Below are 57,671 nucleotides of genomic sequence, written 5' to 3'. Positions count from 1 at the left end.
GACAACCCTACCCGCAACGCGACTGGCATGCCAGCCGATCAATGCGACACCGGCAATCAGCACGAAGCCGATCAGACTGGCGATATCCGGCACCTCCCCCCAGATGGCCCAGCCCGCCAGTGCCGAAAACACGATGGTCAGATAGGAATAGATCGACACTTCCCCCGCCGGTGCGAGGCGATAGGCCGTGGTCATCAGAATCTGACCGCCGGCCGCAAAGACGCCGATGCCCAGCAAGGCCAGCGCCTGAGGGCCGCTCGGCATCACCGGATTCATCAACATCGGCACCAATGTCACCACACTGGAGACCAGCGAGAAATGCAGCACGATGGTCGCCGAGGCCTCGCGCCCTCTCATCGCACGGATGAGCGTATAGGCCGCCCCCGCCAGCATTGCCGAACCCAGCCCGACCATGGCGGGCAACAACGCCTCCACCCCACCCTCGGCAAATGCCAGTTGCGGCTTGATGACCAGCGCCGCGCCAGAGAAGGCGACCAGCATGCCGACCAGCCGCCAGCCGCCGAGACGCTCGGCCAGGAAGAGGCCGGCGAACAGGCTGACGAAGAACGGCGATAGCTTATTCAGAATAGTCGCATCTGCCAGCAGAAGATGATCGATGGCGTAGAAGAAGCTCATCACGCCGCCAAGCCCGATCAGTGACCGCGCCATCAACATCGGCTGGTGATGCCAGTGGCCCAGCAGACGCGCGCCCGCCATGCGCACCATTACCACCGCCACGCCGAGACTGACCAGGTTGCGCACGAAGACCTTCTCGAACAACGGCAGGTCGCCACTCAGCTTGACCATCGCCCCCATCAGCGCGAACGAGATCGCCGACAGGCACATCAGGATGACGGCGCGAGGACGATTCTCACCCTCATTGGACGACGACGCGGAAGGGGGACTGGCTGGCTGAGAGGCGGGGCAGGATGCATCCGACTTGCCTGCTGACATGGGGGCGGCCTTGATCTTGAATTGATTGGGGAAATGCGCAGCGAGGCGCAAACAGAGGGTGCGAGCAGAGTTCGCTGACACATGCGCTGCCACATCATTATCAAGCCAGTACCTCCTCGATGGCCAACCTTTCACGTCTCGCACTGCGCAAAAGCGCGGGCAATGAAAGTGAACCGATAGAGGAAAGTGATTCGATAGATGCCCACAGACAGACGCAAAAAAGCGCGGGAGCCAGGCTCCCGCGCTTTGCTGTCGCTGCGTGTCTTGTCAGGCCGCGACGACCGTCACTCGCCGCGTTCAGCGGTTGGCGCGCTGCTCGATCAGGTCATCCACCACTGACGGGTCCGCCAGTGTCGAGGTATCGCCGAGGCCGTCGGTCTCGTTGGCGGCGATCTTCCTGAGGATACGGCGCATGATCTTGCCGGAACGCGTCTTGGGCAGCCCCGGTGCCCACTGGATGACGTCCGGCGAGGCGATCGGGCCGATGTCCTTGCGCACCCACTGGGTCAGCGTCTTCTTGAGCTCATCACTGGCTTCGATGCCATCATTGAGCGTCACGTAGATGTAGATGCCCTGACCCTTGATGTCATGGGGATAGCCGACCACGGCGGCCTCGGCGACCGCCTCATGCGCCACCAGCGAGGACTCGATCTCGGCGGTGCCCATGCGGTGGCCAGAGACGTTGAGCACATCATCGACGCGCCCGGTGATCCAGTAGTAGCCATCCTCGTCGCGACGACAGCCGTCACCGGTGAAGTACATGCCGGCATAGGTGGAGAAGTAGGTCTGCACGTAGCGTTCGTGATTGCCCCAGATGGAACGCGCCTGCCCCGGCCAGCTGTCGAGAATCACCAGATTGCCTTCGGTCGCACCCTCGAGAATGTTGCCCTCGTTGTCGACCAGCGCCGGCTGCACACCGAAGAACGGCAGCGTGGCGGAACCCGGCTTGAGATCGGTCGCGCCCGGCAGCGGCGCGATCATGATGCCGCCGGTCTCGGTCTGCCACCAGGTGTCCACCAGCGGGCAATTGCCATTGCCGATCACGCGGTGGAACCACTCCCAGGCCTCGGGGTTGATCGGCTCTCCCACCGAGCCGAGCAGCCGCAGGCTCGTGCGCGAGCTTGAGTCCATCACGCTGTCACCGTGTGCCATCAGCGCACGCACGGCGGTCGGGGCGGTATAGAGAATGTTGACCTGGTGCTTGTCGACGATCTCGCCGATGCGCCCGTGGGTCGGATAGCTGGGCACACCCTCGAACATCAGCGTGGTCGCGCCATTGGCCAGCGGTCCATAGACGATGTAGCTGTGGCCGGTCACCCAGCCGACATCCGCCGTGCACCAGTAGATATCACCGTCGTGGTAATCGAACACGTAGCGGTGGGTCATCGCGGCATAGAGCAGGTAGCCGCCCGTGGTGTGCTTCAGGCCCTTGGGCGTGCCGGTGGAACCGGAGGTGTAGAGAATGAACAGCGGGTCTTCCGCGCCCATCGCCTCGGCCGGACAGTCACTGGACTGACGGTCTACCAGCTCATGGAACCAGGCATCGCGGCTGCCCCAGTTCACCTCACCGCCGGTACGCCGCACCACCAGCACGTGGTCGACACAGTCGGTGCCATCACGCTCCAGCGCCTCATCGACGTTTTCCTTGAGCGGTACGCGCTTGCCACCCCGCAGTGACTCATCGGCGGTGATCACGATGCGCGAGCTGGAATCGACGATACGTCCCGCCAGTGCGTCCGGCGAGAAGCCACCGAACACCACCGAATGCACGGCACCGATGCGCGTACAGGCCAGCATCGCCATCGCGGCTTCGGGAATCATCGGCATGTACAGCGTGACCACATCGCCCCGCTTGACTCCCAACTCCTTGAGGCCATTGGCAAACTGGCTGACACGCGCGTGCAGCTCGCGATAGGTGATCGACTGGGACTCGTTCGGGTCGTCCCCCTCCCAGATGATGGCGACCTGATCGCCACGTTCGGCGAGGTGGCGATCGAGGCAGTTGTGCGCCACGTTGAGCTTGCCATCCTCGAACCAGCGCACATCGACGTCACCGGGACCGAAGTTGGTATTGCGGATCACCGAGGGCGCATCGAACCAGTCCAGTGACTGGGCCTGCTCGGCCCAGAATGTCTCCGGTGCCTCGACGGACTGCTGATACATGGCCTGATAGCGCTCGCGGTCTGCCCAGGCGTGGGCGGCGGCATCGGGAGTGACCGGATGAACCTTGGCATGTTCGCTCATGTGGCGTGACCTCTGACGGATTGGCTGGCGACTCGCTGTCCCACGCGGCATGCGTGAAGCGCAGGCGAGCCGAGGCAAGTCCATTTCAGCTTAAACCCAAGCATGGGGGGGCCACACACTAGACCTTGGTAGATAAATTTTTACTAATTATTTCAACTGTTTATCAACAAATTACACCAAGGTCACAGCGACGTTCGGAGGACAGAAACCGCCTGAAAAGACACCTTCTGACACGACTCGCACTTTGCAATGACATGCTGGCGAGCGAAAAGCGCCTCAACGCGCAATCGACGCATTGCGCGCCGGGTCATTCAAGGGCCCGCTCAACTCCTGGCCACAGCGCCGACAGCGATAGCGATGTCCGCGCTGGGCATTGGCGTGGCGTCGCGAGCTGAAATGGTGCGCGGTATCGCAGCCACAGCCATAGGCCCAGGGCGTCGGGCTGGCAGTCGAGACATCCATGCGATGCGTCACCTCCGGCGGGACGCCGTAGAGATTGGTCATCACCTGCTGCCACTCGGGGCCATGGGGTTTGACGCGCGTCTTGCCGGCGCGCTCGACCACCTCCATCACCACCCAGTGAGCGACCTCGTGAGGGACGGTCTGACTGAGGAAGTGATGGCGATTCTCGCTGAGCAGTTGCCAATTGAAGCGCAGCCGCTGGCGCGCCGAATCCGCCGTGCCCGCCGTGCGCCCCTTGAGGCGGCAGGAGACTGACGGCATCCGCAGCTCTGGGAACAGGGCGCGCGCCCGTGCCAGACATGCCAGCACCTGCGCCTCCAGCGTCGCGTGCAGGGCAGGTGCCGTCAGCGCCTCGAGCGCGGCGGCATCGGCCAGCGGCAGCGGCGTGGCGGGGGCCTCCCCCAGGCAGGCCAGAGCATGGTCGGGCGGAAAGCGGTGACGACTGACGACACGACGAGTGGATGATGACATGACACGAAGACCAGACAGCAGAGCGAAGGAACGGATGAGCTGATGATGAGCGAGCGTACCACTCCTCGGGGCGTGAAATGATACACTAGCGCCATTCACGCCTGCCCGGTTCCCCTTGATTCACCCTGGTAGCCAGGCGGCACTGTTCGACTTCTCCCCTTATCGCACGCGAGACTCCCCCATGGCCGAGCCTGTCCAGACCCAGCCGCTGCTGGATGATGAATCCCTCGACATCCTCGACGAATTCCTCGAGTCCGACATCGTCGGCCCGGAAGCTCTCGATATCATCAGTGCGCATGGCTTCATGCTGGCACTGGCCATCGCGCCGCGCGAAGTGCCCTCCAGCCTGTGGCTGCCGGAACTCTTCCAGGGGCAGCCAAGCTATGAAAGCCCGCAGCAGGAAGCGGAAGTCGTCTCCCTGTTCGAGCAGATGCGCGCCAACGCCATCGATGCCCTAGAGCACGGCGTGCTGCCGGAACTGCTGTTCGAGCTGGAGCTGGGCGGTGCCGACCCGGTCGAGACGCCGATCGGAGACTGGTGTGCCGGCTTCATGGAAGGCGTGTTCATGGACGAGGAGGCCTGGTTCGGTACCCAGGAAGAGACTGCCGCCGAACTGCTGCTGCCATTCATGGCCATCTCTGGCGTCTTCGAGGATGAAGACCCGGAGATCGGTGAGCTGATCGCCGACCCGATCGGTGCCCAGCGCTTCGTCAACCAGCTGCCGGAACTGCTGCTGGATCTCTACCTGCTCTACCGTGTCCCGCCGGAGAGCCCCAAGCCGTCGCCGCGTCGCAAGGGGTCCGCCGCACCGGGTGCGGCCGGCATTCCGCGCAGCAAGCATGCCGGCAACAAGGGCAGTGGCAAGGGTGGCAACAAGAGCGGCGGCAAGGGCAGCGGCAAGAAGCGCTGAGCCTGCCATGGCGCTCTTAACGCCATGCAGCCTTGAAAACGACAACGCCGGGCGACCTCATGGGTCATCCGGCGTTGTCGTTTCACCAGGCCGTGTGCGCCTCTCAGCGTAGCCGCGTCACCAGGCTATCCAGGGTGCCATACCCCCACTCGCGACAGCGCTGCATCAGCGGCCGACGCTGCCAGGCGGCCTGGGTGATCTCGACGCTGTGAGCGAAATGATGCTCGAACAGCGTGGCGACGTCGGCGGCGAAGCGATGGTCCTGCACCTCCTGATTGGCCTCCAGATTCCACTGCAGGCTCCAATGATCGAAGTTGCACGATCCCAGCGTCACCCAGTCATCCGCCAGCGAGAACTTGGCGTGCAGAAAGCGTGGCTGGAATTCATGGATACGCACGCCCGCCTTGAGCAGCCCGGCATAGAAGCGCTGCCCCGCCGAGCGCACGCCCGGGTGATCATGATGCTGACCGGCGATCAGCAACCGGACATCGACACCCCGGCGCGCCGCGCGCTTGAGACGCCGCCGCATGCTGAAGGTCGGCACGAAGTATGGCGTGCAGACCCACAGCCGCTTGCGTGAGCTACTGGCCTGGTGCTGCAGGGAATGACGGATGGCCTGATAGCGGAAACCATGCCCCCAGACCACCCGCCCACGCATGCCCAGATAGCCCTCGACCCGGCCCGCACGCACATTGATGCTGCGTACCGCCAGCCGACTGCCATGGCCACGACTGGCCGCGGAGTCCCACACGCGTGCGAACAGGCGCACCCAGTCACTGATGCACGGCCCCTCGATGCGTATCGCGACTTCCGACCAGGCCTCGGCGAAGACATCCACCGCCCCGAAGCCGCCGGTAAAGCCCACCTCTCCATCGACCACCAAAAGCTTGCGATGGTCCCGTGTCAGGTTGCGCCCCAGTCGCCACCAGGAAAGCGGGTTGTAGATCCTGAGCTGGATATCCGCCTCGATCATGCGCTGACGGTCAGCCTCCTCAAGGCCCAGCGAGCCAAAGCCATCCAGCAGCACCAGCACCGTCACGCCGCGGCGGCGCGCACCACACAGAGCATCGATCAGTACACGACTGAGGTGGCCGCTCTCGGCCAGATACAGCTCCAGCAGGATGGAATGGCGCGCGGTTTCCACCGCCTCCAGCATGCTGGGCAGAAAACGCGCGCCTTCCGGCAGCAAGGTGAATCGATTGCCTGATCGCCACATTCCCAGCATGCCTTGCCTCCCGTCATTTCCCTGCACGGCACGATACCGATGACGATGCCCATGACGATGCACCGCCAGATGCTGGCACTGTGCGCTCTGTCATCACAGAGCCCTGCCACGGCGTCCGCGGATAGAATGCGTATAATGCTCAATATCATGCTCGCGCTGAGCGCTACCAGCCAGACCATGAAAACGTCGCCTTCAACCCTGATTCATCGACCCGATGCTTTATTCGTGAACGCCGACAGATTGTCGTTTCCGGTAGTCCGTCCTTGTCCACACCTGCGAGAGCCTCACCATGTCGCCAGTCACCTTAGTCCTGCGCCCGTTGCGCAATGTCAGTCGCCGTCTGCTGGACAAGTGGGTGGAAATGCGCGCGGTGGAGCCCGACATCAATGCGTTGGACCACAGCGCCTTGAACCTCGACCCGGCGCTGCCGGTGGTCTACGTCTTCCCATACCAGGCATTGTCCGACGAGCTGGTGGTCGAGCAGCTGTGCGAGGCACGCGGCCTGCCCTCTCCGACACTGTCTCTGAGCATAGGCGACCTGCGCCTGAGCCACTCTCGTCTCCGCCTGTTACGGCGCTCGCGCAGCGACAGGAGCCTGCTGTCACGTCGACTGGCCAAGTTGATCGCCGCGCTGGAAGACGCCCCGAGTGATGTCGAGGTGCAGCTGGTGCCGGTCAGCGTGTTCTGGGGGCGTGCACCGGGCAAGGAATTCGGCTTCTGGAAGTTCATCTCCGCCGATAGCTGGCGGGTGACGGGCGTGCTGCGCCGTGCCATCGCGATTCTGGTCCATGGGCGCTCGGTGGATGTGCATTTCGGCCAGCCGCTCAAGCTGCACGAAGCGCTCAGGGAAGGCCCACAGGACTCGGCGCTGGCGCATCGCCGCATCTCGCGCCTGTTGCGCGTGCACTTCCGTCGCGTGCGAACCCGCCTGCTGGGGCCGGACCTCTCCCACCGCCACACCATGATTCGCAACCTGCAGAAGGCACCCGCCGTGCAGGACGTGGTCAGCGAGCTGGCACGCGAGCAGAGTCAAGCGCCGGCGCGCCTGGAAAAGCGCGCCCTGCAGTATGGTCGCGAGATCGCCTCCAACATGGGCTATCCGGTGCAGCGCTTTCTGGCGCATGCCCTCAAGCGGCTGTGGCACAAGCTCTACGACGGCGTCGAGGTACGCGGCATGTCGCAGGTCAAGGCCATCGCCGGCGACTGCGAGCTGATCTACGTGCCCTGTCATCGCAGCCATATCGACTACCTGTTGCTGTCCTACGTGCTGTTCCACGAGGGCCTGATGACGCCCCACGTCGCCGCAGGCAAGAACCTCGACATGCCGATCATCGGCCCGATCCTGCGCCGTGGCGGCGCCTTCTTCCTGCGCAGAAGCTTCCGCAACAATCGTCTGTACGCCACCGTCTTCGACGAGTACGTGCACCAGCTGATCACCCGTGGCCATCCACTGGAGTACTTCATCGAGGGTGGCCGCTCACGCACCGGCCGCATGCTGCCCCCGCGCCCGGGCATGCTGGCGATGACCCTGCGCTCCTTCCTGCGTGATACACGCCGCGAAGTGGCCTTCGTGCCGGTCTATATCGGCTACGAGAAGGTCTTCGAGAGCCTGAGCTATCAGCGCGAGCTGTCGGGAGCCAGCAAGAAGAAGGAATCACCGCTGGACCTCATCCGCGTGCTCGGCCAGCTCAAGCAGCCTTTCGGCAAGGTCTACCTGAACATCGGCGAGCCGCTCAAGCTGGGCGAATGGCTGGATGACACCGCGCCGGACTGGAAGGCCAGCCGCCATCAGCGCCGCCCAGAATGGCTGACCCAGGCGGTGCCGCAACTGGGACATGAAATCGCCACGCGCATCAATGCCGCCGCGGCGCTCAACCCGGTCTCGCTGACGGCGCTGGTGCTACTGTCCACCGCCCACCACGCCATCGAGGCCAGCCTGCTGCAACGCCAGCTGGCGATGCTGGTGCGCCTCGCCGACAAGCTGCCGGGCCGCCATGACCACAGCCTGCCCGAGGGCACGCCGGACGAGTGGGTCGCCCACTGCGCGCATCTGGGGCTCGTCACCCTGCGCCCGCAGAGCCTTGGCGAGCTGGTGATCGCCACCCCAGAGCAGGCCAGCCTGCTGACCTGGTATCGCAACAATGTGTTGCACCTGCTGGCGCTGCCGGCGCTGATCGCCTTCGCCTTCCGCAATACGGCCCAGTACACCCTCGAGGCACTGGAAGATCAGATCAGCCCCGCCTGGCCGCTGCTGGTGCGCGAGCTGTTCGTCCCCGAGGCGCCTGAGCTGAAGGCGGATATCGCCGCCACGCTGACCCTGATGAGCGAGGAAGGCCTGCTGGAGCATCAAGCGGCGACTGGCGACACCCCGGAGCGCTGGTCACGTCCGGTGGCCAGTCAGGAGCCTTCCGAGCAGCTTCGCCTGCTGGCTCAGCCGGTACAACCGACGCTGGAACGCGGCTATCTGTTGATCGCCGCCCTGTTGCAGCACGGCAGTGGCACGCTGGACCGCGAGTCCCTCGAGAGCCATTCCGGCGCCCTGGCCGAACGCCTGACCCTGCTGTCGGGCCTCAATGCACCGGAGTTCTTCGACAAGCGTCTGTTCAGTGGTCTGCTCGATACCCTGCTGGAGCTGGAATTCATCTGGCTGGAGAGCGGCCAGCTATGCTTCGGCGAAGCGCTGGAAGACCTGCAGGTGCACGGCCGTGACCTGTTTGACCCCGCCCTGCGCCACCGCCTGCAGCATGTGCGACTGCGCGACAGCGAGGCCGAGAACGAGACCGAGAACGAGAGCGACGCCCCGGCGGAAGGCATGGTCGAGGAGCAGCATCCAGCCCTCGACGACAGCGAGACCGCTGACGAAACTGCATCAGCAGACCGCAAGGCATCCGACGCCACCCCTCAGCGCGAATGAGATGATGGGCCGAGGTCCCTGGAGCAAAAAAGCCCCCGCCGCGATCAGATCGCGAGCGGGGGCTTGTGCGTTTGGCGGAGGCAGTTACATCACTGACGCCATCGCCAAGCGTCAGTGCTATCAGCGCAGCGCCTGCTTCACATAGACGTCGTAGCGACTGGTCTTCTCCTCCACCACATGACTCGGCGCGAGCCCGCCGATCGGCTCGGCCTTGCGTGGCCGCTTGACCACCACACGATGCGTCGCGACCTCCAGCGCCGCCTCGAGCAGCGACGGGGCGTCCGCATCATCACCGGCCAAGGCGCGGAAGACACGCATCTCCTTCTTGACCAGTGCCGACTTGTCACGGTGCGGGTACATCGGGTCGAGATGCACCACCTGAGGCGGCTGGTCCCACTGCGTCACCAGCTCCCCGAGCTCCCGCGTGGCATCGCCGTGCAGCGCCTGCATGCGCAGCGCGATCTCGCGAATCTCGTCATCTGCGCAGCTCTGTGCCCGAGTCAGGCCATCGACCAGAATCGCCGCCGTGGCCGCCACGCGCTCGATCATCAATACCGGTGCCCCGAGACTCGCCAGCACGAAGGCATCACGCCCGAGTCCTGCGGTGGCATCGACGATGCTTGGCAGTGCGCCTCGATTCAGGCCACAGGCCCGTGCGATCAGCTGGTTGCGACCGCCGCCGAAACGACGGCGATGATCGGCGCGACCGGCGACGAAATCGACGTACAGCGGCTTGCCGTATTCGCGCTCGTCTCCGGCGATCACCAGGCGCGGTGCCCCCTGCTCGTCCAGCGCCACCTCAAGCTTGAGCGCCGGCATCTCGTCATCTTCCCGCAGCGCGATACCGAAATGTGCCGCCAGCATGGCGAGCTCCGGGCGCGCCTGCAGCCGTGAACGGGCAATGGCGATCACGGGAGCGGCATCGGCGGCTGCATCATGGGCAGCAAGGGAGTCTTCGGGTGGCAGCATGGATGGGCTCTACGAGAAACGGTGAAGATAAACGGGGAACGCAGGAAAAGGGAAACTCGCATGGCATGCGATCAGGCTGACAAACGCCGACGGCGCCGCAAGAGCGACGCCGTCAGGGGACAAGCTTACGTCATCGCGCGCATGGCTTACAGCAGCAACAGCATGCCGAACAGCATCATGCCCAGCAGCAGACGGTAGACGACGAAGGGCAACATGCCGATGCTGTCGATGGCCTTGAGGAACAGCTTGATGCACACCAGCGCGGAGATGAAGGACAGCACCACGCCGAGGGTGACATCGAACAACTGGGCTTCACTGCCGGTCTCGATCAGCTCCAGGCCCTTGAGCAGGCCGGCCGCGACGATCAGCGGAATCGACAGCAGGAAGGAGAAGCGCGCGGCGCTCTGTCGCTCGAAGCCCAGCAGCAGCGCGGCGGTGATGGTGATGCCCGAACGCGAGGTACCGGGGATCAGGGCCAGTGCCTGGAACAGGCCGATGATCAGCGCGCCCTTGAGCGTCAGCGTCGCCAGGTCACGCGTGCGTGCGCCCTTGACGTCCGCCCACCACAGCAGCAGACCGAAGACGATGGTGGTGGTACCGATCACCGCGATCGAGCGCCCGGCCGTTTCCACCACATCGCCCAGCAGGCCGCCGAAGATCACGGCCGGCAGCGTCGCCAGCAACACTGCCCAGCCCAGACGGCTGTCTTCGGTCTGGCGCGCCACCAGCGTGCCGCCGCCACTGAACTGGCCAAACCAGCCAGCGAGAATATTGGCGACATCCTTGCGGAAGGCCATCACCACGGCCAGCAAGGTACCGACGTGTACCGCAACATCAAATGCCAACCCCTGGTCCGGCCAGCCGAGCACCTGGGATGGCAGAATCAGGTGGGCGGAGGAGGAAATCGGCAGAAATTCCGTCAGACCTTGAATGACGGCCAACGCCACCACATGCATGAGTTCCATGAAACATCCTTTTAAGAGAGACGGGCCTCAATGGCCCACACGGACGACAGACATCGTCTGTGGCACTGCACGTGCCGTAGTGACAGAACAACGCTTTGCGTCAAGCCGCGCCGCGAGTGTCGGGCGCGACATGATGATGCGCGAACCTTATGTCAGCCTTGGCTGAACCCACGATGACGCAACGAGATGGCGATCCCTGGTGCCATCAGCGCCATGCCACCTCGTTGCGCAGATAGACCGGCTGGGCCTCGACCGCCGACACCGCTTCACCGCGCGCATACGCCTGGGCGGCCAGCATCACCATGGCCTCGGCATCCGGTTGCGGCTCGGGCAGTTGCAGTGCCAGGCTGGCACGCACGCTCTGGGGCAGCTCGTCGTGCATCACCAGCCCCGAGCCGACCGCCAGCCAGTCGTGTTCGCGCAGCGCCGCAGGCAGCTCCAGCAGGCCCGGAGCACAGACCTGCTCGGGTAGCACCTGCTCGACTGCGATCTCGCCGTCAGCGCGCGTCACGACGCGATAGGCGCCGGTGTAGAGCTCGCCCATGCGTGCATCCAGCATCGGCAGCACGAAACGCGCGTGATGCAGGCGGTGGGCCTGCAGTGACAGGGCCGCCAGCGTCGAGACGCCGATCACCGGCACATCGAGACCGAAGGCGAGTCCCTGGATGGTGCCGGCGGCGATGCGCAACCCGGTGAACGAGCCCGGTCCGTGGCCATAGGCCAGGGCATCGAGGTCATTGAGAGTCAGATCGGCGGCGGCCAGCAGCGTCTCGATCATCGGCATCATGCGCTGGGTGTGCTGACGGGGAGCCTCACAGCGCTCGGCAGTAACAACGCCGTCTTGCCACAGGGCAACGGAACAGGCGGAAGAGGATGCATCAATGGCCAGAAGCGTGGTCATGGGCGGTTCGTCGTCAGAAAAATGTGACGCGATTCTACCCGTCCCCCGCGGGCAGCAAAAGACGCAGGCTGTCCACGTCTGGTGTCGGCCGCGGGCGTCACTCCTGCTGCAACCCCCGCTCCATCGCCGTCAAGCGGCCTGCCGCAACGCCTCATTCCTGATTCGCGCCAGTATGCGAAGAACAAAAAAACGCCCGCAGACAATGTCTACGGGCGTTTCTCGTCAGGCGGCCGGCTTCACCAGCGCGTGCCGGTCTGTTCCAGCTGAGCCACCTGAGGCGTACCAGGCAATCAGTGCTCCAGCGCGCTGACCAGCTGGGCACGAATGTCGTCGACGGAGCCGACGCCTTCGATGCGGTGGTAGGCCGGTGCCTGGGCATCGCCAATGGCAGACCAGCTGGAGTAGTACTCGACCAGCGGTTCCGTCTGCTCGTGATAGACGGACAGACGATTGCGCACGGTGGCTTCGCGGTCGTCTTCACGCTGGATCAGGGCTTCGCCGGTGACGTCGTCCTTGCCTTCTTCGCGCGGCGGGTTGTACTCGATGTGGTAGACGCGACCGGAATCCGGGTGCACACGACGACCGGACAGACGCTTGACGATCTCTTCGTCAGCGACGGCGATCTCGACCACGTGGTCCAGCTTCACGCCCGCTTCCTTCATGGCGTCAGCCTGCGGAATGGTGCGCGGGAAGCCGTCAAAGAGGAAGCCATTCTCGCAATCGGGCTGGCTGATGCGCTCCTTGACCAGGGCGATGATGATCTCGTCGGACACCAGTCCGCCGGTATTCATGATCTCCTTGACCTTGAGTCCCAGCTCGCTGCCGGCCTTGACCGCGGCGCGCAGCATATCTCCGGTAGAGATCTGCGGGATGTTGAAACGCTCGCAGATGAACTGGGCCTGGGTGCCCTTGCCGGCGCCGGGGGCGCCCAACAGGATCAAACGCATCGGTACTGCTCCTTGAGTGTGCAAATGAAAAGCATCAAACGGGTGTAAAGGGTCATCTGGCGCTGGTGCACCTTGCCCTCGGCGGCAGATAGCCATCCAAGGCGCTCTGGTCGTCGACATGATCGAGGTGAAGCGGCGAAACTCGCGGCGTCGAGACGCTCGACTACCTCATGAGGGCCGAACGCATCGAGCGTATCGATGACCAGGATGAATATGGGCAGCGGATCAATGTATGCTGCGCGAAACGACGGCGCGCACGGATGATCTCATTATGTCATCGCCATGCAATGTAGAGCTGACGATACCGTTCACACGACGCCGGCACAAGCACACCAAAGGCGCGTATGCCGCCCTTTGGCACTGTTTTGGCGCGCGGGAGGGCCTGCCACCCTCCTCGCCGGTTCCCGACCTGCCATACACAGCTGGCATGACACGAAAACGCCCCCTGCGGCACGCGGTCGCAGAGGGCGTCTTTCCACTCACGCCGGGCCACCTTGCTCGGTCGCCATGGCGTGATCAGGCTGAGTCATGTCAGCCGTTGGTGTGCCAATGTCTCACTCGGTCACGTCTTCCTCCTGGCTGCTGCGACGCAGGCGCACGGCCTTGGCGCGCTTGCTGCGCAGACGGATGTTGAGCATTTCCACCGCCAGCGAGAAGGCCATCGCCACGTAGATGTAGCCCTTGGGCACGTGAACACCGAAGCCTTCGACCATCAGCATCATGCCGACCATGATCAGGAAGGACAGCGCCAGCATCTTGATGGTCGGGTGACGATCGACGAAATCGCCGATGGGCTTGGCAGCCACCATCATGATGCCCACCGAGATGACGATGGCGATGACCATCACCATCAGGTGATCGACCATGCCCACCGCCGTGATCACCGAATCCAGCGAGAAGACGATATCGATCAAGGCGATCTGGACCATGATCGCCATGAAGCTGGCGCTGCCCTTCTTCGCCCCCTCTTCGGCGGGGTCTTCGCCTTCGAGGTTGGCGTGGATCTCGTGGGTGCTCTTGCCGAGCAGGAACAGGCCCCCGAAGACCAGAATCAGATCACGTCCAGAGAAGCTGAAGTCGGCCACGCTGAACAGGGGGGCAGTCAGCGACATCAGCCATGACAGCGACATCAACAGCACGATACGCATGCCCATCGCCAGGCCCAAGCCGATCATCCGCCCGCGCTGACGCTGGGACTCGGGCAGTCGCGCGACCAGAATCGACAGGAAGATGATGTTGTCGATGCCCAGCACGATCTCGAGCGCGGTCAGGGTCGCCAGAGCCACCCATGCCGAAGGGTCCATCAACCATTCCATTGTCTTGCTCCTTGTGTGTTGCGAGAACCGGCCGTCTTTCCGGGTCGTGCCAGCACGCTGCGGCAGATCGCGGCAGGTTGGCGAGAAGCATCGCATGTTGAGCAGGGCAGCAACAGCGGTCGCCGCCCTGCCACGCCAACGGACATGCACAAAAAAACGGCCTCCCGAAGGAGGCCGTTATTTCAGCCAGACCTGTCAGCCAGGCCTGTCAACGCGGATGCCGACACCTTCCAGGAAGGTCACGGCACCCGCGCTTCATGCCACAGGCGTCATCAGAGCAGCATGCGACGCACGTCGGTCAGCACCTGAGCCAGATACGCCGTGAAGCGCGCGGCATCCGCCCCGTTCACCGCACGGTGATCGTAGGACAGTGACAGCGGCATCATCAGACGCGGCTGGAAGGCTGCGCCGTCCCACACCGGCTTCATCTGCGCCTTGGAGACGCCCAGAATGGCGACTTCCGGCGTGTTGACGATCGGTGTGAAGGCAGTACCGCCAATGGAGCCAAGGCTCGAGATGGTGAAGCAACCACCGGTCATCTCTTCGCGCTTGAGCTTCTTGGTCTGCGCCTTCTTGGCCAGCTCCACGGATTCCTTGGCCAGTTCCAGCAGGCTCTTCTGATCCGCATTGCGGATCACCGGCACCATCAGGCCGTCCGGCGTATCCACCGCGATACCGATATGCACGTACTTCTTGTGCACCAGGGTCTCGCCGTCGGCCTTGAGGCTGACGTTGAACTGCGGATACTTGGCCAGCGCGTGAGCCGCCGCCTTGATCATGAACGGCAGCGGCGTGAGCTTGGCACCTGCCGCTTCCGCCTCGGCCTTCATGGACTTGCGGAAGGCCTCGAGCTCGGTGATGTCGGCTTCATCAAACTGGGTCACGTGCGGGACATTGAGCCAGCTGCGATGCAGATTGGTGGCACCGGCCTTCATCAGGCGGCCCATCTTCTTCTCTTCGATCTCACCGAACTGGCTGAAGTCCTGATCCGGCACCTGCGGGATACCGGCACCGCCGGTGGCCTGCGCGGCAGGGGCTGCCGGTGCGGACTTGGCCTTCTGCATCATCTGCTTGACGTAGGCCTGGACATCTTCCTTCACCACACGGCCCTTCGGACCGCTGCCGGAGACATCCGCCAGGTCGACACCGAACTCACGTGCCAGCAGGCGAACCGCAGGCCCTGCGTGGACCTTGGCACCCTTGCTCGGCTTGTGAGCGGCCATCTGGGCTTCCGGACTCGGCGCACCGGCCGGTGTCGGAGCCGGCTTCTGCTCGCTCTTTCCCGCCTTAGGAGCAGCCGGCGCTTCGGACTTGGCAGCCTTCGGCGCAGGCGCGGCACCCGCGACCTCGATGTAACCGATCAGGTCACCCTCGGAGACGGTGTCACCTTCCTTGACGGAAAGCTCCACCACCTTGCCCTTGTAGGGGCTCGGGATGTCCATGGTCGCCTTGTCGGACTCGAGCGTGATCAGCGCGTCTTCTTCGTTGACCTCGTCACCGACGGCCACGGCCATCTCGATGATCGGCACGCTGTCGCTGCCGGACAGATCCGGGACACGCAATTCCTTGCGCTCCGGCTCACCGGAGGCCGGCTCACCGGAGGCCGGCTCTTCTTCAGCAGCCGGTGCCTCGGAAGACGCATCCTCAGAGGCGGACTCGGAAGCAGAGGCCTGCTCGGCCGGCGCAGAATCAGACGCGCTGTCACCGCCTTCACCGGCGATTTCCATCTGACCGATGACGTCACCGGAAGAGACACTGTCGCCCTCCTTGACGGTCAGCTTGACGATCTTGCCCTTGTGCGGGCTCGGGACGTCCATGCTGGCCTTGTCGGATTCCAGCGTGATCAGCGCATCTTCGGCATCGACTTCATCGCCCTCGGAGACGGCCATCTCGATGATCGGCACGGCCTCGGAGTCGCCCAGGTCCGGCACGACGATGTCGACGGTCCGGGTGCCACCGGAAGCTGCCTTCGGTGCAGAAGCGTCTTCCTTCGGCGCCTGCTGCTCAGAGGCTTCCTGCTTGGGAGCCTCTTCCTTCGGCGCTTCCTGCTCGTCAGAAGCGTCAGAGGAGGTGTCACCACCGCCCTCGGCTTCCAGCTCCAGGATATCGTCGCCTTCGGAGACGGTGTCGCCTTCCTTGACGAGAATCTTCACCACCTTGCCGCCCTTCGGAGCCGGCACATCCATGCTGGCCTTATCGGACTCAAGAGTGATCATGGTGTCTTCGGCGGAGATGACATCCCCCACCGCCACCGCTATCTCGATGATCTCGACATCGGAACTACCGCCAATGTCGGGAACCTTGATGATTTCGCTGCTCAAGATCGTGCTCCTTCCAAAACGTGCACGGGGAGCGACACCCGAATCACCTTCGCATCATCATGATGTCGAAAAGGGAGTGCCGCTCGCCTGTTCCGCGATCTCCGCTCAGACGTTCAGCGGATTCGGCTTGTTGGGGTCGATGCCGTAGGTCTTGATCGCTTCCGCGACCACCTTGCGGTCGATCTCACCACGATCCGCCAGCGCCTTCAGGGCCTGGACGGTGACGAAGTTGCGGTCGACTTCGAAGAAGTGACGCAGCTTCTCGCGGGTATCGGAACGACCGAAACCGTCGGTACCGAGCACGTGATAGTCAGCCGGCACCCAGGCACGAACCTGGTCAGCAAACAGCTTCATGTAGTCAGTGGCAGCCACGACCGGGCCGTCACGTCCTTCCAGACACTGAGTGATGTGCGGCTTGGCCGGGGTCTCTTCCGGCTTGAGGAAGGCCTGACGATCCAGTTCCAGCGCTTCACGACGCAGCTCGTTGAAGCTGGTGACGCTCCAGATGTCGGCATCGACACCGTAGTCCTGCTTGAGCATCTCGGCGGCTGCCTCGACTTCACGCAGGATGGTGCCGGAACCCAGCAGCTGAACGCGTGCCTTGCCGTCCTTGCCACCTTCCTTGAGCAGGTACATCCCCTTGATGATGTCCTCTGCGGGCACCGTCTCGAGCGCTGGCTGCTCGTAGTTCTCGTTCATCACCGCCAGGTAGTAGAAGACCGGCTCGTGCTGCTCGAACATGCGCTTCATGCCGTCCTGCACGATGACCGCCACTTCGTGAGCGTAGGTCGGGTCGTAGGTGCGGCAATTCGGGATGGTCGAGGCCAGGATATGGCTGTGGCCATCCTGGTGCTGCAGACCTTCACCGTTCAGGGTGGTACGACCGGCAGTACCGCCGACCAGGAAGCCACGTGCCTGCAGGTCGCCTGCGGCCCACGCCAGATCACCGATGCGCTGGAAGCCGAACATCGAGTAGTAGACGTAGAACGGCATCAGCGGCAGGTTGTGGTTGGCATAGGACGTCGCCGCCGCCACCCACGCAGACATGGCGCCTGCTTCGGAGATACCTTCCTCGAGGACCTGACCTTTCTGGTCCTCGCGGTAATACATGATCTGACCCTTGTCGACCGGCTCGTACTTCTGGCCTGCCGCGGTGTAGATACCCAGCTGACGGAACATGCCTTCCATGCCGAAGGTACGCGCTTCGTCAGGAATGATCGGCACGACACGCTCGCCGAGGGTCTTGTGCTTGACCAGACCGTTGAGTACGCGCACGAAGGCCATGGTGGTGGACACTTCGCGGCCGTTAGAACCCTTGAGCTGGGACGCGAAGATCTTGTCGTCCAGCGGCGGGATTTCCAGCGTTTCGTACTCGGTGCGACGCTGCGGCAGGTAGCCGTTCAGGCGTTCGCGCATGAGGTGCATGTACTTCATTTCCGGACTGTCGTCCGCCGGCTTGTAGTACGGCACTTCCTCGAGCTGTTCGTCGGTCAGCGGGATACCGAAGCGATCGCGGAATGTCTTCAGCGCTTCGTGTTCCATGGTCTTGACCTGGTGGGCTTCGTTGGCCGCTTCGCCATCGCCCATGCCCATGCCGTAACCCTTGACGGTGTGCGCCAGGATGACGGTCGGACGACCGTTGGCGTTGTTGACCGCCTCGTGATACGCCGCGTAGACCTTGTACGGGTCGTGGCCACCACGGTTCAGACGCCAGATATCGTCGTCTGACATGTCCTTGACCAGATCGGCCGTCTCCGGGTACTTGCCGAAGAAGTGCTCGCGCGTGTAAGCGCCGCCATTGGCCTTGTAGTTCTGGTAGTCGCCATCGACCGCTTCGTCCATGCGCTTCTGCAGGATGCCTTTCTTGTCCTGTTCGAAGAGCGGATCCCAGAAGCGACCCCAGGTGACCTTGAGCACGTTCCAGTCGGCACCACGGAAGACACCTTCCAGCTCGTCCATGATGCGGCCGTTGCCGCGCACCGGACCGTCAAGACGCTGCAGGTTGCAGTTGATGACGAAGATCAGGTTGTCGAGATTCTCGCGGCCAGCCAGCGAGATGGCACCCAGGGATTCCGGCTCGTCACACTCGCCGTCCCCCATGAAGCACCACACCTTGCGGTCGTACATGGACTTCAACTCACGCGAGTTGAGGTACTTCATGACGTGCGCCTGGTAGATCGCCTGTATCGGGCCCAGACCCATGGAGACGGTCGGGAACTGCCAGTAATCCGGCATCAGCCACGGGTGCGGGTAGGAAGACAGGCCGTTGCCGTCGACTTCCTGGCGGAAGCTGTCCATCTGCTCCTGGCTGAGACGACCTTCCAGGAAGGAGCGGGCGTAGATGCCCGGCGCCACGTGACCCTGGATGTAGAGCAGATCGCCCTCGAAATCTCCTTCCGGTGCACGGAAGAAGTGGTTGAAACCTACGTCGTAAAGCGTCGCACTGGACATGAAGCTCGAGATGTGACCGCCCAGGCCCTTGTGGGCACGGTTGTTGCGGATCACCTGAGCGATGGCGTTGTAACGGATAAGCGAACGGATACGACGCTCCATGAACAGGTCGCCCGGCATGCGCGCTTCGCGGTGCACGGGGATACTGTTGCGATGGGGCGTGGTCACCGAGAAGGGCACCTGATGGCCATCACGACGCAGGCGGTCGGCCAGGCGTGTCATCAGGTACTGGGCACGATCCTCACCCTCACGATCCAGAACCGATTCCAGGGAGTCCAACCATTCCGTGGTTTCGATCGGATCGAGATCTTCTCTTGCCTCCAGACTCATAGACGTCTCTCCGAGTGAAGAAATTTTTTGTCAAACGTTTCGACGAACAGCGATATCGAAACCAGTGGCGCTCTTCAGTGTGGGCACGACCTTCTGAGTGGGTCGCATCTCCGATAGGCCTGTCGTGACCGGGTCTTGCCGGCCGTCAATCTCGACGCGCATCCTGCGCCAAAGCAGGGCACAAGATGCAGTCATTTGGCGTGAAAGATACCGCAAACACCCCCGCGTGCCAATTCAGGGCAGCAAGACTCATCGGGCAGGTGCAACGCTTGGCTGCCCCGCGGCAGCACTGGCCTCATGCGCCTTGCGGTCGGGACTCATGCGCCAGACTGAGCCGCCCTCGACAGCCGTGATGTAGTAAAACTACCAACGCGCCCCGCCACTGGGCGTTTCCTGCTCGGCGACGCCGCATGATGCTGCAACGCACCATCGCGAGGCGCCTGCGACCTTAGTCCTGAATGCCGCCCAGCAGGCGATCGAAGTAAGCCCAATCGAAGGCTGGACCTGGATCCGTCTTGCGCAACGGCGCAATCCGCGCATGCGAGGTGATGCGCTCGCGTGTCAGCGCGGGATAGCTCGCCATCAGGCCGGCCACGGTGCGTGCCAGGGTGCGGTACTGGACATCGCGATAGGGATGCACCTCATCGCCTTCGAGCTCGATGCCGATGGTGAAGTCATTGAGCTCGACACGTTCACGCTGACCGTCATGCCAGCGCGAGCGACCGGCGTGCCAGGCACGACGATCGAAGGGCACGAACTGTACCAGGCGACCGTCGCGCTGGATCAGCACATGCGCCGAGACACGCAACTGATGGATACCGGCAAAGTAGGGATGGGCGCCGGGGTCGAGCTGGTTAGTGAACAGCTGCTCGATGGCCGGGCCACCGAAGCGTCCGGGCGGCAGGCTGATGGAATGCAGCACCAGCGCCGAGACTTCTCCCTCGGGACGAGCATTGTGATTGGGAGACGGCACCTGACGGGCGCTCTCCAGCCAGTGCTCGGGGGTGACCGCCAGACGCGTCAGGTGGCCCGACCGCGGGGAAGAGGACAAGGGGGGCATCGAAGACTCCAGACGGGAAGGTCGTCGCACGCGGGGACTGACCGCTCGCGTGGCTTTTCCTATAATGGCGCACATTATGGCATGCTCGGCAGCCACGGGTCTGTGCCACTGTCCTGGCACACGGACAGACCCCGGCTCCGGCAGCACTCTTCGTACAAGGATCAGACGCGCATGAACTTCCACGACGCCCTCGCCGAGGATATCCGTACCAGCGCCGCCCGCCTGCTCGCCGAGGATGTCGGCGGTGGCGATATCACCGCCGAATTGATTCCGGAGCGCCAATGGGCCAAGGCGCGTGTGATCAGCCGTGAACCGGCCATCCTGTGCGGTGTGCCCTGGGTCGATGAGCTGTTTCGTCGCCTCGATCCGCGCGTCAGCCTCAAGTGGCTGGCCAGCGACGGCGATCGCCTCGAGGCCGACGCGCCCTTCCTGGAGCTGGAAGGCCCGGCACGCTCGCTGCTGACCGGCGAGCGTGCGGCGCTCAACCTGCTGCAGACACTCTCCGGCACCGCGACCCGCGCCAACCACTATGCCTCGCTGGTCGAGGGCAGTGGCGTGCGCCTGCTCGATACCCGCAAGACCCTGCCGGGCATGCGGGTCGCCCAGAAGTACGCCGTCAGCTGCGGCGGCGGCCACAATCATCGCATCGGCCTCTATGACGCCTTCCTGATCAAGGAAAACCATATCGCTGCCTGTGGCAGCATCGCGGCGGCGGTACGTGAGGCGCGCGACATCGCTTCCGACGTCACCTGTGAAGTGGAAGTCGAGAATTTCGAGGAACTGGCCCAGGCGCTGGATGCCGGAGCCGACGTCATCATGCTCGACAACTTCGACAACGATCAGCTCATCGAGGCCGTGGCGCGCAACAAGGCGCATGCCAAGCCGGCCGTGCTGGAAGCCTCCGGCAACGTCAGCGAAGCGACCCTGCCGGGTATCGCCGCCACGGGCGTGGATTGCATCTCGATCGGCGCGCTGACCAAGGATGTGACCTCAATCGACCTGTCGATGCGCATCTACACTGTCGAGACCCGCTAGCCAACGACAGGTGAATGCCTTCCTGCTGGCCAGCTCCTGTCCTGCAGAAGTCGCCGCTGACGGCGATCCATCTGTCACGACGCATTGCCATGCCGCCAGGGAGGCGTCCCATGTCCCCGCCATCTCCTCATCAGCATCCGCCTGAAGCCCCCAGGGCATCAGGCGGATGCTGGCAGACGCGCCGCTGGAATCTCTACGCGCCGATCTACGACCGTGTGGCCGCCCGCATCCTGCGCTCCGCGCGGCGCGAGGCCATCGCGACTCTCGATATCCAGGCGGGCTCCCGCGTGCTGCTGCTCGGCGGCGGCACCGGGCTCGACCTGCCCTTCCTGTCCCGCGACATCGAACTCGAGGTGATCGACGCCTCCCCCGCCATGCTGCGCCGCTGTCGCGAGCGCGCCGAGACGCTGGGCTTCGATGCCAACGTCAAGCCAGGCGACGCCATGGCGCTCGACTTCCCCGATGGCTATTTCGATGTCGTCATCGCCCACCTGATCATCGCCGTGGTGCCCCGACCCCAGCGCGCCTTCGATGAAGCGCTGCGCGTGCTGGCCAGTGATGGCGAGCTGTCACTGCTCGACAAGGGCCTGCGCGGCAATCGCCCGGCCGGGCGGCTGCGGCGCCTGCTCAATCCACTGGCCCGGCTGGTGGCGACCAATCTCAATGTGCCGCTGGACAACCTGCTGGAGGGCCATGCGGTGCAACGACTCGAGGACCGCGACCTCGGCCCCGGCGGGGCGTTGCGCCACATGCACCTGCGCAAGATCTGATCTGCACCGCCACTCCCCCCTTGCATTGCGCGTCCGGCATCGCCACGCAATGAGCACACCCGGATGACGAAAGCGACAAGGCTCATGGCATCGGCCTGGGCTCTCCTCGCCGTCGCTCCCTGCAAGGAGGTTTGCATGCAGATTGATCTACACGGCCGCAGCGCCATCATCAGTGGTTCCACTGCCGGTATCGGCTTTGCCATCGCCACAGGGCTTGCCCGTGCAGGCGCCAGCGTCACCTTGACCGGCCGCACCCAGGCGCGCGTCGATGAGGCCGTCGCCAGCCTCAGAGACAAGGCGCCGGGCAGCGAGGTACAAGGCGTGGCCGCCGACCTGGGCACACGCGAAGGCTGTGACACGCTGATCCGCGCCGTGCCGGACACCGATATCCTGATCAACAATGTCGGCATCTTCGCCCCGCAGGATTTCTTCGACACCGACGACGACACCTGGGAGCAGTTCTTCCAGATCAACGTGATGTCAGCAGTGCGCCTGTCCCGCCACTATGCGCGCGGCATGAAGGAGCGTGACTGGGGCCGCATCCAGTTCTTGTCCAGCGAATCGGCGCTCAACATTCCCGGCGAGATGGTCCACTACGGCATGACCAAGTCGGCGGTGCAGTCCGTCTCGCGCGGGCTCGCCAAGGTGCTGTCCGGCACCCAGGTGACCGTCAATGCCATCCTGCCGGGGCCGACCCGCTCCGAAGGCGTACTCGAGATGCTCAAGAAGAATGCCGAGGAGCAAGGCAGGACGCTTGAGGAAGTCGAGGCCGACTTCGTCAAGCAGGCCCGCCCGACCTCCATCCTGCAGCGCCTGGCAAGCCCCGAGGAAGTCGCCAACATGAGCGTCTACGCTGCCTCCGAGCAGGCCAGCGCCACCACCGGCGCTGCCCTGCGTGTGGAAGGCGGTATCGTCGACACCATGGCGTGATCGATCTGATCACGCGGCATGACTGACACCATGCCAGACGCGACACCATGTCAGACGCGACACCATGCCAGACACAAGACGCCCCCGCCGGATGACCGGCGGGGGCGTCTTCATTTCCGATATCACCATGACGCACGCGTCACTCGTCGAGGCGTTTCTCGAAGCGCTCGCGCTTGAGGCAGACATCGTTGAGCTTGACGTGCTCAAGCCCCAGGCTGTGCCAGCCACGGCGGGCCAGGCCCGGCGACAGTGTCAGACTGGCCTCCAGGCTCATCACGCGCACCTTGCGCTCGCGCAGGTCGCGCTCGGCCGCCGCCAGCAACTGGCTGCCGATGCCCTGCCCCATCAGACTCGGATAGACGTAAAGCATCTCGATTCGCGCCAGCGGCCATTCGGGGGCGTACTCGCAGAAGCCGATACAGCGGCCATCACGCTCCGCGACCAGCACCTCGAAGCGATGCTGACGCGCGGCCCAGCGTTCGGCGTCGCGCGGGACACGCGCGGCCCACTGCTGCCGCTGCTCAAGATCATAGTGTCCGGCAGCCCCCTGCATGACGGCCTGGTAGAACACCTCGGCCTGATCCGCGGCATGCTGCGGCTGCGCCGCCACGATATGAACACGCTCCCTGGCCACTTCACGGCTATCGGTCTGGCTGTGCAATCGTTCGTCCTCCTTGTGTCCTCGAACGAGGACGCTGTATTCATGAAAAACCTGACAGGCTCACGGCTGACACCTGTCACTGAAGCGTCCTGTTCAGCCGCTGAAGGACACCTCATCGAAGCGGCTGGCCCGGGGGTGATCTCCCGTGACCATGTCCGGTTCTCGCACCAGCTGCCAGGTATGGAAGCCGGCGGCAGCGGCGGCGTCCAGCTCGGCGACGACATCCGACAGGAACAGGATCTCCGCGCCCGGGATCCCCAGCTGACCGGCGATGCGGCGATAGCTCTCGGCTTCCTGCTTGGGGCCCGTGGTGGTGTCGAAGTAGCCGGCAAACAGCGGAGTCAGATCGCCGACATCGGAATGCCCGAACAGCAGCTTCTGGGCCTGGATGGAACCTGAAGAGTAGACATACAAGGACAGGCCACGTTCCTTCCAGTCACGCAATCCCTTCACGGCATCGGGATAGACATGGCCGGTGAAGTCACCGTCCGCGTAGCCCTGTGCCCAGACCATGCCCTGCAGCGCCTTGAGCGGCGTGGCCTTGCGGTCGGCATCGATCCAGCCTTCCAGGATGGCGATCACGGCCTCGAGATCGGCCTTCGGTGCCTCGGCCAGCTCGCGGGTGGCGGCCAGCTGCTCGGCGACGTCCTCACGCTCGGCGTTGGCACGCACGAAATCGCCCAGATTGGCGCGCGCATAGGGGAACAGCACCTGATGCACGAAGCGAATCGAGCCGGTCGTGCCCTCGATGTCGGTGACGATGGCGCGAATCATGCGGACTCCTGGGAATGCGGGGCTGCGGTCTGGGTAAAGTGCTCGGCCAGCGCTTCATGACGCGGGAAGCGGGCGGCGATGTCATTGTTGGTGAAGTTGGCGATCCAGCCTTCCGGATTGGTGAACAGGCGGATGGCGGTGAAGTCCGGCGTCGGCCCCATGTCAAACCAGTGCGGCGTACCGGCCGGTACAGCGATCAGGTCATCCTTCTCGCAACCGACCGCCAGCACGCGCTCGCCCAGATGCAAGTAGAAGATGCCGCTGCCGCGCACGAAGAAGCGCACCTCATGCTCCGCGTGGCGGTGCTCATCGAGGAACTTGCCGCGCAGGGCGTCGCGGTCAGGGTGATCCGGCGTCAGGCCGATCACGTCGGCGGTGACGAAACCGTTCTCGGACTTGAGACGCGCGACATCGTCGGCGTAGGCCGCCAGCACCTGGGTCTGGTCGGTGGGATCACTCATCTCGCAGCCCGCCGTCCAGCGCTCGAAGCGAATGCCTTCGGCCTCGAGTTCGCTGGCGATCTGCGCGCCATCATTGGTGATCAACTGCGGACGCGAGGCGTCCTGCTCGGCGTAGATGGCCAGAAAGCTCATCGCTGTCTCCTCAGTTCCAGTTCACACCCCATCAGGAAATCGAGCGCTTCGACATGGCGGCGACAGGCCGTCATGCTGCTGGCCCAGGTGTAAAGGCCATGGCCGCGGATCAGGTAGCCGTGCAGACCGGCATCGGCGGCCAGCCGGGCGCGCACATCCAGCGCCAGCGCCTCGATATCCTGAGTATTGTCGAAGACGGCCAGACGTACCGCCGTCTCATGACTCTTGACGCCTTCCAGCGCCTTGTTGAGTTCGAAACCCTCCAGGCTCAGGGTGTCGCCCTCATGGCACAGCGACAGCACGGTGGCGGCCCTGGAGTGGGTATGCAGAATCGCCTGCGCGTGGGGCAGGTCTTCATAGAGCTGGCCATGCAGGCGCGCCTCGTCAGAGGCCTTGCGGGAAGTGCCCTGCAGCCTGACGGCAAAATCGCTGACCAGAATGTCGCCACTGGTCAGGCGGCCCTTATGGCAGCCCGAGGCGGTGACCGCCATCAGACGATCACTGAGACGACAGGAGAAGTTGCCACCGGTGGCCGGTACCTGCCCGGCAGCGTCCAGCGCCTGACCGGCCTCGATCAACTGTTGGCTCGCCAGTGCAAGGCGGTCGAGGTCCAGTGTCGACGGCAGGCCGTCGGCAGCGGCAATGGCGATAGGGTCTGACATGATCAAAGTTGCCCTCAAGAGTCGCGCGGAGCCTTCACGCCCCGTCGCCAGCATCACGATTCAGCGCCATGCGGCGCTGCTCTCGCGGCAGACTACACAAGCCGACCCAGTGAGACCAGTCATGCCGTGCGACGACGGGCATGGCATCATGGCGGCCTGGAATGTCACACGACATTCTGCGCCATCATCACTTCAGCCTCTGCCACGGTCTTGCCATGTCCTCTTCCGATCAGCCCGCCAGCCCCCAACCGACCGCCGACACGGCCGAGCGCCCGATGAGCGACACCGCACTGGCCAGACGCCTGCCGCTGCTGCCCCCTCATCTGCGTGAGCAGGCCACGGCACTGGGTCAACAGGCCATGCAGCCGGTGGGCATCATCGAAAGCTGCTACCCGGACAAGTTCGGCATTCCCCGCCAGCCGGGACTGGCGCGCCACGCCACCGCCATCCTGCACCTGCTGCCACCCTTCGATGACCCGGACTGCGTGCGCGACATCGAGGGTTTCAGCCATCTGTGGATCCATTTCCTGTTCCACGCCAGCCCCACACGCTGGACGCCCTTGATCCGCCCGCCGCGCCTGGGGGGCAACGCACGCACTGGCGTCTTCGCCTCACGCAGCACCCATCGCCCCAACCGACTGGGACAATCGGTGGTCGAACTGGCAGATGTCGAGACGGTGGCCAATACCACACCGGATGGCGGGCAGTCGGGCAAGCGCAACGGCGTGCGCCTGCTGCTGCGCGGTCACGACCTGCTCGATGGCACGCCGGTGATGGACATCAAGCCGTATCTGCCGTGGGTCGATGCGGTGCCCGAGGCGCGCGCCGGCTACGCGCCTGCGCCACCGCCGCGCCACGCCGTCGTCCTCAGCGCCCAGGCCGAGCAGACACTGGCAACGCGGGCCGACAGCGCCACGCTGCGCGCGCTGATCGAGGAAGTGCTCGCCCAGGACCCGCGCCCCGCCTATCACGCCGCCAGGCCCGCCGATGGCAAGCGCCAGTATGGCGTGAGGCTGGTGGACGTGGATGTGCGCTTCACGGCCCGCACACAACCCGATGGCTCCTTGACGATGGAGGTCGCGGCCATCGTGGCCGTCTGATCAACCCCCTGCGCGGACTAGAGCAGCGCCTTGTCCTGGGGGGCAACGCCTTGCATGGTGCGGATCGCAGGATTGCCCGCGCCAGATCAAGACAATGCCAGATTGGATTGGCGAACCGTCACGAGACCCGACCATACTGGGCGTGCGTTCCTTCATCTCCACTCGTTTCACCGGGAGTCCGCCGAATGAGTATCCGTCTGCTTGCCTTTGCCGCCAGTACCCGCAAGGCCTCCGTCAATCGACGCCTGATCGAGCGCCTGGCGCACCACGCCCGGCAGGAAGGTGCCGAGGTCAGCCTGCTCGATCTCAACGACTTCCCGATGCCGCTCTACGATGGCGACAGCGAAGAGGCCAATGGCCGTCCCGCCAGCGCCGACCGCCTGCAGGAGATGCTGGCCAGCCATCAGGGGCTGTTGCTGGCGACACCGGAATACAACGGCTTCTTCAGCCCGCTGCTCAAGAACACCTTCGACTGGTTGTCACGCCCGGCGGCGGATGGCCAGAGCGGCATGGATGCCCTGCGCGGCATGCCGGTCGGCATCGTCTCGGCCTCACCCGGCGCCATGGGCGGCATGCGCGCACTGCCCTTCGTGCGCCTGTACCTGAACAATCTCGGCATGCTGGTCGCGCCCCAGCAGATCGCGGTCTCGCGTGCCGCCAGCGCCTTCCACGAGGATGGCAGCCTGGATGACGAAGGCCAGGACCACGCCCTCGCGGCTGTCGCACGCCAGGTGATCGATCTGGCCAGCCTGCGCGCGTCGTAAGCGGCCCCCGTTCATGGCGCCTTCCTGATTGACGCCCGAACAACAGGAACGGCCCCCTGCCGATGGCAGGGGGCCGTTCCTTGATGCGCTGTCTGCGTGACGTCGGAACCTCAGGGCCCCTGTCTGTCACCCAAGCTCAGGCTCAGGCCGAGAAATCGATACCGATACGGCGACCGACTTCCTCGTAGGCTTCGATCACGCCGCCCAGGCCCTGACGGAAGCGGTCCTTGTCGAGCTTCTCGCGCGTCTCGGCATCCCACAGACGACAGCCGTCCGGCGAGAATTCGTCGCCCAGCACGACCTCACCCTTGAAGACGCCGAACTCGAGCTTGTAGTCGACCAGCAGGATGCCGCCGTCGAGGAACAGCTGCTTGAGGATGTCGTTGACCTGGAAGGTCAGTTCCTTGGCGCGCGCCAGGTGCTTGGGCTCTGCCCAGCCGAAGGTCTCGACCAGCGACTCGTTGATCATCGGGTCGCCCTTCTCGTCGTTCTTGAGGAACAGCTCGAAGGTCGGAGGATTGAGCTCGAGGCCTTCCTCGACACCCAGACGACGCACCAGTGAACCGGCGGAGATGTTACGCACCACGCACTCCACCGCCATCATGTCGAGACGCTTGACCAGGCACTCGTTGTCGCTGACCAGACGCTCGAAGTGGGTCGGGATACCGGCCGCCTTGAGTTTCTCCATGATGAAGGCATTGAACTTGTTGTTGACCATGCCCTTGCGGTCGAGCTGCTCGATACGCTTGCCGTCGAAGGCGCTGGTATCGTCGCGGAATTCCAGCAGCAGAAGATCCGGGTCGTCAGTGACGAAGACAGATTTGGCCTTGCCAGCGTAGAGCTCTTCACGCTTTTCCATGAGATTCCCCCTGATGACGCTAGACGCGTCGAGTGTTGAGGCGGTCGACGATGAATCGATCACGCTTGAGTCTGTCATGCCCAGTCGAGAGGGACTGTGGCGTTGGTGTATGACGTGATTCGAGAGCTGTCCATCTGGTCAGCTCATCCAGAATCACGAACGCCCGATCGCGAAGCGACCGGGCGTCATGAAAATCAGGCGATGGCCTGCCAGCCAAAGCCGCTGTCCTGCGCGGCGATGATCAGGCGACTATCGTCATCCGCAAGCCAGGGGGCCAGTGCTTCCCGGGCCAATGACGGATGATTGTTGCTCTCCGACAGGTGCGAGGCCACCAGCCGCTGCAGGCGCGACAGCCCCAGATAGGGCAAGGCGGCGCACGCCTGGGCATTGGCCAGATGGCCGAGCCGACCTCCGACCCGCCGCTTGAGGCTGGGCGGATACGGCCCGCTGGCCAGCATCTGCGGATCGTGGTTGAACTCCATCACCAGCGCATCGCAATCGGCAAAGCACTGCAGCACATGCTCACTGACATGGCCGAGATCGGTCAGCACGCCGAGGCGACGCGCGGCCGTCTCACCGCGCCGATTGAACACGAACTGCACCGGCTCGCGCGCATCGTGGGGCACCGTGACCGGCAGAATCTCGAGATCCTTGATCGCGAATTCCTGCTGCGGCGTGATCAGATGGCGACTCGGCAACGTGCCCAGCTTCTTCGCGCGCCCGGCAAGCCAGGTGCCAGTGGTCAGATGCACCGGCACAGCGTGGCGACGCGCCAACGGCCCCACGCCGCTCAGATGATCACCATGTTCATGGGTGACCAGCACGGCGTCCAGCTGCGAGGGATGCACGCCAAGGCGCGCCAGACGGGCCTCGGTCTCCTTGAGGGTGAAGCCGCAATCGACCAGCACCAATGCCTCGCGGGTGCGGATCAACGTGCCGTTGCCCTTGCTGCCGCTGCCCAGCGAAGCCATCGCCATCACGCCTTGAGCATCGTCACTCGGCCCACGGGCGGCCGTCAGGCCATCCGCCAGCGCCCCAGTGCCTGCTACCGGGAGGGAGATCTGAAACGACGCAGCCGCCTCACCCGACGAGTCGTCAGATGAGGCGGCGCAAGGCGTATCGAGCCACATGCTCAGCGCAGTGTCGACGCCACGGCGTCGAGCAGCTCACGCGCCAGTGCCGGCGTGGTCTCTTCACCATCGGCACGGGTCGCCGTGACCAGGGTGTGGTCATTCTCGGCGCGCAGCTTGAGTATCATCGGCACCGGATCACCATCGCCCCCGATACCCAACCAGCCGCCATCACGCTCTTCACGCGGGATGTAATCGACCATGAACTCGCCACGCGAGCGGTCCTGATCGGTCAGCGTCTGGTAGTCGGTGTTGAAGTTCTTCTGCAGCTGATAGAGCAGCTCGGCCCAGCTGCGCTCGATGTCCAGCGCCAGATCGACCTGCCAGGTGCCATCGCGGCCTTCCAGGCGCACGCGGTCATCACGACTGAGCGACTGGGCTGCCAGCGAGACACCGCTATCGGCGGAAGACGCGGCCAGATAGCCGCTCAGCGCGTTCAGGCAGCTGCCGGCGACATCGCCGCCCTGCTGACAACGCACTTCGGAGGCATCGGCACGCAGCCCCTGGCTGACGCTGATGATGCCCTGGGCCGTGGTGATCTCGCCCTTGCCGGCATCGATGCTCTGCACATCGAGGCCCTGGTCGCGCACGAAGGACTGCAGGCGTGTCCACACCGCTGCCGGCGCGGCGTTCACGGCCAGCCAGCGGGCATCGCCGCTCTGACGCATGGCGACGAACTCTCGCCCGCCCTGCTCGCTGGTCGCCAGCGGCTGGGGACGCGGTGCCTCGAAGTCGTCGCTGGCCAGGAAGTCACTGCTGGCCTGAGGTACCGGCATGGAATCCTGGTAATCACCACGATTGATCGTGTCCGGCAGCTCCAGCGGCGGTGCGATGCTGGCATCGGCATACTCGCTGTTGCGATCGTAGTAGTAGCCATCACTGGAACAGCCTGCGACCGCGAGCGCCGTCAGCAGGGCCAGTGGCACGAAACGCTGACTCATCAGTTGAGCACCTCGGCCAGTTGCAGTGCTTCCTCGACCGTGGAGTGATACTGCTCGGACAGCCAGGTCAGCGGCAGACGCACGCCGGATTCCGGCGACAGGCCCATGCGATGCATGGCGAACTTGACCGGAATCGGGTTGGACTCGACGCCCATCGCGGAGTGCAGCGGCATCAGGCGCGTGTTGATCTGGTGGGCACGCTCGGCATCGCCGGCCACGGCGGCTTCACACATCTCGTGCATCAGGCGCGGCGCGACGTTGGCCGTCACGGAGATATCGCCGTGGCCGCCCATCAGGATGAAGTCGCAGGCCGTGGGGTCATCGCCGGAGTAGAGCGCGAAGTCAGTGCCCTTGAGGCGGTCGATCAGTTCCTGACCACGCTCCAGGTTGCCGGTGGCATCCTTCAAGCCGACGATGTTGTCGAGCTCGGCGAGGCGGAAGACCGTCTCGTTGTAGATATCAGAGCAGGTACGACCCGGCACGTTGTAGAGAATGACCGGAATACCGGCCTGCTCGGCGACGGCCTTGAAGTGCTGGTAGAGCCCTTCCTGGGTCGGCTTGTTGTAGTACGGCGCCACGGAGAGGCAGTAATCCGCACCGACTTCCTTGGCGTAGCGAGCCAGCTCGACCGCTTCGGAGGTGGCGTTGGCGCCCGTGCCGGCGATGACCGGAATCTTGCCGGCGACCGTCTCGACCACACAGCGGATGACATCGAAGTGCTCCGCGAAGGACATGGTGGTCGGCTCGCCGGTAGTGCCGGCGGCGACGATGGCATCGGTGCCATTTTCGAGGTGGAAGGCGACCAGCTGGCGCAGGGCGTCCCAGTCGATCTCGCCGGTGGCCTTCATCGGGGTCGCCAGTGCGACAATGCTACCTGTGATCATCCCTCGAATTCTCCTCTGGTGCCTGATGCGCCAGGCGTGCCCCTGCGCTGTTGAAACAACGGATCCCGGGACAGACATCTGACATAGATTTGGTTGACGCAGGACTCTGATTGCGTGGGCACGCCGACACGCGAGTCGCGTCAAGGGTGATGATGTTACAAAGACCATCGAAGCCTGTACAGACGCCATCTGCACCGGTTGTGCAAAGCGGTGGATTCCCTCGCCTGTTCAAGGGGCGGATGCACGGTGGATGGGCGCGATGGCACCGGTCGCCAAGACGGTGAAACACAAGAGTTCTGCCCCGTCTTTGACAAGTCAGGACGCCCTGCGTGTAATGCAGGACACACCGCAGAAGCGGGCAAGCGCGATGCCCATCACTGCCGGTTTTTTTCATCATTCAGCACTGTCAGCCGCCACATGGCCGTCAGTCATCGCCAGGAGAGCACGATGAGCGTCAGCCTCGGTCAGCCAATTCCCGACTTTACCGCCCAGGCCACCAGTGACACCGAAGTCACTCCGGCCAGCCTCAAGGGCAAGCAAGCCGTCATCTATTTCTACCCGAAGGACCACACGCCGGGCTGTACCACCGAAGGCGGTGACTTCCGCGACAACCTCGAGGCATTCGAAGCGGCCAACACCGTGATTCTCGGCGTTTCCCGCGACAGCCTGCGCACCCACGAGAACTTCCGCGCGAAACAGGGCTACCCGTTCGAGCTGATCAGCGACCCGGACGAGACCCTGTGCAAGATCTTTGACGTCATTCACATGAAGAAATTCATGGGCAAGGAAAGTCTCGGCGTGGTGCGCTCCACCTTCCTGATCGACGCCGACGGCAATCTGGCGCGCGAATGGCGTGGCGTGAAGGTCAAGGGCCATGTCGAGGAAGTGCTGGAAGCCGCTCGCGAGCTCAACGCTGACCGCTAGTGTCGAGTGGCAGCAGCTCGAGTGGCAGCAGCCCGCGTGACAGCAGCTCGTGGAGAAACAGCTGAGCGGAGAGCGCCTGTGCGCCAGCCGCCTCAGCCATGAAAAAAGCCCCGCCGATTGGCGGGGCTTTTTTCGATCAGGCGCTCTTGTCCGCGACCCGATTCTCCTCGACGCGCGCCCGGCGCGGCCAGGCGTAGAGCAGCGACTTCATCAGGGTCGCCAGCGGGATGGCGAAGAACACCCCCCAGAAGCCCCAGATGCCACCGAAGAACAGCACCGCGAGGATGATCGCCACCGGATGCAGATTGACCGCCTCCGAGAACAGCAGCGGCACCAGCACGTTGCCATCCAGCGCCTGGATGATGCCGTAGGCGATCATCACGTACATGAAGGTATCGCCCAGCCCGTAATGGAAACCGGCGACGGCGGCGACCGGCAAGGTCGCCCCTGCCGCGCCGATGTAGGGAATCAGCACCGAGAAGCCGACCACGATCGCCAGCAGCGCCGAATACGGCAGCCCGAAGGCGACGAAGGTGACGTAGCTGACGCCACCGACGATGACGATCTCGATCACCTTGCCACGCACGAAGTTGGCGATCTGGTCATCCATCTCGTTCCAGACCCGGCTCATCAGCAGGCGCTTGCGTGGCAGCAGCGCCAGCGTGAAGTCCACCAGCCGCTCTCGGTCCTTGAGCATGAAGAACACCAGGATCGGCACCAGCACCAGGTAGATCACCACGCCCATCAGGTTGCCCAGTGACGCCAGCGACAGCGATACCGCGCGCTGCCCGAACTGGGTCAGCTCTCGCCCGGCGGCGCCGACCCACTGCTGGACCTGCTCCGGGGTGATCAGGCCGGGGAAGCGCTCCTGCAGCTCGCCCAGCCAGCGCTGCCCGGAGGCGAACATGCCGGGAATCTCCTGGATCAGATTGGCCAGCTGATGCCAGACCAGCGGCAGCAGGATCAGCGCACTGGCCAGCATGATGCCCATGAACACCAGCGTCATCAGACTGACCGCCGCCAGACGTGGCAGGCCACGGCGCTCCATCCAGCTCACGCCGCTCTGCAGCAGGAAGGCGACGATCAGGGCGGTGAAGAATGGCGCCAGCATGCTGCCCAGCCAGATGACGGCGGCGAACACCAGCACCAGCACCAGAAACAGCACCACCGCTTCTTCGTCGGAGAAATAGCGCTCGATCCAGCCACGCAACAACGTCTTCATGGTCATGACGGATCTTCCTCGCACAGCGCCTTGATCACGAAGCGGTAATCGCCCTCTGACGTTTCTTCACGCGAGACCAGCGCGTGATCGCTCAGCGCCAGATAGGCAGGGATGTCGCCCCAGGCGCCGGCGTCGCTGGCGAGGACCTCGAGTTGCTCGCCGGCACTCATGCCAGCCAATTTGAGCTTGGTGCGCAGCAGCGGCAACGGACAGTGCAGGCCGCGCGCATCCAGCGTCTGCAGGTGGGTATCGGCCGTGGAGTCAGCCATCGGATTCGCAGTCTCAGCGCCAGGTCGTTCGAATGCCATCTGCCCTTCCGTTCTCGTTATGATGTTCTGCCGCACACCATGGAGGGTGCAGCTTGAAAACGCCCCGATTTAAGGGCACCTTGCCTGACAAAGCAACTTTCCGCCCTGCGCGGCTGCGTCTTGCCCGGACTCACGCAGGGCCGTCAATGCCAGTGCGGCGCCCGGCAATCCTGCGAGCCGCCCGCACCTTGCGCCATATCGAAGAGGATTGCCTGCATGTCGTTGCTGCCCCCCTTGAGCGGACGTGTCCGCATCGGTCGCCGCGGGCTTGCCACCCTGTCGAGCGCCCTGCTCGGCCTGTTGCTGATGGGCGCGCCGGTCGCCAGTGCGCCGGCCGCATCCCACAACGACTATGGACTGCCTGACCTGGGGAGTGCGAGTGGCGGCATCTCCAGCAACGATGAATATCGTATCGGTCGCGCCTGGCTACGTCAGTTCCGTGCCCATGTGCGTGAATGGGATGATCCCATCACTCTGGACTGGATCGGTAGCATCGTGCGTCAACTGGCGCCGTGGAGCGAGCTGGATGACCGCAATTTCATCATCACGCTGGTCGCCAGCAGCCAGCTGAATGCCTTCGCCGTGCCCGGCGGCGTGGTCGGCGTCAATACGGGGCTGTTCACCTTCGCGCCGGACCGCGATGCCTTTGCCTCGGTGCTCGCCCACGAGCTGGGCCACCTATCCCAGCATCACTTCGCGCGCAACATGGAGCGCCAGGCCGAGACACGCCTGCCGACACTGGCCGGCTTCCTCGCCGGCATGGTGATCGCGGCGGGCGGAGGCGGTTCAGCGGGCATCGCGACCATGGCCGGCACCCAGGCCGCTGCCATTTCCGATCAGCTGGCCTATTCACGGCGCTTCGAGCAGGAGGCCGACCGCGTCGGCGTCGATGCGCTGGCACGCGCCGGCTTCGACCCCGAGGCCATGCCGCGCATGTTCCGCGCCATGCAACGCATGGCCAGCCTGCAGGGCGGCAATGCGCCGGAATTTCTGCTCACGCACCCGGTGACGGAGGCGCGTATCGGCGACACCCAGGCCCGTGCCGACGCCATGCAGAAGGTGACACCCGACCCGCTTGCGCAGCTCGCCTACGCGATGATCCGTGCCCGCGCCCTGCTGGCGCTAAATCTGCGCCAGCCTGAGCAGGGACTGACGACACTGCGCGAAGACAACCCCGACCCCGACGCGATTGCCTACTATCAGGCGCTGGCCGCGGCGGAGCACAACCAGGTCGACAAGGCACTGGCCGCACTGGACCGCCTGCATGACAAGCATCCTGACCTGACCCTGATCAGCGCCAGTGCGGTCGAGGTCGCACGGGATGCCCGGCGCTACGAGGAAGCGACCCGCCGCGCCAGACGCCTGCTGCGCCTGCAACCCGACTACTTGCCGACCCGCCTGGCCATGGCGGAAGTCGCGCTGCAACAGGACCCCGCCGCTGCGCGCCAGCAGCTGGAGGACATGCGCCGCGATCATCCCGATGACCCCAAGGTCTGGAGTCTGGCCTCCGAGGCCAGTGGACGCAGCGGCCACACCGCCGAGGCCTTCCTGTATCGCGCCGAATTCGACCAGCTGGAGGGCCGCATGGACAAGGCCTTCGCTCAGCTCAAGCTGGCCGACGAGGCCGCGCGCAAGAACGGCGACTTCAGCATGGCCAACCGTATCAGTTCACGCCGGGAGGACTTCAAGCGCTATCGCAATGCCATCGAGGAGTTCTGAGGCACCCTCCCTCTCACTGCACCAGACAAACAAAAACCGCCGCCCCGGGGAATCGGGAGCGGCGGTCCTGGTTCATGCAGGCAGCAATCGGTGGCGATCAGCGTCAGCGCTCAGCCACGATTGAATTCCAGCATCCGCGTCAACGGCTTCAGGGCGCGCTCACGCAGGTCATCATCGACGAAGACTTCCTCGGCATTGGCTTCCGACGGATCGCGACGCAGCACGGCGGCCAGATTCTCCAGGCCGTTCATCGCCATCCACGGGCAGTGCGCACAGCTCTTGCAGGTCGCGCCATTGCCGGCAGTCGGCGCCTCGAAGAGCTGCTTGTGCGGCGCGGCCTGCTGCATCTTGAAGAAGATGCCACGATCGGTCGCGACGATCAGCTGCTGATTCTCGAGCTCGACGGCAGCCTTGATCAGCTGCGAGGTGGAACCGACGACATCGGCCAGCTCGACCACCGACTGCGGTGATTCCGGGTGCACCAGCACTGCGGCGTCCGGGTAGACCTTGAGTAGATCGCTGACCCCCTGGGCGCGGAACTCGTCATGCACGATACAGGCGCCGTCCCACAGCAGCATGTCGGCACCGGTCTGCTTCTGCACGTAAGCGCCCAAATGCTTGTCCGGCGCCCAGATCAGCTTCTCGCCCCGGGCATGCAGGTGCTCGATGACATCGACGGCGATCGAGGAAGTCACTACCCAGTCGGCACGCGCCTTCACGGCCGCCGAGGTATTGGCGTACACCACCACGGTGCGGTCGGGATGGGCATCACAGAAGGCCGCGAACTCGTCTTCCGGGCAACCGAGGTCCAGCGAGCAGGTCGCCTCCAGCGTCGGCATCAGCACGCGCTTCTCCGGCGACAGGATCTTGGAGGTCTCGCCCATGAAGCGCACCCCGGCGACGATCAGTGTCGAGGCCTCATGGCGGGCACCGAAGCGCGCCATCTCGAGCGAGTCGGCCACGCAGCCGCCGGTTTCCTCGGCCAGCTGCTGGATAGCATCGTCACAGTAGTAATGCGCGACCAGTGCGGCATCACGCTCGATGAGCAGCTGCTTGATCTCGTCGATCAGCGCGGCGTCTTCGGCGGCGGGGCGTGTCGGGCAGTAAGCGCGGGCCAGATGCTCGCGCACCTGCTCACGGACGGCATTGTGGGCCTCACGACCCGGCATGGCATTAGTCAGGCTGTTCATGTGTCTCTCACCTAGCCCACAGGGGCTCCCCCTGTGCTGAGTGGGTCAGGACTCGGCCCGGACACGAACGGCCCGTGGCGGCCCTGCCAGCGCTGCAGCTGGGCTCCCCAGACTGCGGCGTGAGCCTTGGGCGTCTATCGCCCGCAGCGTCGTCCGCACTGGGCGGACATGAGCCTCGGCTCGCCCACAAGGATACGCCTGGTGCGATCGCGGCTCCAGTCGACTTGGGGGCAACGGACCCTTTCCTTTCGCGTAACAAAAATTGCCCCGCGCCAATGAAGGCACGGGGCAAGATCTGGTGGGTCGTGAGGGATTCGAACCTTCGACCAATTGGTTAAAAGCCAACTGCTCTACCACTGAGCTAACGACCCAAAACTGGGTGGCGGATGGTGGGTCGTGAGGGATTCGAACCTTCGACCAATTGGTTAAAAGCCAACTGCTCTACCACTGAGCTAACGACCCGCCGCCGGGTGCTTTGCAAGAGACCATTCCAGAGAATGGTGGGTCGTGAGGGATTCGAACCTTCGACCAATTGGTTAAAAGCCAACTGCTCTACCACTGAGCTAACGACCCTTGCGAAGCGGGACGTAAGATACCGCCGATCCCGTTTCGACGCAAGTCTTTTGCAAAAAAACTTCAAGTAAATGACCAGCTTGTCCGCTGGCGCCTCGTGAAACGCCCGCGCCAGCGCATGGACCAGCCCCTGTGACAAAGACACGCAAGCCCGCGATGGGCGCGGGCTTGCGGGCTACGACTTAGGTCGCACGAGCTTGTGGCATGTCCACGATCTCATGCCATGTCAGTGAATGACGGCACATCGCCGCCCTCACCGACTGCGCCATCAGCGCGGCTTGCGCGTACGCTGCGGCGGCTTCTTCATGGCGCGCACCGGACGACGCTTCTGCTTGTCGCGGCTCCAGCGGTTCTGCTCATCCGGCGTCAGGGCCGGCGCCTTGCGATGCTCGAGACCTGCCAGTGTGGACAGTTCATCGATCTCGCTCTGCTCCATCTCCACCCACTCTCCGGCGCGAGCGCGCTTGTCGAGGAAGATGTTGCCGTAGCGCACGCGCTTCAGGCGGCTGACGGTCAGCCCCTGGGAATCCCACAGACGGCGAACCTCACGGTTGCGGCCTTCCATGATCACGACGTGGAACCAGCTGTTGATACCTTCGCCACCGAATTCCTGCACATCGGTGAAACGTGCCGGGCCATCTTCAAGCATCACGCCATTGACCATGTTGACGACATGCTCGCGCTTGACCTCACCCATGACACGCACGGCGTACTCGCGCTCGATCTGGGTCGACGGGTGCATCAGACGGTTGGCCAGCTCACCATCGGTGGTGAACAGCAACAGACCGCTGGTGTTGATATCGAGACGACCGATCGCGATCCAGCGCTCGCCCTTCAGACGCGGCAGACGCTCGAATACGGTGCGGCGACCTTCCGGGTCCTTGCGCGTGCACAGTTCACCTTCCGGCTTGTTGTACATGATGACACGACGTGCAGTCTCTTCGGCGCCCTTCAGGCTCTGCGGGCGATCATCGAGGCTGACCTGGTCACGCGGGCCGACGCGGTCACCCAGCTGGGCGACCTTGCCGTTGACCTTGACGCGGCCGGCGCTGATGGCGACTTCCATCTCACGGCGGGAGCCGAGACCGGAGCGTGCCAGCACCTTCTGCAGCTTCTCGTCCTCGGCCAGCTTGTCGCCCTTGGCCTGCGGCGGCAGCGGACGCAGCTCCGGCGCATCGCCGGCAGCCGGCTTCTTGCCGACATTGGCCTTGCTGCCGCGCGTGGACTTGCCGGTCGCGGCCTTGCCACCGGCGTGCTTGTTGCCTGCCTGGCTGCTGCCGGGGAGAGAGGTCTTGCGCTTATCAGAGTCAGTCTTGCTCATGACAATAACCATTTCATCTATAGGAGTTTCGCCTACGCAGGGTCGTCATCATCGACGGTCCCGGCAGTGGAGGAGTCGTGCGGCTGCGCATCGGCAGCGTCGTCATCCTCGTCTGCACCGCGCAAACGTTGGCTGAGGCGCGCTTCGAGTGTGGCGAAGTCGAACCCCGAGCCGGTGGACGCCATCCCGGCGTGATCATCTTCCGCCTGTGAGGCGGAGGATACTGCTGTGTCCTGTGTTTCATCCGAGACGCCGGAGGTATCGAGTGCACGCATCTTCAGCGCCTCTTCCAGCTGCTCGGCGGTGACGTCCGGCGGTTGCCAGTCGTCGGGCACCGGGCTGCCAGTGTCATTCTCACCCCCTGACTCAAGACCTGACTCGAGACCTTTCTCAGCGCCTGTCCCGGTCTTTGCCTCAGGTGCTGATTCATGTTCTGGATCAGTCCCCGTGTCGGCTACCGCATCAGCGCTGTCTACCGACGCCTTCTTCGTCTCGCCGTCCGGGTCATCCGGCAGCGACAAGGTCTGAGAGGGCGGCACATCATACAGGTCTGCCTCGAGCTGTTCGAGTCCTTCGAAGCCTTTCAGTTCATGCACTGGCGGCAGCTCTTCCAGCGTCTTGAGCCCGAAGTCATCGAGGAACTGACGCGTGGTGGCGAATACCGCCGGACGCCCCGGCACATCACGATGGCCGACCACTCTCACCCAGCCGCGTTCGACCAGGGTGCGCATGATCGAGGAACTGACCGTCACGCCACGCACCTGCTCGATATCGCCGCGGGTCACCGGTTGACGATAGGCCACCAGCGCCAGGGTCTCCAGCAAGGCGCGTGAATAACGTTGCGGACGCTCTTCCCACAGCCGCGATACCCAGGGGGAGTACTGCTGGCGAACGCGCAGCCGCCAGCCACTGGCGGTCTCGATCAGCTCCAGCGCGCTCTTGTCGGCCGGGTGACGCGCCTCCAGCTTGCTCAAGGCCTCACGCAGCGCGGGCTTGGTCGGGCTTGAATACTCATCGAACAGACCGGCCAGGCGCTCTAGCGTCAGCGGCTCGCCAGCAGCCAGCAGGGCCGCTTCGATGATCTGGTCCAGCGGGACATCGCGCAAACTCATGACGCCGCGTTCTCCTGCTCGTCGGATGGGGGTAAGGAAGGTGACGTCTGCGCATCATCGGACGCTGCGTCATCGTACGTTGCGTCATCGAACGCCCCCTGATCGGCCGCCACCTCGTCTTCGTCGGCGAATTCCAGCGCCAGCCAGTCCTCGTCATCCTCGGGGTCCGGTTCCGGCGTGCGGGCGCGCACGTGAATCGGTGACAGCGGCGCGTTCTGGACGATCTCGATCATCGATTCCTTGGCCAGCTCCAGAATCGCCATGAAACTGACCACCACACCGGCACGCCCTTCCTCGAGCGTGAACAGCTTCTCGAAGGGCGTGAAGTGCTCATGGGTCAACAGATTCATGATCGCCAGCATGCGCTCGCGGGTCGACATCACCTCACGCGAGATGGTGTGCGCCTGGACGAGGTCCGCCTGACGCAAGAGGCCGGACAGCGCGCCGAGCAATTCCGACAGGTCGACATCAGGGTGCACCACGCGCGTCTCGAGTTCGGGGAGGTCTGCCGTGGCCACGAACCAGTCGCGGCCCTGGCGCGGCATCTCATCCAGCCCTTCGGCAGCCAGCTTGGTCTGCTCGTATTCCTGCAGACGACGAATCAGCTCGGCGCGCGGATCCTCTTCCTCGTCGTCATCACTCTCCTTCGGCTGACGCGGCAGCAGGCTGCGCGACTTGATCTCCGCCAGCATCGCGGCCATCAGCAGGTATTCCCCTGCCAGATCGATCTGCATGGCATGCATCAGCTCGACATACTCGATGTACTGATGGGTGATGGCCGCGACATTGATGGCGAGGATATCGAGGTTCTGGCGACGGATGAGGTAGAGCAGCAGATCCAGCGGGCCCTCGAAGGTCTCGAGAAAGACGCGCAGCGCCTCCGGCGGGATGTACAGGTCCTGCGGCATCTCGGTGAGCGCGGTGTCATTGACGCGCGCCAGCACCGTCGACGCCGCCGTCGGGGGCGTGACGAGAGGTGCGGGCTGATGCCCATCAGTGAGGGCAAAACTGGCGCCATCGAGCAGGTCGCTCATGACATCTCCTGCAGGAGGCGGGTGAAGGTGGGTCTGGGGGACGGGCATTCTAGCGGCTCGCGCCCCATCCCCCAAGTCTTTACGCCGCCGGTGAGACGCCGGGGCCGCGCTCGACGCCGCCCGCGTCTAGCGATAGGTCAGGCCGATCACGCGCCGCAGCTCATCCAGGGTGTCACGCACGGTGTCGCGGGCCCGCTCGGCCCCTTCTGTCATCATGGTGCGCACCTTGCCATGCTCCCCTTCCAGCACCTCGGCACGCTCACGAATCGGCGCCAGCTCCGCATCGACATGCTCGATCAGACAGCCCTTGCAGTCCAGGCAGCCAATGCTGGCATCGCGGCAGCCCTCCTCCGCCCATTGGCGGTCCGAGGCGGGCGTGAAGCTTTCATGCAGCGTCCACAGCGGGCAACGCTGCGGGTCGCCGGGGTCCTTGCGACGCACGCGCGCAGGGTCGGTGGGCATCTCGCGCACGCAGGCCGCGATATCGTCGCGTCCGCTACGCAGGAAGATGGCATCTTCACGCGCGGCCTTGTGCGTCTTGAGCTCCATGCCCAGCAGCGGCTCGACCTCCCCCTGCCAGTGTTCCGGCTCGCCGAGGATGCGCCGCCCGCCACCTTCCAGATAGCCGAGCAGTCGCTCCTGCTGGTTGCGGTTGAGCTTGCTGGTCTCGGCCAGCAGACCGCGCGCACGCTCGAAGGCCTCGAGATCGCCCTCTTCCTGATAGGCGCTCAACCATTCACGATACAGGCGACCGCTCTTCTTGCCCAGGCGCGCGATGGCGCGCTCAGCCTGCTCCTCGAAGCCGGCGTCGCGGCCATAGCGATGATTGAACCGCCGGGCGACCTCACGGGTGAACTCGATATGCGCACGCTGCTCGGGCCCGGCTGGCACCACCTCCCCCCGCAGCGCCAGGATGTCGGCCGCCTGCATCAGGGGCGCACCGAGCATGGCCAGACTGGCGCCCTGCTGCTCACCGAGCCCGGCGACCATCTCGCGGTAGCTGGGCAGACGCTCCAGCCAGGCCTTGGGCGTGACGCTGGCCAGGATCATGTGCACATCGGTCAGCTCCGGCACCCAGGACTGGATGAACAGGGTAGCGACCTTGGGATTGACCCCACAGGCGAGACAGTCGATCACCATCGCCCAGCTGTATTGCTCGATCTCATGAGGCGCGTGACCGCTGACCGCCAGCGCGTTCCAGTCGGCGACCAGAAAATAGGCATCGTGATGGTATTGCAGCTCGGTCCAGCGCCGGATCACTGATTGATAGTGTCCGAGTTGCAGGTGTCCGGTGGGGCGTAAGCCGGACACCAGCCTGGCCGAGGTATCGGTGGCACTCACCTTGTGAGTTCTCCCTGAGGCGTATGAAGCCGCCAGTCTAGCAACCCGAGGCCCCGCTCAGCATCCCCGCGACGTCGTGTCCCTGACAACATGCGCCACGCGACCGGATCACGCAGCGGCCAGCACGCCGCTCAGCCGGCGGCGATACCGGTGCGATAGCGCCCGGCGTAGTCGAACAGCTTGTCGCGGATCTGCCAGTAACGGCCGCTCTTTCGCCCGATGACGAAGTCCGGCGCCTTGAGACGCTCCTCGCCTGCCAGCACCTCGGCGATGTCCTTCGGTGCCCAGTCACTCCCCGGCGCGCGCATATGGCGCGCGAGAAAGCTCAAGCGGAAGGCATGGCGCTGGGCGGGGGTCTCGAGCGCGAACCACTCGGACAAATCGGTGCCATCCTCGTCGTAATAGGTCACCTTCAAGCGTGGCAGACCGCGCCCGTTGCGCGCCTCCTCCAGCTGCCAGCCGCTGACGCGAAGCACCCGCGCATCGCGCAGCTTGAGCGCATCGCGCAGCTTGTCATCCGGGTCGACCAGTCGCGCCTGACAGGCGTGGCAATGGCGTGCGGCGATGTCGTTGGCCTCGCCACACTGCGGGCAGGCCTTGGCACGATAGCGGAAGTCGCACTGCACCAGCGGCCTGCCCGCGCCTTCCGGCGACTCGACCAGTCCCTGACACCGGCGCCCGAAGTGCTCGACCACCAGCTCGCCATCCTTGCGCCCCCAGAACAGATTGGCATTGCCGCATACCGGGCACTCGACCTGGACGATCTCGGTGTCGCCGGCCGGTTTCGGCGTCGCCACCTCCGGCGCGTAGAGGTCCCAGGGATTGCCGGCGTAATCGAGAATCAGACAGTCCGTCTTGCCGGGGCTCAGACGCAGGCCACGTCCGACGATCTGCTGATAGAGACTGACGGATTCCGTGGGTCGCAGGATGGCGATCAGGTCGACATGCGGCGCATCGAAGCCGGTGGTGAGCACCGCGACATTGACCAGATACTTGAGCTGCTGGGCCTTGAAGGCATTGATCAGCCGCTCACGCTCCTCGCCGGGCGTCTCGCCAGTGATCAGCGCCGCCTCGCCTTCAGGCAGGAGTGCGGTGACTTCCTCGGCGTGCTCGACGGTGGAACAGAACACCATCACGCCGCGCCGCTCGCGCGCCTGGGCGACGATATCCAGCACGATGCCCGGCGTCGCGCGCGAGCCCTGCACCACCTCGTTGAGCTCCGCCTCCTGGAAGCTGCCGCCGATGCCAGGCGCCAGCTGCGAGAAGTCATAGCGCGCCACCGCGACATCGACGCGCCGCGGCTCACTCAGAAAGCCCTGGCGCACCATCAGGCGCAGCGGCTGCTCGAAGACGCAATCACGGAAGAAGCAGTCATCATCCCCGCGCACCATGCCGTGATAATGACGGTGGAAAATGAAGCCCTGACCGAGACGATACGGCGTCGCCGTCAGCCCCAGCACCTTGAGGCGCGGATTGTGTCCGCGCAGATGGTTGATGACCTTGCGATAGCTGGCGTCCTTCTCCAGCGAGATCCGGTGACACTCATCGATCACCAGCAGCGTGAAGGGCGCCGCCTGCCCCCCAGCCGACAGCTCCTCCGGCGTGAAGGCATCAAGATTGCGCACCACTGACTGCACCGAGCCGAACACCACCTGACGCGAAGCCTGCTTGCGCTTGAGGCCGGCACTGAAGATGTCAGCGTCCTTGCCATAGGATTCGTACTTGGCGTGATTCTGCTCGACCAGCTCGCGCACATGCGCCAGCACCAGCACACGCCCACGCGCGATACGCGCAAGCTCCGCGATCACCAATGACTTGCCGCTGCCGGTGGGCAGCACGATCACCGCCGCCTCATCACTGCGGCGAAAGTGCTCGACGGTACGCCGCACGGCCTCCTGCTGATACGGGCGCAGCTCAAACATTCAGCGCCGCCCAGCGAGACACGCGAGTGGGGGCGCTGCCGGCAGGCAGGCCCAGGGGAGTGATGGCTGACAGTGGAGTGAGGGCTGACAGGGAAATTGACATCAAAGGGCCGCCGAATCGCAGGAAGGGACAATGTCCCCATTATCCGCATCAGCGACTGCAGCGGCAAAGTGGGTGTGGATAACCAGAGTCCGCCAACCTTCGCCCGTCAAGCCAAGCCCATCTCTCCCGGCCCGTCAGGATCAGAAGCGCGGCGCGCGCCCCTCAAGCTTGGCCTTGATACATTCGGTCTGCTCCGCGCGTCCCAGCAGCGAGGACTGCAGCTCTGCCTCAAGCGCCAGTGCCTCGGCTTCCGGCGCATCAAGGGCCTCGTCGTAGAGACGCGTGATCGCGCGAACGGCGCTGGGAGAGCGCCCGGCAATCTGGCGCGCCAAGGCCAGCGCCTCCTCCTGCGGGCTGGAGATGATGCGCGTGACCAGACCGGCGCTCTGCGCCTCGTTGGCCTCGACCTTGCGCCCGCTCCACGTCAACTCGTGCAGCCAGTCCGGTCGTACGCCACGCGCAGTGACGCTGATGCCCATGTCCGGAATGATGCCCCAGTCGATCTCGAGCACCGCCAGGCGCGCATCAGGATCACACAGGCGAATGTCCGTCCCCAGCGCGATCTGCAGGCCGCCACCGAAGACGTTGCCATGCAAGGCGGCGATGACCGGCGCCCCGACATCTCGCCAGCCCAGCGCCAGCTGCTGCACGGTATTGCGCTGCGGTGCACAGCCATTGGCCCCCGCGACCAGCAACTGCGGCACGCGGGCGGCGTCGCCCATGATGGCGGCGATATCAAGCCCCGCACAGAAACTGGGCCCCTCGCCCGATAGCACGATGGCGCGCAGGCCCGATTCCCGGGCGCGGGCATGCAGCTCCTGCTGCACCGCCAGCAGGGCATCGATCATCTTCCAGTCGATGCCGTTGTGCTTGTCAGGACGATTGAGGCGCACGTCGGCGACATGCTCACTGATCGAGAGGGTCACACAACGTTCAGTCGTGAGGTGGGTAGCGTCAGACATGGCGGTCTCCCTGCGACGGATAACGAGCAAGCACGCGCTCGAACGATTTCACGACAGTGCCGAGCGATGGCACTCATCCAGTGATAAACCCAAAAGGCGCAGGCAACCACACTGCGTTCGTCGAGCTGCCCGCAGACATGACTCGCGACGTCTTAGTGTGACTGCCTGCGCCAAGTTGTTGAACGGTCGTTTGGTCGCAGAGGCGACGATTGTCTACTCGCGCTTGGCCCCCGACACCTCTGACAGCGATCGTGGCTGGAAGCTCTCGGCCTGAGCCATGGCCCAGACACGACGATAGAAGGGGTAGTCGTCCCCTTGCGTCAGCAGTGCGCCATTGGTCAGGAAGGGATGCAGGTGCGAGAACAGCTTGACCTCATTCTCGGAGACACGATGCACCAGGTGGTCCGGGGTAATCTGCCAGGGCGTATGCAGGCCCGCCGCCGACAGGATCTCGGCCAGCGCATGCAAGGTGTTGTGGTGGAAGTGACGCACCTGATCGGCCTTGTCTTCCACGACCAGCGATTTCTGGCGCAGATCGTCCTGGGTAGCGATCCCCGTCGGGCACCTGTTGGTGTGACAGCTCAGTGACTGGATACAGCCCAGTGCGAACATGTAACCACGCGCGGCATTGACCCAGTCCGCCCCCAGCGCCATCACGCAGGCGATATCGAAGGCACTGATGATCTTGCCGCTGACCCCGATGCGCACCTCATCACGCAGCCCTGCACCCACCAGCGTGTTATGGACGAATTGCAGCCCCTCACGCAGCGGGGTGCCGAGGTGGTCGGTGAATTCGGTCGGTGCGGCGCCCGTACCGCCCTCACTGCCATCGACGACGATGAAATCGGGCACGATTCCCGTCTCGAGCATCGCCTTGACGATGGCCATGAACTCCCACGGCTGACCGAGGCACAACTTGAAGCCCACCGGCTTGCCACCCGAGAGCCCGCGCAGGCGCTGGATGAAGCTCAACAGCTCAAGGGGTGTGGAGAACTCACCGTGGTTGGAGGGCGAGATGCAGTCCTTGCCCATCGGGATCCCGCGCGTCTCGGCGATCTCCTCGCTGATCTTGCTGGCCGGCAAGACGCCCCCATGGCCGGGCTTGGCACCTTGACTGAGCTTGATCTCGATCATCTTGACCTGCTCGCTGGCCGCCTGACGGGCGAACTTCTCGCCATCGAAGCGCCCTTCCTCGTCGCGACAGCCGAAGTAGCCACTGCCCAGCTCCCAGATCAGATCGCCCCCGAATTCGCGGTGGTAGGGACTGATGCTGCCTTCGCCGGTGTCATGGGCAAAGTTGCCCAGCCTGGCCCCCTTGTTCAGGGCGCGGATGGCATTGGCACTCAAGGAGCCGAAGCTCATCGCCGAGATGTTGAACAGCGAGGTATTGTAAGGATGCGAGCACTGGGAGTTGCCGACGTTGAGACGAAAGCCCTTGGGGTCCGGCACGCTCGAAGTCTGCATGGAGTGACCGATGAACTCGTAGCTGTCGGAATAGACATCGAGCAAGGTGCCGAACGGCTGAGAGGAATTGTGCTGACGGCCACGCGCGTAGACCAGCTCGCGCTGCTTGTGGGAAAACGGCAGCTGATCGGTGTCCGACTCGATCAGGTACTGACGCATCTCCGGACGCAGCGCCTTGAACAGATAGCGCATGTTGCCGATCACCGGATAGTTGCGACGCACGGCGTAATCCGCTTGCCGCAAGTCATTGAGACCAACCGCGACCAGCAGCAGAAAGAGGACGGCCAACGGCCACAGCCATGCATTCTGCATCGCCAGTGGTAGGCAGATGAGCGCCCCCAGGAGACAGAGCAGAAAGACGGAATAACGAGGCAACAGCGACCATTTCAGCTTCATCACGACATCCTTGTAATGTGTCAGGCAGGGATTCACGACCTCGGACATGAGGCCTGGCCTCCACCTTAAGCTACCCGGCGTCCGTCACCCAGCTCCCACCATGGAACGCCACGTTGAGCAAGCCAGACGCGACTCCCGTATCACTCGCCTTGCTTCAGCCCCAACGCAAGACGCCCCCATGGCCTTTGCCATGGGGGCGTCTCTCATGCTGTCATCCCGTGATGACCGACCGAGGGATCAATCGACCCAACGACGGGCATTGCGGAACATGCGCAACCAGGCACCGTCCTGCTCCCAGTCATCCGGACGCCAGGAATTGGTGACGGCACGCGCCACGCGCTCCGGGTGCGGCATCATGATGGTCACGCGACCATCATCGGTGGTCAGACCGGTGATACCGGACGGCGAGCCGTTCGGGTTGGCCGGATAGCGCGTGGTGGTCTGGCCGTAGTTGTCGACGTAACGCAGTGCGACCTGGCCGCTGCTCTGCATCTTGCGCAGGTGAGCGCTGTCGCGGAACTCGGCACGCCCTTCGCCATGCGCGATGGCGATCGGCAGGCGCGAGCCTTCCATGCCATCGAGGAACAGCGAGGCACTCTTCTCGACTTCGACCATCGCGACACGGGCCTCGAACTGCTCGGACTCGTTGCGCACGAAGCGCGGCCAGGCCTCGGCACCCGGGATCAGCTCCTTGAGCTGGGAGAGCATCTGGCAGCCGTTGCAGACGCCCAGCGCGAAGCTGTCGTCACGGTTGAAGAAGCGCTCGAACTGGTCACGCGCACGCGCATTGAACAGCACCGACTTGGCCCAGCCACCGCCGGCACCCAGCACGTCACCGTAGGAGAAGCCGCCACAGGCGACCAGTCCGCGCATGGTGTCCAGATCGACACGCCCTTCGAGGATGTCGCTCATGTGGACATCGACGGCCTCGAAACCGGCACGGTCGAAGCTTGCCGCCATCTCGAGCTGACCATTGACGCCCTGCTCACGCAGGATCGCCATGCGCGGACGTGCACCGGCGTTCAGGTACGGTGCCGCGATGTCCTCGTTGACGTCGAAGGTGGCCTGGGCGGTGAGGCCCGGGTCACGCACGTCGTTGATGGACTCGAATTCGCTCTTGGCGCAATCGGCGTTGTCACGCGCGGCCTGCATGCGATAGCTGGTCTCGGCCCACAGGCGCTCGGCGCTGGCGCGAGTCGTGGAGAGCAGGTTCTGTCCCAGCAGCGTGATGTTGATCTGCTCATCGGCACGCGGCGTGGCGATCACGCCACTGTGCTCGAGGCCCACGGCCTTGAGCTCGGCGAGGATGGACTCGGTATGCTCGCGGCGCACCTGCACCACGGCACCCAGCTCTTCCGCGAACAGCGCGCCGGTAGCCTGACCCGGCTCGGCGGCGGTCCAGTCGAGGGAGATGTCGAGACCGACACGTCCCGCGAAGGACATTTCCATCAGGGTGGTCAACAGACCACCATCGCTGCGGTCGTGATAGGCCAGCAGCTTGCCTTCGAGGTTGAAGCGCTGGATGGCCGCGAAGAAGTGCTTGAGGTCTTCAGGCTTGGCGAGATCCGGCGCTTCGTTGCCGACCTGACCATAGACCTGCGCCAACGCGGAGCCACCGAGGCGGTGAGCGCCATGGCCGAGATCGATCAGGATCAGGTCTGTCTCCACGGCCTCGCCATTCAGCGTGCGACGCAGCTGCGGCGTGAGGGTACGCATGGCATCGGTGACCGGCGCGAAGCCTGTCATCACCAGCGACAGCGGCGCGGTGATCGACTTGTCTTCGCCGTTCTCGTCCTGCCAGGCGGTACGCATGGACATGGAGTCCTTGCCGACCGGGATGGTCAGGTCCAGCGCCGGGCACAGTTCCATGCCGACGGCATGGACGGCATCGAACAGCGCCTGATTCTCACCGGTGTGATCGGCGGCGCTCATCCAGTTGGCGGACAGCTTGATGTCAGACAGCTTGGCGATCGGCGCGGCAGCCAGGTTGGTGATCACCTCAGCCACGGCAAGACGCGCGGACGCCGCCGGCGAGATCAGTGCGACCGGCGTGCGCTCGCCCATCGCCATCGCTTCACCGACATGGCTGTCGAGGGAGCTGGTGGTGACGGCGCAATCGGCCACCGGCACCTGCCACGGACCGACCATCTGGTCGCGCGCGACCATGCCGGTGATCGAGCGGTCGCCGATGGTGATCAGGAATTTCTTGGAGGCGACGGTGGGCAGCTGCAGCACACGGGTCATCGCTTCGCGCGGGTCGAGGTTGTCGAGACCCAGCGCCGGCAGCTCCAGCGTCTGGCGCTCGAAGCTGCGTGACATCCTGGGCGGCTTGCCGAACAGCACGTCCATCGGCAGATCGACTGGACGCGTATTGAAGTGACCATCCTTGACGATCAGCTCGTGCTCCTCGAGGGCTTCACCGACCACGGCGTACAGGCAACGCTCGCGCTTGCACAGGGCTTCGAAGGTGGCCAGATTCTCCGGTGCCACCGCCAGCACGTAACGCTCCTGGGATTCGTTGCACCAGATTTCCAGCGGGCTCATGCCGGATTCGGCGCTCGGTACGGCGCGCAGATCGAACAGACCGCCGCGGCCACCATCCTTGACCAGCTCCGGCAGTGCGTTGGACAGACCGCCCGCGCCGACGTCATGGATGAAGCAGATCGGGTTCTTGTCATCCAGCGCCCAGCAGCGATCGATGACTTCCTGCACGCGACGCTCCATCTCGGCGTTGTCACGCTGCACGGAGGCGAAATCGAGGTCTTCGCTGGAGCTGCCGGAGGCCATGGAAGAGGCAGCACCGCCGCCCAGACCGATCAGCATCGCCGGGCCGCCCATCACGATCAGCTTGGCGCCGACCGGAATATCGCCCTTCTCGACGTGCTGACTGCGGATGTTGCCGTAACCGCCGGCGAGCATGATCGGCTTGTGATAACCGCGACGCTCGATGCCGCCGGCACCGAAGGCATCCTGCTCGTAGGTACGGAAGTAGCCGTTGAGGTTGGGACGGCCGAATTCGTTGTTGAACGCAGCGCCACCGATCGGGCCTTCGAGCATGATGTCGTAGGCGGTCTTGATGCGCTCCGGCTTGCCGTAGTCGTGCTCCCACGGCTGTTCGAAGCCCGGGATACGCAGATTGGAAACGCTGAAGCCGGTCAGACCCGCTTTCGGCTTGGAACCGACACCGGTCGCGCCTTCATCACGAATCTCGCCACCGGCACCGGTCGCGGCGCCCGGATAGGGGGCGATGGCGGTCGGGTGGTTGTGGGTCTCGACCTTCATCAGGATGTTGATCGGTTCCTGATGGTAGGTATAGATGTGGCCTTCGCCTGTCGGGAAGTAACGCCCGGCAGTCGGACCTTCCATCACGGCGGCGTTGTCACTGTAGGCGGACAGCACGCCATCCGGATGATGCTGGTAGGTGTTCTTGATCATCTTGAACAGCGAGTGCGGCTGCGCTTCGCCGTCGATGGTCCAGTCCGCATTGAAGATCTTGTGGCGACAATGCTCCGAGTTCGCCTGAGCGAACATCATCAGTTCGATGTCGGCAGGATTGCGGCCCAGTGTCTTGAAGGACTCGACCAGATAATCGATCTCGTCATCGGCCAGCGCCAGCCCCAGGCTATCGTTGGCCTTGGCCAGAGCTTCGCGGCCACCGCCGAGGATGTCGACATGGGCAAGCCTGGCAGGTGCCTGATGCTGGAATAGACGTGCCGCGTCCTGAGTACGGGTCAAGACCGTCTCGGTCATGCGGTCGTGCAGTCGGGAGGACAGCGTGGCGAAGAGCTCTTCGCTGAGGGGCGCGTTCAGCTTGATGCGGTAGGCGATGCCACGCTCGAGGCGGCGGACTTGCGGCAGGCCGCAGTTGGCGGCGATATCAGTGGCCTTGGAAGACCAGGGGGACAGCGTGCCGAGGCGGGGGATGACGAGGAAGAGATGTCCTTCCGGAGCGCTCTCGTCACGACTGGGGCCGTAGTCCAGCAGGCGCTCCAGTGTTGTCCGATCGGAACTGCTCAGTTCACCATCGACCTCGGCCAGATGAAGGTACTCGGCATGAAGAGATTCCACCTCCGGCACCAGCTCGCGTAACGAAGCCAGTAGACGGGTGTGACGGAAGGCGGAAAGGGCAGGCGCGCCTCGCAGTTCGAGCATGGTCAGGGAAAGCCTCTGAAGCAGCGTGAACGGACAACCGCCAAACGGCGGCAGCAAGCGCATATCATACGTGAAAGCCGAGCCTTAACGAAGCCCGCAGGCGACATGCGTTGGATGACAGTGTGTTGAGCTGCCGGTATGGTGGAAGCCCTGCCGTGAATGATGCTGACGCATGCTCAAGACTTCGCCCTCTTCTCTCATTCAGCCCGTGAGACAGCTGCTGCGCCACGCGCGGCGTTTCCTCGTCACGGCACTGGCCCTCGCCTTGCTGACACTGCCCGAGCGCACTCTCATCGAGATGCCCACGCGGCTGGACGATGTCCGCGCGCGCGATTTCATTCAGGTCGCCACACGCAACACCCCCACGACCTTCTATCGTGGCCGTCAGGGGCCTACCGGTTTCGAATACGAACTGGCACGGGACTTCGCAGATTATCTTGGCGTGAGTCTGTCGATGGATTCCGAGCACAATATCGAGAGCCTGACCCAGAGCGTGCTCAATGATCAGGCCGACCTCGCGGCCGCGACCCTGCCGCTGGACCTCTCCGAACAGGACCTGCGCTTCTCGCGCCCCATCCTCGAATTGCAGGCGATGGTGGTCTATCGACGCGGCATGCACCCGCCCAAGGAATTGAAGGATCTGGTCGGCAAGCGCATCGGTGTCATCAAGGGCGCCGGCACCAGCCTGGTACTGCGGGAAGTCCAGCAGGACATCCCCGAGCTCAGCTGGAAGGAAACCGGCGAGCTTGAGGTGGCGGACCTGCTGCAACGCATCGAGGAAGACAAGCTGGATGCGGCGGTCGTCTATGCCCATCAATTCAAGCTCAACCGCCTGTTCTTCCCCAATGTGGAGAACGGCTTCGACGTGGGCGACCCTCTGACGCTGGCCTGGGCCTTCCCCGCGCATGGCGACATCTCATTGCTGACCGCCGCCAATGATTTTCTCGAGACACGCCGCCAGGATGGCACCCTCGATCGACTGGTCGAGCGCTATTTCGGCCATGATGACTATCTCGAGTACGTCGGCGCCCGTACCTTCATCCGCCAGGCACGCGATCGCCTGCCGCGCTATATCGATACCTTCAAGGAAGCCGCACGCGAAACCGGTATCGACTGGAAACTGCTGGCCGCCACGGGCTATCAGGAATCGCACTGGCAGCCCAAGGCCACCTCTCCTACAGGGGTGCGCGGCCTGATGATGCTGACCAATGTGACGGCGCGCGAAATGAAGATCGCCAACCGTTTGGACCCCGTTCAGAGCATCGATGGTGGCTCACGCTATCTTGTGAGTATAAAGGGACGCTTGCCGGACGAGATCAAGGAACCGGATCGCACCTGGATGACGCTGGCAGCCTACAATGTCGGCCTGGGTCATCTGTTTGACGCCAGACGGATCGTGAAGATGAAGGGCGGCGACCCGAATCGCTGGAAGGATGTCCGCGAGGCCCTGCCCTTGCTTCAGAATCGTGAGTGGTACCAGAAAGTCCGTTATGGTTATGCACGCGGCGGAGAACCTGTCATCTATGTCCGCAATATCCGTCGTTATTATGAAATACTGAATTATGTTTACCGTAGCCAGCAGCAGTTCTATCAGCTGGACGAGCGTCCGATTACCGACGACGAAGGCGACAGCAACCCCTTCGATACAGTGCCTCCGATTCTCTGAGGATGGAGTTCGGACCGTCAGCACTCCGGTGCCTCAAGTGCACGCATCTTCACCACACATCAAGAGCCTCTAAGGACAGGGAATGACACGCAGACTCGTCTTGATGTCGCTAAGCCTGATCGCGTTCGGCATCGCCTTGCTGGGGCTCTGGCCGTCTGCCGGCAATGAAGCCAATGCGCTGCTGCTGATGATGCTGACCCTGCAAGCCGCCGGCCAGGCGGCCTGGCACTGGCGAAATACCTTCCTCAGTCAGCTGTTCCTCGGCGCGTCATTGATCCTCAACATCCTGCTGATCTGTACCTTCCTGCTACCGGAAAGCTGGGTGGGGGTGGATCACTGGGGAGATCTGCTGATCAATCTGCCGGGCGACTGGCATATCGCCAATATCCGGCCACCCATTTTGATCCTGTTCACCTGTTTTGGCCTCACGACCTGCGCCCTGCTGCGCATGCGACTGGGTTTCGGCTCTGCCATCCAGCTGACGCAAGTCACGCTGTTGCTGCTGTTTGCCATGACGACAGACGCCAGCCTTTCCGTCGCCAGCATGGTACTGGCAGGTCCGGAGCGCATCACGCTGACCAGCTTTGTCAGTCTGCTGTTGATCGCACAATGGATCGATGTGCAGCCGGCACTCATGCATATGTGGCGCCGCACTGTCGTGCCATTGGTCATCTCCTCCACGATCACCCTGATATGCCTGCTCGCCTGGCAACAGCAGAGCCAGGACGAGAACAATCGCATCAATCAGGCGACCTACGTATTGGGCGACAAGATCGCCACGGAGCTGTCTCGCGAGATCAACGATCAGCTCAATGCGATGCGGCGCTTCGCCGGTTTCTGGAGCCTGATGGGGCAGACACCGTCACGCGGAGAGTGGCAACGCCTGGCGCGAAGCTATTACAAGGATTTCGATTACTTCCAGAACATTGCCTTCATCGACTCGGACAGCGTGATAACGCGCGTCTTCCCGGACAAGGGCCGCAATCATGACGTGCTGGGCATACGACTGCTGGATGCCCAGCCGGACACGCCGCTGCGCAATCCGCTGGAGCTCGGCATCGAGGGTCATACCGGCATCATCGACCTGATTCAGGGCGGCAAGGGCATGGTGTCCTACCTGCCGGTGCGCGATCCTCGTGATGGCACCATCCTGGGGGCGATCGCCATGGTGGTGGACCTGGCCCCTTTGCTCGACAGCGCCATGGACACGGCACGCAATGAGGCATTTGCGGTCACCCTGTCAGAGCGCGGCAACATCTATATCCATGTCGGGCCGGAGAGCCGTCTGGCGCCCTGGGGGCATCGCATTCCCATCGAGCTACCCGCCACCGACCTGACACTGGGCCTGCAGCCGACACAGCAGTTCCTGGCGGCCACTCGTGGCCGTCTGCCGGAAGTGACATTGCTGACGGGGATTCTGTTGGCTTACCTGCTCTTTCTCGTGATCTACATGTATCGCCGCGTCTCGCAGGAGCACGGCATCGTCAAGAATGCCAATGATGCACTTCGCGAAGAGATGGTACGGCGGGAGCGACTGCAGAACGAGATCCAGTGGCTGGCGCGTCACGACGAGCTGACACAGCTGCCCAATCGTCGCTATTTCCTCGAGCAGGTGCAGAGCTTCAGCGGCAAGATGCCCCTGACGGTCATGATTCTGGACATCGACTTCTTCAAGACGATAAACGACAAGCTGGGACACTTGGAGGGAGATCGCTACCTGCAGAAGATTGCCGCCGTCTCACGAGCGCCCGTGGAGTCTGCCGGCGGCATACTGGCGCGCTTCGGTGGCGAGGAGTTCGTGGTGTGCATTCCGGAATGCCCGCGCGCGGTCGGCCGCACTCTGGCGGAAGAGTTGCGGCGCGCCGTTCAGGCTGCAGGACTGCCGCAGCCTGCCACGGACAGCGTCGTCACGGTATCCGTGGGCATGGCATGTGTGGCACGCGCTCCGTTGCGGCTGGATGCACTGCTGCAGGCGGCGGATGAGGCGCTGTATCGTGCCAAGTCCAGTGGTCGCAATCAGGTTCAGGTCGCTGCCTGACGGCCAACACGTTCGCAACGCGGAGAGATCTGTGCGGGAGGCTCATCGCGGGCGGATCTGAGCGAAAGGTTCAACATGAAAGGTTCAGCGCGGAAGCTCACCGCGCCGCTCAGCGAAGAACGACTTGAGCAAGCGCTTGGCGTGAGCGGCCAACAGTCCCCCTTCCACCTCGACGTGATGGTTATGCCAAGGCTGTGCAAACAGATTGGCACGCGATACCACCATGCCGGTCTTCGGCTCTGCCGCCCCGTAGACGACCCGCTTCACCCGCGCGTGGATCAAGGCGCCACTGCACATCATGCAGGGCTCCAGCGTCACATACAGCGTGCAATCGTCGAGACGATAGTTGCCCAGTCGGGCCGCCGCCGCGCGCAAGGCCTGCACCTCGGCATGTGCCGTCGGGTCCGGGGTGCTGACCGGTGCATTGTAGCCAGTGCCGATGATGTCGCCCTGGGGATTGACCACCACCGCGCCGACAGGCACCTCGCCAGCCTCGAATGCCAGCCGCGCCTGGTCCAGCGCCCGATGCATATAGTAATGATCCCCACGTGGCCCACTCCGGGCCTGAGGCGCTATCACCAACTCGTCACTCACCGTTGTTCTCCGGTATCCTGAGGCCATTGTTTCACTCACCATGATAACGGCTTGGCGCTCGCGCTTCCTCCTGCATTGCCGCCCCGCGCGGGATGGCACTGCTCCGAGCGCCTGCCCCTCAGCACAAGGATAGATTCATGACCCAAACAGCTACTGCGCCTCTTGAGGCTCTGGTCACCCTGCTGGGTCTTGAGACCCTGGAAGAGAACCTGTTCAGGGGGCACAGTCAGGACCTCGGCTTCCCTCAGCTGTTTGGCGGGCAGGTACTCGGACAAGCGCTGTCCGCAGCGACACGCACGGTACCGGTCGAACGCCAGGTCCACTCTCTGCATGGCTACTTCCTGCGCCCGGGCGATGCCCACAAGCCTGTCATCTATCAGGTTGATGGCGTCCGCGATGGCGGCAGTTTCACGACCCGCCGCATCAGTGCCATCCAGAATGGCAAGACCATCTTCTTCTGCAGCGCCTCCTTCCATGGCAAGGAGGCAGGCTTCGAGCATCAACTCGCCATGCCCGACATCGAATCGCCAGAGCGGTTGATCGAGCAGGGGGCACGCATCGAGCGCTACGAAGGCCACCCCATCGAGTTCCTGCGCCTGAAGGCGCCGATCACGGCGAGTGATGATGACGCCTGCCCACCACCACGCCAGCGGCTATGGTTCCGACTGGCAGGCGAGCTGCCGGAAGATGATGCCCTGCATCGCTACCTGCTGACATACAGCTCCGACTTCAACCTGCTGGCGACCGGCCTCGGCGGACATGGTGTGCGGTTCGGTTCGCCCGAACTGCAAATGGCGAGCTTGGATCACTCGCTATGGTTCCACCGTGATGTACGCGTCAATGATTGGCTGCTCTACGAGATGGACAGCCCATGGGCAGGAGGCGCACGCAGCTTCGCTCGCGGCAGTCTGTATAACCGGTACGGCGAGCTGGTAGCATCCAGCGCCCAGGAAGGCCTGACCCGCCTGCGAAAACGCCCCTGAACGAATCGCTCTGAGCGAATCGTCCTGAACAACAATGCCCCTCCTGAGACATTCTCAGGAGGGGCATTGTCATTTTGGCTGCGTCTATCTACAACCTACAATCTACAGCGCTGAGAGTAGCGCACTGCTATTCACCATTATTTCGGCATTACGAGGGTCACTTCAGCGCTGCCCTGACACGCGTGCAGTTTTCATCTCGATAGCGTTGTTTGTAGTCATTACGCTGTGACTGCCAACTTCGCATCTGGCCCGACGATCCGCCGCCGCGACGCCTATCGGTATAATATTCGATCTTGTCCTTGATGAACTGACAGCGCTCTATCTTCCTCTCTCGCTCCCCGGCAGATGCCATTTCTGATGACATCAGCCCCACCAAAAGAGCCATCATTCCTGCCAATAGAAGTCTTGATGAAGAACACGAAAAGCCCCTCGACATGTCGCCTCCTTGCGCCTGTTCACGGATAGCTTCAATGAGTGATATTCAATGACAGCGCAGACACCGAGCAGGTGCTGCAACAGCAAAGATATCTCTCGATAGCGTGGAATGCCTGCCGGTGGGAATCACCCTCGATAGAGCCCAACTTTTCCTGAGCAGAAAGAGAACCGCCCCTGCAGCAAGGCTACAGGGGCGGTTCGGGATAAGTGCCTGACGAGGACCGGGGCGGCCATCCGCTACTTTCACATGAAGAAACTCTACACTACCAAATGAATATCAATATGATGGACCCACCGCTAAGAGCTCCATACCAGGCGCTTCAAGCCGTATAAAAATACACCCTCACAGTAAAGGCTCAAGGAGAGGTTCTTGGCAAGACCGGGGATAAAGAAAGAGCGCACATCATTTTCCGTCAATGACAGAACCATCACAGCATGATGATGAGCAAAAGACTTTCTTCTTGCGCAGCCTGGGAAGGCTTTTCTCTCGCACCACTTTTCCATGCACGTCTTTCTGCTCACGGCTTTTCTTTTGCGCCAATTTTTCCTGCGCACAAAGAGAACCGCCCCTGCAGCAAGGCTACAGGGGCGGTTCAGTATAAGTGCCTGACGATGACCTACTCTCACATGGAGAAACTCCACACTACCATCGGCGCTAAGCGGTTTCAC

At 63.7% G+C, this 57,671-nt stretch carries 46 protein-coding genes and 3 tRNA genes (1 of these 49 running past the window's edge); 12 read left to right on the top strand and 37 right to left on the bottom strand.

What is annotated here, in order from left to right; genetic code table 11:
- From MKZ40_RS00245 to MKZ40_RS00235, 3 genes are all read right to left on the bottom strand, one after another.
- Positions 1 to 954, bottom strand: partial view of a DMT family transporter gene (locus MKZ40_RS00245; RefSeq protein ID WP_254627045.1) — the 5' portion only. It extends 3 nt beyond the left edge of the window; the window shows 954 of its 957 coding nt (coding positions 1-954); its start codon is at positions 952 to 954; the stop codon falls past the left edge of the window.
- A 297-nt stretch (positions 955 to 1,251) separates the two neighbouring features.
- The gene (gene acs, locus MKZ40_RS00240; protein ID WP_175089115.1) at positions 1,252 to 3,198 is read right to left on the bottom strand and encodes an acetate--CoA ligase; all 1,947 of its coding nucleotides are present in this window, start codon (positions 3,196 to 3,198) and stop codon (positions 1,252 to 1,254) included.
- Between the two features lie 276 nt (positions 3,199 to 3,474).
- Complete coding sequence (locus tag MKZ40_RS00235) at positions 3,475 to 4,131, bottom strand: SprT-like domain-containing protein (RefSeq protein WP_175089114.1); 657 nt, start codon at positions 4,129 to 4,131, stop codon at positions 3,475 to 3,477.
- A gap of 181 nt (positions 4,132 to 4,312) precedes the next feature.
- Here MKZ40_RS00235 and MKZ40_RS00230 point away from each other — a divergent pair, with 181 nt between their 5' ends.
- Positions 4,313 to 5,041 (top strand): YecA family protein, encoded by a 729-nt coding sequence (locus tag MKZ40_RS00230; RefSeq protein WP_175089113.1) that lies wholly within the window; start codon positions 4,313 to 4,315, stop codon positions 5,039 to 5,041.
- Positions 5,042 to 5,144: 103 nt separating this feature from the next.
- On the opposite strand, the gene MKZ40_RS00225 is transcribed toward MKZ40_RS00230, so the two are convergent.
- The gene (locus MKZ40_RS00225) at positions 5,145 to 6,266 is read right to left on the bottom strand and encodes a phosphatidylserine/phosphatidylglycerophosphate/cardiolipin synthase family protein (protein WP_175089112.1); all 1,122 of its coding nucleotides are present in this window, start codon (positions 6,264 to 6,266) and stop codon (positions 5,145 to 5,147) included.
- Positions 6,267 to 6,555: 289 nt separating this feature from the next.
- Between MKZ40_RS00225 and plsB the strand changes: the two genes are divergently transcribed.
- The gene (plsB, locus tag MKZ40_RS00220) at positions 6,556 to 9,180 is read left to right on the top strand and encodes a glycerol-3-phosphate 1-O-acyltransferase PlsB (protein ID WP_175089111.1); all 2,625 of its coding nucleotides are present in this window, start codon (positions 6,556 to 6,558) and stop codon (positions 9,178 to 9,180) included.
- Between the two features lie 120 nt (positions 9,181 to 9,300).
- Here plsB and MKZ40_RS00215 read toward each other — a convergent pair whose 3' ends face one another.
- The 8 genes from MKZ40_RS00215 to ampD form a co-directional block, all read right to left on the bottom strand.
- A complete protein-coding gene (locus tag MKZ40_RS00215) occupies positions 9,301 to 9,999 on the bottom strand; it encodes a class I SAM-dependent methyltransferase (RefSeq protein WP_254627053.1) in 699 nt (232 codons plus the stop codon).
- A 296-nt stretch (positions 10,000 to 10,295) separates the two neighbouring features.
- Entirely contained in the window at positions 10,296 to 11,114 is an 819-nt protein-coding gene (locus MKZ40_RS00210) for an undecaprenyl-diphosphate phosphatase (protein ID WP_175089110.1), read from the bottom strand.
- A 205-nt stretch (positions 11,115 to 11,319) separates the two neighbouring features.
- A complete protein-coding gene (gene tsaB / locus MKZ40_RS00205) occupies positions 11,320 to 12,015 on the bottom strand; it encodes a tRNA (adenosine(37)-N6)-threonylcarbamoyltransferase complex dimerization subunit type 1 TsaB (protein ID WP_175089109.1) in 696 nt (231 codons plus the stop codon).
- 290 nt (positions 12,016 to 12,305) lie between these two features.
- Positions 12,306 to 12,962 carry an adenylate kinase gene (adk, locus tag MKZ40_RS00200; RefSeq protein ID WP_175089108.1) on the bottom strand — a complete coding sequence of 219 codons (657 nt, stop codon included), beginning with the start codon at positions 12,960 to 12,962 and terminating at the stop codon, positions 12,306 to 12,308.
- A 554-nt stretch (positions 12,963 to 13,516) separates the two neighbouring features.
- Complete coding sequence (locus tag MKZ40_RS00195; RefSeq protein ID WP_175089107.1) at positions 13,517 to 14,278, bottom strand: TerC family protein; 762 nt, start codon at positions 14,276 to 14,278, stop codon at positions 13,517 to 13,519.
- A 272-nt stretch (positions 14,279 to 14,550) separates the two neighbouring features.
- Positions 14,551 to 16,599, bottom strand: coding sequence for a pyruvate dehydrogenase complex dihydrolipoyllysine-residue acetyltransferase (aceF, locus tag MKZ40_RS00190; protein ID WP_175089106.1), 2,049 nt, complete (start codon positions 16,597 to 16,599; stop codon positions 14,551 to 14,553).
- Positions 16,600 to 16,704: 105 nt separating this feature from the next.
- Positions 16,705 to 19,380 (bottom strand): pyruvate dehydrogenase (acetyl-transferring), homodimeric type, encoded by a 2,676-nt coding sequence (gene aceE / locus MKZ40_RS00185; protein WP_175089105.1) that lies wholly within the window; start codon positions 19,378 to 19,380, stop codon positions 16,705 to 16,707.
- A 448-nt stretch (positions 19,381 to 19,828) separates the two neighbouring features.
- Positions 19,829 to 20,440, bottom strand: coding sequence for a 1,6-anhydro-N-acetylmuramyl-L-alanine amidase AmpD (ampD, locus tag MKZ40_RS00180; protein WP_175089104.1), 612 nt, complete (start codon positions 20,438 to 20,440; stop codon positions 19,829 to 19,831).
- Between the two features lie 171 nt (positions 20,441 to 20,611).
- Here ampD and nadC point away from each other — a divergent pair, with 171 nt between their 5' ends.
- The 3 genes from nadC to MKZ40_RS00165 all read left to right on the top strand — a co-directional run bounded on the left by nadC (position 20,612) and on the right by MKZ40_RS00165 (position 23,175).
- Positions 20,612 to 21,475, top strand: a complete 864-nt coding sequence (gene nadC, locus MKZ40_RS00175) for a carboxylating nicotinate-nucleotide diphosphorylase (RefSeq protein WP_175089103.1) — start codon at positions 20,612 to 20,614, stop codon at positions 21,473 to 21,475.
- Positions 21,476 to 21,585: 110 nt separating this feature from the next.
- Positions 21,586 to 22,245: a class I SAM-dependent methyltransferase gene (locus tag MKZ40_RS00170; RefSeq protein WP_175089102.1), complete on the top strand. Its 660-nt coding sequence runs from the start codon at positions 21,586 to 21,588 to the stop codon at positions 22,243 to 22,245.
- 135 nt (positions 22,246 to 22,380) lie between these two features.
- Positions 22,381 to 23,175 (top strand): SDR family oxidoreductase, encoded by a 795-nt coding sequence (locus MKZ40_RS00165; protein ID WP_175089101.1) that lies wholly within the window; start codon positions 22,381 to 22,383, stop codon positions 23,173 to 23,175.
- A gap of 139 nt (positions 23,176 to 23,314) precedes the next feature.
- Here the strand turns inward: MKZ40_RS00165 and MKZ40_RS00160 are convergent, their stop codons facing one another.
- The 4 genes from MKZ40_RS00160 to MKZ40_RS00145 all read right to left on the bottom strand — a co-directional run bounded on the left by MKZ40_RS00160 (position 23,315) and on the right by MKZ40_RS00145 (position 25,865).
- Positions 23,315 to 23,836: a GNAT family N-acetyltransferase gene (locus tag MKZ40_RS00160; RefSeq protein WP_254627044.1), complete on the bottom strand. Its 522-nt coding sequence runs from the start codon at positions 23,834 to 23,836 to the stop codon at positions 23,315 to 23,317.
- Positions 23,837 to 23,929: 93 nt separating this feature from the next.
- On the bottom strand, positions 23,930 to 24,610 hold the full coding sequence (gene mtnC, locus MKZ40_RS00155; RefSeq protein ID WP_107335985.1) for an acireductone synthase: 681 nt from the start codon (positions 24,608 to 24,610) through the stop codon (positions 23,930 to 23,932).
- Positions 24,607 to 25,203 (bottom strand): cupin, encoded by a 597-nt coding sequence (locus tag MKZ40_RS00150; RefSeq protein ID WP_175089100.1) that lies wholly within the window; start codon positions 25,201 to 25,203, stop codon positions 24,607 to 24,609. The genes mtnC and MKZ40_RS00150 overlap by 4 nt, the downstream gene beginning before the upstream one ends.
- Positions 25,200 to 25,865, bottom strand: coding sequence for a methylthioribulose 1-phosphate dehydratase (locus tag MKZ40_RS00145; protein ID WP_175089099.1), 666 nt, complete (start codon positions 25,863 to 25,865; stop codon positions 25,200 to 25,202). Before MKZ40_RS00145 ends, MKZ40_RS00150 begins: the two co-directional genes overlap by 4 nt.
- Positions 25,866 to 26,224: 359 nt before the next feature.
- Here MKZ40_RS00145 and tsaA point away from each other — a divergent pair, with 359 nt between their 5' ends.
- Both tsaA and MKZ40_RS00135 read left to right on the top strand, forming a co-directional pair.
- Entirely contained in the window at positions 26,225 to 26,965 is a 741-nt protein-coding gene (gene tsaA / locus MKZ40_RS00140; protein WP_175089290.1) for a tRNA (N6-threonylcarbamoyladenosine(37)-N6)-methyltransferase TrmO, read from the top strand.
- A 185-nt stretch (positions 26,966 to 27,150) separates the two neighbouring features.
- Positions 27,151 to 27,729 carry an NAD(P)H-dependent oxidoreductase gene (locus MKZ40_RS00135; RefSeq protein ID WP_043333775.1) on the top strand — a complete coding sequence of 193 codons (579 nt, stop codon included), beginning with the start codon at positions 27,151 to 27,153 and terminating at the stop codon, positions 27,727 to 27,729.
- A gap of 142 nt (positions 27,730 to 27,871) precedes the next feature.
- Here MKZ40_RS00135 and purC read toward each other — a convergent pair whose 3' ends face one another.
- From purC to dapA, 4 genes are all read right to left on the bottom strand, one after another.
- A complete protein-coding gene (gene purC, locus MKZ40_RS00130) occupies positions 27,872 to 28,588 on the bottom strand; it encodes a phosphoribosylaminoimidazolesuccinocarboxamide synthase (RefSeq protein WP_175089098.1) in 717 nt (238 codons plus the stop codon).
- Between the two features lie 194 nt (positions 28,589 to 28,782).
- A complete protein-coding gene (locus MKZ40_RS00125) occupies positions 28,783 to 29,565 on the bottom strand; it encodes an MBL fold metallo-hydrolase (RefSeq protein WP_175089097.1) in 783 nt (260 codons plus the stop codon).
- Positions 29,566 to 29,720: 155 nt separating this feature from the next.
- Positions 29,721 to 30,659, bottom strand: coding sequence for a hypothetical protein (locus MKZ40_RS00120; protein ID WP_175089096.1), 939 nt, complete (start codon positions 30,657 to 30,659; stop codon positions 29,721 to 29,723).
- On the bottom strand, positions 30,659 to 31,543 hold the full coding sequence (gene dapA / locus MKZ40_RS00115) for a 4-hydroxy-tetrahydrodipicolinate synthase (RefSeq protein ID WP_043336386.1): 885 nt from the start codon (positions 31,541 to 31,543) through the stop codon (positions 30,659 to 30,661). Before dapA ends, MKZ40_RS00120 begins: the two co-directional genes overlap by 1 nt.
- A 447-nt stretch (positions 31,544 to 31,990) precedes the next feature.
- Here dapA and MKZ40_RS00110 point away from each other — a divergent pair, with 447 nt between their 5' ends.
- The gene (locus MKZ40_RS00110; RefSeq protein ID WP_175089095.1) at positions 31,991 to 32,467 is read left to right on the top strand and encodes a peroxiredoxin; all 477 of its coding nucleotides are present in this window, start codon (positions 31,991 to 31,993) and stop codon (positions 32,465 to 32,467) included.
- Positions 32,468 to 32,603: 136 nt separating this feature from the next.
- Here the strand turns inward: MKZ40_RS00110 and MKZ40_RS00105 are convergent, their stop codons facing one another.
- Together MKZ40_RS00105 and MKZ40_RS00100 are read right to left on the bottom strand one after the other, a co-directional pair.
- The gene (locus MKZ40_RS00105) at positions 32,604 to 33,695 is read right to left on the bottom strand and encodes an AI-2E family transporter (RefSeq protein ID WP_175089094.1); all 1,092 of its coding nucleotides are present in this window, start codon (positions 33,693 to 33,695) and stop codon (positions 32,604 to 32,606) included.
- A complete protein-coding gene (locus MKZ40_RS00100) occupies positions 33,692 to 33,958 on the bottom strand; it encodes a sulfurtransferase TusA family protein (RefSeq protein ID WP_175089093.1) in 267 nt (88 codons plus the stop codon). The genes MKZ40_RS00105 and MKZ40_RS00100 overlap by 4 nt, the downstream gene beginning before the upstream one ends.
- 255 nt (positions 33,959 to 34,213) lie before the next feature.
- Here MKZ40_RS00100 and MKZ40_RS00095 point away from each other — a divergent pair, with 255 nt between their 5' ends.
- Positions 34,214 to 35,716: a M48 family metalloprotease gene (locus MKZ40_RS00095; protein ID WP_175089092.1), complete on the top strand. Its 1,503-nt coding sequence runs from the start codon at positions 34,214 to 34,216 to the stop codon at positions 35,714 to 35,716.
- Positions 35,717 to 35,826: 110 nt separating this feature from the next.
- Here MKZ40_RS00095 and nadA read toward each other — a convergent pair whose 3' ends face one another.
- The 12 genes from nadA to purL form a co-directional block, all read right to left on the bottom strand.
- A complete protein-coding gene (gene nadA / locus MKZ40_RS00090) occupies positions 35,827 to 36,885 on the bottom strand; it encodes a quinolinate synthase NadA (RefSeq protein ID WP_175089288.1) in 1,059 nt (352 codons plus the stop codon).
- Positions 36,886 to 37,202: 317 nt separating this feature from the next.
- Positions 37,203 to 37,277, bottom strand: a tRNA-Lys gene (locus MKZ40_RS00085).
- A gap of 16 nt (positions 37,278 to 37,293) precedes the next feature.
- Positions 37,294 to 37,368: transfer RNA gene (locus tag MKZ40_RS00080), tRNA-Lys, on the bottom strand.
- A gap of 36 nt (positions 37,369 to 37,404) precedes the next feature.
- A tRNA-Lys gene (locus MKZ40_RS00075) sits at positions 37,405 to 37,479 on the bottom strand.
- Positions 37,480 to 37,747: 268 nt separating this feature from the next.
- The gene (gene rluB, locus MKZ40_RS00070) at positions 37,748 to 38,800 is read right to left on the bottom strand and encodes a 23S rRNA pseudouridine(2605) synthase RluB (RefSeq protein ID WP_254627043.1); all 1,053 of its coding nucleotides are present in this window, start codon (positions 38,798 to 38,800) and stop codon (positions 37,748 to 37,750) included.
- Between the two features lie 32 nt (positions 38,801 to 38,832).
- Positions 38,833 to 39,912, bottom strand: a complete 1,080-nt coding sequence (gene scpB / locus MKZ40_RS00065) for an SMC-Scp complex subunit ScpB (protein WP_175089091.1) — start codon at positions 39,910 to 39,912, stop codon at positions 38,833 to 38,835.
- Positions 39,909 to 40,946 (bottom strand): ScpA family protein, encoded by a 1,038-nt coding sequence (locus tag MKZ40_RS00060; RefSeq protein ID WP_175089090.1) that lies wholly within the window; start codon positions 40,944 to 40,946, stop codon positions 39,909 to 39,911. Before MKZ40_RS00060 ends, scpB begins: the two co-directional genes overlap by 4 nt.
- Before the next feature lie 126 nt (positions 40,947 to 41,072).
- Positions 41,073 to 42,287, bottom strand: coding sequence for a tryptophan--tRNA ligase (locus tag MKZ40_RS00055; protein WP_175089089.1), 1,215 nt, complete (start codon positions 42,285 to 42,287; stop codon positions 41,073 to 41,075).
- Positions 42,288 to 42,418: 131 nt separating this feature from the next.
- On the bottom strand, positions 42,419 to 44,209 hold the full coding sequence (locus MKZ40_RS00050) for a DEAD/DEAH box helicase (protein ID WP_175089088.1): 1,791 nt from the start codon (positions 44,207 to 44,209) through the stop codon (positions 42,419 to 42,421).
- A gap of 243 nt (positions 44,210 to 44,452) precedes the next feature.
- The gene (locus tag MKZ40_RS00045) at positions 44,453 to 45,274 is read right to left on the bottom strand and encodes a crotonase/enoyl-CoA hydratase family protein (protein WP_175089087.1); all 822 of its coding nucleotides are present in this window, start codon (positions 45,272 to 45,274) and stop codon (positions 44,453 to 44,455) included.
- A 213-nt stretch (positions 45,275 to 45,487) separates the two neighbouring features.
- Entirely contained in the window at positions 45,488 to 47,134 is a 1,647-nt protein-coding gene (locus tag MKZ40_RS00040) for an FMN-binding glutamate synthase family protein (RefSeq protein WP_217485838.1), read from the bottom strand.
- A gap of 237 nt (positions 47,135 to 47,371) precedes the next feature.
- A complete protein-coding gene (gene purL, locus MKZ40_RS00035; protein WP_175089086.1) occupies positions 47,372 to 51,286 on the bottom strand; it encodes a phosphoribosylformylglycinamidine synthase in 3,915 nt (1,304 codons plus the stop codon).
- Between the two features lie 172 nt (positions 51,287 to 51,458).
- Here purL and mltF point away from each other — a divergent pair, with 172 nt between their 5' ends.
- The gene (gene mltF, locus MKZ40_RS00030; RefSeq protein WP_175089085.1) at positions 51,459 to 52,952 is read left to right on the top strand and encodes a membrane-bound lytic murein transglycosylase MltF; all 1,494 of its coding nucleotides are present in this window, start codon (positions 51,459 to 51,461) and stop codon (positions 52,950 to 52,952) included.
- An 82-nt stretch (positions 52,953 to 53,034) separates the two neighbouring features.
- Positions 53,035 to 54,990, top strand: a complete 1,956-nt coding sequence (locus tag MKZ40_RS00025; RefSeq protein WP_175089084.1) for a diguanylate cyclase — start codon at positions 53,035 to 53,037, stop codon at positions 54,988 to 54,990.
- Between the two features lie 84 nt (positions 54,991 to 55,074).
- On the opposite strand, the gene tadA is transcribed toward MKZ40_RS00025, so the two are convergent.
- Entirely contained in the window at positions 55,075 to 55,521 is a 447-nt protein-coding gene (gene tadA, locus MKZ40_RS00020; protein WP_175089083.1) for a tRNA adenosine(34) deaminase TadA, read from the bottom strand.
- A 200-nt stretch (positions 55,522 to 55,721) separates the two neighbouring features.
- Between tadA and MKZ40_RS00015 the strand changes: the two genes are divergently transcribed.
- Entirely contained in the window at positions 55,722 to 56,567 is an 846-nt protein-coding gene (locus MKZ40_RS00015; RefSeq protein WP_175089082.1) for an acyl-CoA thioesterase II, read from the top strand.
- Positions 56,568 to 56,724: 157 nt separating this feature from the next.
- Here MKZ40_RS00015 and MKZ40_RS00010 read toward each other — a convergent pair whose 3' ends face one another.
- Positions 56,725 to 57,003, bottom strand: coding sequence for a hypothetical protein (locus MKZ40_RS00010; RefSeq protein WP_175089081.1), 279 nt, complete (start codon positions 57,001 to 57,003; stop codon positions 56,725 to 56,727).
- Between the two features lie 296 nt (positions 57,004 to 57,299).
- Positions 57,300 to 57,671 (bottom strand): hypothetical protein (locus MKZ40_RS00005; RefSeq protein WP_282627722.1); only part of this gene is annotated, 372 nt, incomplete at its 5' end.

It is taken from the genome of Cobetia sp. BMC6 (assembly GCF_029991385.1).
Taxonomy (GTDB): Bacteria; Pseudomonadota; Gammaproteobacteria; order Pseudomonadales; family Halomonadaceae; genus Cobetia.
Note: the sequence above shows the minus strand (reverse complement) of the source record. Positions and strands in the feature narration are given on the sequence as shown.

Excerpts from the sequence above, each read along its gene's own strand:
- acs (WP_175089115.1), bottom strand. The coding sequence starts at position 3,198 with ATGAGCGAACATGCCAAGGTTCATCCGGTCACTCCCGATGCCGCCGCC.
- MKZ40_RS00235 (WP_175089114.1), bottom strand. The coding sequence starts at position 4,131 with ATGTCATCATCCACTCGTCGTGTCGTCAGTCGTCACCGCTTTCCGCCC.
- MKZ40_RS00230 (WP_175089113.1), top strand. The coding sequence starts at position 4,313 with ATGGCCGAGCCTGTCCAGACCCAGCCGCTGCTGGATGATGAATCCCTC.
- MKZ40_RS00225 (WP_175089112.1), bottom strand. The coding sequence starts at position 6,266 with ATGCTGGGAATGTGGCGATCAGGCAATCGATTCACCTTGCTGCCGGAA.
- plsB (WP_175089111.1), top strand. The coding sequence starts at position 6,556 with ATGTCGCCAGTCACCTTAGTCCTGCGCCCGTTGCGCAATGTCAGTCGC.
- MKZ40_RS00215 (WP_254627053.1), bottom strand. The coding sequence starts at position 9,999 with ATGCCGGCGCTCAAGCTTGAGGTGGCGCTGGACGAGCAGGGGGCACCG.
- MKZ40_RS00210 (WP_175089110.1), bottom strand. The coding sequence starts at position 11,114 with ATGGAACTCATGCATGTGGTGGCGTTGGCCGTCATTCAAGGTCTGACG.
- tsaB (WP_175089109.1), bottom strand. The coding sequence starts at position 12,015 with ATGACCACGCTTCTGGCCATTGATGCATCCTCTTCCGCCTGTTCCGTT.
- adk (WP_175089108.1), bottom strand. The coding sequence starts at position 12,962 with ATGCGTTTGATCCTGTTGGGCGCCCCCGGCGCCGGCAAGGGCACCCAG.
- MKZ40_RS00195 (WP_175089107.1), bottom strand. The coding sequence starts at position 14,278 with ATGGAATGGTTGATGGACCCTTCGGCATGGGTGGCTCTGGCGACCCTG.
- aceE (WP_175089105.1), bottom strand. The coding sequence starts at position 19,380 with ATGAGTCTGGAGGCAAGAGAAGATCTCGATCCGATCGAAACCACGGAA.
- ampD (WP_175089104.1), bottom strand. The coding sequence starts at position 20,440 with ATGCCCCCCTTGTCCTCTTCCCCGCGGTCGGGCCACCTGACGCGTCTG.
- nadC (WP_175089103.1), top strand. The coding sequence starts at position 20,612 with ATGAACTTCCACGACGCCCTCGCCGAGGATATCCGTACCAGCGCCGCC.
- MKZ40_RS00170 (WP_175089102.1), top strand. The coding sequence starts at position 21,586 with ATGTCCCCGCCATCTCCTCATCAGCATCCGCCTGAAGCCCCCAGGGCA.
- MKZ40_RS00165 (WP_175089101.1), top strand. The coding sequence starts at position 22,381 with ATGCAGATTGATCTACACGGCCGCAGCGCCATCATCAGTGGTTCCACT.
- mtnC (WP_107335985.1), bottom strand. The coding sequence starts at position 24,610 with ATGATTCGCGCCATCGTCACCGACATCGAGGGCACGACCGGCTCGATT.
- MKZ40_RS00150 (WP_175089100.1), bottom strand. The coding sequence starts at position 25,203 with ATGAGCTTTCTGGCCATCTACGCCGAGCAGGACGCCTCGCGTCCGCAG.
- MKZ40_RS00145 (WP_175089099.1), bottom strand. The coding sequence starts at position 25,865 with ATGTCAGACCCTATCGCCATTGCCGCTGCCGACGGCCTGCCGTCGACA.
- tsaA (WP_175089290.1), top strand. The coding sequence starts at position 26,225 with ATGCAGCCGGTGGGCATCATCGAAAGCTGCTACCCGGACAAGTTCGGC.
- MKZ40_RS00135 (WP_043333775.1), top strand. The coding sequence starts at position 27,151 with ATGAGTATCCGTCTGCTTGCCTTTGCCGCCAGTACCCGCAAGGCCTCC.
- purC (WP_175089098.1), bottom strand. The coding sequence starts at position 28,588 with ATGGAAAAGCGTGAAGAGCTCTACGCTGGCAAGGCCAAATCTGTCTTC.
- MKZ40_RS00125 (WP_175089097.1), bottom strand. The coding sequence starts at position 29,565 with ATGGCGATGGCTTCGCTGGGCAGCGGCAGCAAGGGCAACGGCACGTTG.
- MKZ40_RS00120 (WP_175089096.1), bottom strand. The coding sequence starts at position 30,659 with ATGAGTCAGCGTTTCGTGCCACTGGCCCTGCTGACGGCGCTCGCGGTC.
- dapA (WP_043336386.1), bottom strand. The coding sequence starts at position 31,543 with ATGATCACAGGTAGCATTGTCGCACTGGCGACCCCGATGAAGGCCACC.
- MKZ40_RS00110 (WP_175089095.1), top strand. The coding sequence starts at position 31,991 with ATGAGCGTCAGCCTCGGTCAGCCAATTCCCGACTTTACCGCCCAGGCC.
- MKZ40_RS00105 (WP_175089094.1), bottom strand. The coding sequence starts at position 33,695 with ATGACCATGAAGACGTTGTTGCGTGGCTGGATCGAGCGCTATTTCTCC.
- MKZ40_RS00100 (WP_175089093.1), bottom strand. The coding sequence starts at position 33,958 with ATGGCTGACTCCACGGCCGATACCCACCTGCAGACGCTGGATGCGCGC.
- MKZ40_RS00095 (WP_175089092.1), top strand. The coding sequence starts at position 34,214 with ATGTCGTTGCTGCCCCCCTTGAGCGGACGTGTCCGCATCGGTCGCCGC.
- nadA (WP_175089288.1), bottom strand. The coding sequence starts at position 36,885 with ATGCCGGGTCGTGAGGCCCACAATGCCGTCCGTGAGCAGGTGCGCGAG.
- rluB (WP_254627043.1), bottom strand. The coding sequence starts at position 38,800 with ATGAGCAAGACTGACTCTGATAAGCGCAAGACCTCTCTCCCCGGCAGC.
- scpB (WP_175089091.1), bottom strand. The coding sequence starts at position 39,912 with ATGAGTTTGCGCGATGTCCCGCTGGACCAGATCATCGAAGCGGCCCTG.
- MKZ40_RS00060 (WP_175089090.1), bottom strand. The coding sequence starts at position 40,946 with ATGAGCGACCTGCTCGATGGCGCCAGTTTTGCCCTCACTGATGGGCAT.
- MKZ40_RS00050 (WP_175089088.1), bottom strand. The coding sequence starts at position 44,209 with ATGTTTGAGCTGCGCCCGTATCAGCAGGAGGCCGTGCGGCGTACCGTC.
- MKZ40_RS00045 (WP_175089087.1), bottom strand. The coding sequence starts at position 45,274 with ATGTCTGACGCTACCCACCTCACGACTGAACGTTGTGTGACCCTCTCG.
- MKZ40_RS00040 (WP_217485838.1), bottom strand. The coding sequence starts at position 47,134 with ATGAAGCTGAAATGGTCGCTGTTGCCTCGTTATTCCGTCTTTCTGCTC.
- purL (WP_175089086.1), bottom strand. The coding sequence starts at position 51,286 with ATGCTCGAACTGCGAGGCGCGCCTGCCCTTTCCGCCTTCCGTCACACC.
- mltF (WP_175089085.1), top strand. The coding sequence starts at position 51,459 with ATGCTCAAGACTTCGCCCTCTTCTCTCATTCAGCCCGTGAGACAGCTG.
- MKZ40_RS00025 (WP_175089084.1), top strand. The coding sequence starts at position 53,035 with ATGACACGCAGACTCGTCTTGATGTCGCTAAGCCTGATCGCGTTCGGC.
- tadA (WP_175089083.1), bottom strand. The coding sequence starts at position 55,521 with ATGCATCGGGCGCTGGACCAGGCGCGGCTGGCATTCGAGGCTGGCGAG.
- MKZ40_RS00015 (WP_175089082.1), top strand. The coding sequence starts at position 55,722 with ATGACCCAAACAGCTACTGCGCCTCTTGAGGCTCTGGTCACCCTGCTG.
- MKZ40_RS00010 (WP_175089081.1), bottom strand. The coding sequence starts at position 57,003 with ATGTCGAGGGGCTTTTCGTGTTCTTCATCAAGACTTCTATTGGCAGGA.